Genomic DNA, 57,671 nt, shown 5'->3' with positions numbered 1-57,671 from the left:
ATCGCTTTCGCTTCCATGCTGGTAGCAATACTCATAAAGCCCCGGCTGGCACTTATATTGAATTCGGTTTTAGCGTCCCTGGTCACATTGATGCTGGGATATAATTTTGATGTGTTTATAGTTTCACTTATAGGAGGAAGCGCAGGGGCAATTGTAGTATCCAGAATGCATCAGAGGAATGACCTTATAACTGCAGGAATACTTGTAAGCTTTGTCAATACACTTTCCATACTGGGAATAGGTCTAATAAGCAGTGCAGATATAATAACGGTATTCAAGCAAAGCAGCCTGGGTATTTTAAGCGGAAGTTTGGCATCCATATTTACTTTGGGGCTTTTACCATTTTGTGAATCCATATTTGATATAGTAACGCCAATTAAACTGTTGGAACTATCCAACCCCAATCATCCGCTGCTTAAAAAATTGCTTTTTGAAGCCCCCGGAACATACCATCACAGCGTACTGGTCGGGAACTTAGCAGAAGCTGCAACGGATGCCATAGACGGGAATTCCCTTTTAGCAAGGGCAGGCTCTTATTATCATGATATAGGAAAACTTAAAAGGCCATATTTTTTCAAGGAAAACCAGATTACCAATGAAAATCCCCATGATAAGATTACGCCTTCCTTAAGTACCTTGATTATTACAAACCATGTGAAGGACGGAGTGGAGCTGGCTAAAAAATATAAGCTTCCTACAGTAATCAGGGATATGGTGGAACAGCATCACGGCACCACTCTGGTCAAATATTTCTTTGTTAAAGCCATAAATGACAATGAGTCCCAGAGCGATATAGCAGAAAACCAGTTCAGGTATCCTGGACCAAAGCCAAGGAGCAAGGAAGCAGCCGTTGTAATGCTGGCTGATTCTGTGGAGGCGGCGGTACGTGCCATACCTTCACCAACAAAGGCAAAGATAGAGGATGTCGTGCGAAAAATAGTCAAAGATAAGCTTGATGACGGACAGCTTGATGAATCGGATTTAACATTAAAAGACATAAATAATATTACAGAGGCATTTTTAAAGGTACTGAATGGTATTTACCATGACAGGATAGAATATCCGGATGAGGTACAGGGCGATAAAGGAGGATATAATATTGAATCTCATGGCAGATAACCGTCAGAGCCAATTTGAAGCTGAGCCAATCGAAAAACTTATAAAAAAGGTGGCGAAAAAGGCAATAGAGTATGAAGGAGTAAATTCAAACCCCCAGATAAGCGTCATACTTGTAGATAATAAAGAGATAAAGGAAATAAACAGAGTATACAGAAAAATAGACAGTGCTACAGATGTGCTGTCTTTTCCACAGATTGATTACCCTGCTGATTTAGAGAATAAAGAAAATATCGACCCGGATACAGGGGAACTTGTATTGGGGGATATTGCAATATCCCTTGAGAGGGCATATGAGCAATCGAAAGAATACAACCATACCTTTGAAAGGGAGGTAGCTTTTTTAACAGTTCATGGGGTGCTGCATTTGTTGGGTTATGACCATGAGACTGAAGAAGAGAGAAATATAATGAGGGTAAAGGAAGAAGAAATACTGGGTATGCTTGGAATAACAAGATAGTTCAAGGGTGATATAATGAAGTTAAGAAGACTTATCGACAGCTTTAATTATGCTGTTCAAGGCATAATTCATACACTTTCTACCCAGAAAAATATGAGGATTCACTTTTTCATAGCCATATTCATACTGGTTTTAAGCCTGTTCTTCGACTTATCAAGGATTGAACTTCTCATATTATTTTTATCCATAACCTTTGTATTTGTGCTAGAAATGATAAATACTGCCATAGAAACGGCTATTGACCTCTATGCAAATTATTATCATCCTTTGGCTAAAATAGCAAAGAATGTTGCCGCAGGCGCTGTATTAATTGCAGCATTGAATGCGGTTTTAGTAGGCTATCTTTTATTCTTTGATAAATTAAAACCAATAACTGATGTAGTAGTAATAAGGGTTATCAAGTCTCCTCCTCATATAACATTTATAATTTTAATGCTGACCGTCTTAGGCGTTATCGGTTTAAAGGCATTAAAAAGAGAAGGCACGCCATTTAAAGGCGGCATGCCAAGCGGCCATAGCGCTATTGCATTCTCGGCTGCTACAATAATATCCCTTATAACAAAAGATACTTTAGTGATAACATTAAGCTTTTTTATGGCTTTGTTGGTTGCTCAAACAAGGATAGAGGCAAAAATTCATTCCGGTGCTGAGACATTCATGGGAGGGTTATTGGGTACATTAATCACCCTGTTGTTCTTTCAGCTTTTTTAAAGGCTTATTTTCATATGAAAAATTTCAATAATAATTGATAAAAGAGGAAAAACCTCTTTTATTTTTCTTTACATAACATGGCATAATGGTATAATTTATTTACGAGGAATATATTGGGAGGAGCAGGTTTATGATGATTGATGCAAGAGAACTTATTAATTATGCAATTATTGCAAAAGGGAAAGCATATGCGCCTTATTCTAAGTTCAGGGTGGGTGCCGCAGTCCTTGCAAAAGGCGGAACAATATATTCCGGATGCAATGTTGAGAATGCATCGTTTGGTGCTACCAATTGTGCGGAGCGTACAGCCATTTTCAAAGCGGTATCCGAGGGAGCCAAAGATTTCATAGCAATCGCAGTAAACAGCGATTCGGAAAATTTCACTTATCCCTGCGGTATATGCAGGCAGGTCATTGCTGAATTTTCCGCTGGTATGAAAGTGTATGTATCAAACAGAAAAGGAGAATATAAAGAATATACAATAAATGAATTGCTCCCCGGAGCATTTACCGGTGAGGATATGAAATAACGGAGGCATTTTTGCATAATGGGAAATACATTTAAATCAGGATTTGTAACAATAATCGGAAGGCCTAATGTAGGAAAATCCACAATAATGAACAACATAATAGGGGAGAAGCTTTCAATCATATCAAACAAACCCCAGACTACGAGAAATACCATTCAATCGGTTCTGACGAGGGATGATTGTCAGATGGTTTTTATAGATACCCCAGGTATTCATAAACCCAAACATAAATTAGGCGAATATATGGTAAAGATCGCTGAAGATACGTTAAATGAAGTAGATACCATACTATTTATGACTACGCCCGATAAGGAAGTGGGTCCGGGGGATAAATTCATAATGGAACAATTTAAAAAAACAAAAACACCGGTGCTGCTGGTTATAAATAAAATAGATCAGGCGGACAAGGATAAGCTTATCATGACTATTGATAATTACAGCAGGGAATTCAAGTTTCATGAGATCATCCCTGTGTCTGCACTGACAGGAGAAAATATCGCCACATTGATTGATGTAATAAAGAAAATCCTACCTGAAGGACCTAAATATTTCCCGGATGACACAGTTACCGATCAGGCCGAAAGGTTTATAGTTGCAGAGATAATAAGGGAGAAGGCATTGAATAATCTTGAACAGGAAGTACCTCACGGTATCGCAACAGAGATAATAGGCATGAAGGAGCAGGAAAATAACATAATGAACATAAATGCCGTAATATATTGCGAAAAGGATTCCCACAAAGGGATTATAATAGGCAAGAACGGTCAGATGCTAAAGAAGATCGGAGCCGAAGCCAGGCTGGATATCGAAAGACTTCTTGGAATTAAAGTCTTCCTTGAAATCTGGGTAAAGGTTAAAAAGGATTGGAGAAATGATTCTTTTACACTCAAAGGTTTTGGCTATAAATAATTATTATGCTAAATATTCTCACGTATATTTAAAACCCGCCGGGAAAGCATAAAGTAAGGAAGCTAAATAAGGGGGAGTTTTATGCTGGATATAATATCGTGGAAATTGTTTGAGAAGACAGGTTGTATAGATGCCTATCTTTTATATATCGATATGAAAAAAATCAATGATATAAAGGGTTATGACGAGGACAAGGATTCCCTTTTAGATATAATAAGCGCAAATTAGCGGTCATGACCTATATTGGGGTGATAATTATGCCGAATTTAATCAAAACCCGGGGAATAGTTTTAAAGCACACTTATTTAGGAGAAGCAGATAAAATTATCACCCTGTTTACAGATTCCCTAGGAAAGGTGCAGGCAGTGGCTCATGGTGCCAGAAAGGCAAAATCCAAGCTCATGTCATCTACCCAGGCTTTTGCATATTGTGAATTTGTATTATACAAGGGTAAGAGTTTATATACCGTCAGTCAGACGGAAATTAAAGCGTCTTTCCAGGTGCTCTTAAATGATCTGCATACCCTGACATACAGTTCATACCTGATGGAATTGGTTGATGTACTCATTTTAGAGGGTGAAGAGAATATTGAATTATTTTCTTTACTCTTAAAGACACTTTACCTGATGACAGAAGGGAATTTAGATAAGGAGCTTATAGTGCGTGCTTTTGAATTGAAAGCCATTTCCCAATCAGGGTACATGCCTCAGTTTGACAACTGTATCCTATGTGGAAGTTCTTTGAACCTTATAAAATTCAGCAGCAGATTAGGAGGGGTTTTGTGCAGCAAGTGTTCCGAAAATGACAGGTTTGCTGTAAAAATAGATTTGCCTTCTGTAAACACAATGAAGTTTTTCATAAAAAATCATATAGAAAAAGTCAGGGTATTAAAGATTAATCTTTCTATCAAAAATTATATGAAAAAAATAATGAAAAACTACATAAAATATCATCTGGATAAAGATTTTAAGAGTTTGGATTTTCTGGATGAAATAACAAATATGGATGAATTGGAAGGAGTTGAATAAAGGTGGAAATAACTTTAGAAAAAATTGATATTGTAAGAGAAAGAGCCAGGGTGAGTTATGCAGAAGCTAAGGAAGCGTTGGAAAAATGTGATGGTAACGTTGTGGATGCCATAATCTATTTTGAAAAAAATCAAAAAAATGTTTTTGACAATATAAGCAATACCGGCAGCGAATTCGTGGAGTCCATAAAAGATATCATCAAAAAGGGTAATGTAACCAGAATTAAGATAATGAAAGATAGTAAGCTTCTTCTTGATATACCCGTTAATGCAGGAGTAGTAGGAGGTGCTATTGGCATAGTTTATCTTCCGGCATTGATGGCAATAGGAGCAATAGCTGCTGTGGTGACAAAAATCCAGGTAGTAATAGAGCGTCCGGACGGCAAAGAAGAGGTATATGATGATATAATAAAAGATACCTCTGCCGATAAAAACGGCAATGAAGAAAATTAAAAGCTATATGTTTTAAAATATAAATTCCCCATACGGGGGCTTTATATTTTTTTTGCAGTGAAAATATAGAATATATAAAAAATACTTAAAATTCAGTATAAAGGACTATTATATAATGTGAGTCAGGCATATATGATATAAAATATAAATAATATTTGTAATTATGTATGTATTATTAAAAAATAGTTTACTAAAAGTATGTACAATTGTATAATATAAAGTGTTTAATAGCTATAATTAGCATCATATTTTAGTAGTCTGACTCATTAAATAAGGAAGGTGAGGACTATTAAGCTTACAAAACGGCAAGAAGAATTAATAGAGCTTGTAAAAGCAAATCAACCCATTACCAGCGAGCAATTAGCAGACAAACTCAATATTACAAGGGCAGCACTTCGCCCGGATCTGGCTATTCTAACCATGTCAGGAATACTTGATGCAAGGCCGAAAGTCGGATATTTTTATTCCCAAAAACCAACTACCAGCCTAATACATGATTACATAAGAAACATCAAGGTTTTGGATATCAAATCCAAACCGGTAACGGTGTCAGAAAATTACAGTGTATATGATTCAATAGTAACGCTGTTTTTAAATGATGTAGGTACTATTTTTGTTGAGTCCAGTGGGTACTTGGTGGGTGCTGTGTCACGAAAGGATTTTTTAAAAACTGCCATAGGAAGTTCAGATGTCCATAAAGTTCCCGTTGGCGTAATTATGACACGTATGCCTAATATTGTTACGGTAAAGGATACCGACACCGCTTATGAAGCAGCAAGAAAGATAATTGAGCACGAGGTTGACAGCCTCCCTGTTATTGAAGTGGTAAAGGATGAATTGCAAAAGGAACATTACAAAATTACTGGAAAAGTATCAAAAACAACTTTAACTCAGCTTCTTGTCAAGCTTGGCGAGAGTCAGGGATAATTTAAGCGTATACTTTAAATAATTTTTGTCCGCTCTTTATACCATGTCAATCTCAAAGACTAAATGAAATCGGGGGGTAGATCATAATGGCAAGTACAAAATACGTTTACCTTTTTAGCGAAGGTAATGCAAAGATGAAGAATCTTTTGGGCGGCAAGGGTGCAAACCTTGCGGAAATGACAATCATTGGTCTTCCAGTGCCACAAGGATTTACTGTAACAACAGAAGCTTGCACCAGATATTACGAGGACGGTAAAGTAATCGGACAGGACATACTTACTCAAATAGATGAGCATTTAGCGAGGCTGGAGAAAATTACCAACAAGAAATTTGGGGATGTTAAAAACCCGCTCCTTGTCTCGGTTCGTTCCGGTGCAAGAGCATCCATGCCCGGTATGATGGATACCATATTAAATTTAGGTCTCAATGACAACACAGTTGAAGGGCTTTCTAGCCTCACGCAAAACGAAAGGTTTGCATACGACAGCTACAGGCGTTTTATACAGATGTTCAGCGATGTTGTCATGGAAGTTGACAAACAGAAATTCGAGCACATTTTAGAAGCGGTTAAAGAAGAAAACGGCGCAAAGTATGACACCGATCTTTCAGCACAAAACCTTAAAGAAGTAGTAAAGAGATACAAGGAATTATATAAAAAAGAGATGGGAAGTGATTTCCCCCAGGAGCCAAAAGAACAGCTAATAGAAGCTGTAAAGGCGGTGTTCCGCTCATGGGATAATCCAAGGGCAATAGTATACAGGAGGCTTAATGACATACCCGGTGATTGGGGTACGGCAGTAAATGTACAGCAGATGGTATTTGGAAACATGGGTGATACCTCGGGTACCGGTGTTGCCTTTACAAGAAACCCTGCAACGGGAGATAAGATGATATTCGGTGAATATTTAGTCAACGCCCAGGGAGAGGACGTTGTCGCCGGCATAAGGACTCCCCAGCCTATAGACAAGATGAAGGAAGACTTGCCCCAAGCTTACAATGAATTCATGAGAATTGCAAATATTCTTGAAAACCATTATAAAGACATGCAGGACATGGAGTTCACAGTTGAACAGGGAAAATTGTATTTCCTTCAGACAAGAAACGGTAAAAGGACAGCGCCCGCTGCATTGAAAATCGCCGTTAACCTTGTTGAAGAGGGCTTGATAGACAAAAAGGAAGCTATATTGAAAGTTGATCCAAAACAGTTAGACCAGCTTTTGCACCCTGCATTCGATGCTTCAGAGATTAAAGCTTCAAAGCCAATTGCTAAAGGACTGCCCGCGTCCCCGGGAGCAGCGGCAGGTAGAATTTACTTTACAGCCGATGAAGCAAAGGCGCATCATGAGGCAGGCGAAAAGGTCATTTTGGTGAGAATGGAAACATCACCTGAGGATATAGAAGGTATGGTAGCAGCAGAAGGTATATTGACGGCAAGGGGCGGTATGACTTCCCATGCGGCAGTTGTTGCAAGGGGCATGGGAAAATGCTGCGTAGCCGGCTGCGGTGACGTTACCATAAATGAAGAAGAAAAAACCATGACAGCTGACGGTAAAACATTCAAGGAAGGGGAATATATATCCCTTGACGGCTCAACAGGCAATGTTTATGGATACGCCATAAAAACTGTAAAACCGGAAATAACAGGATATTTTGCAACCTTTATGGCTTGGGCTGATGAAATAAGAGCTCTAAAGGTAAGAACAAATGCAGATACTCCTCATGATGCAGCTGTTGCCGTGGAATTCGGAGCAGAAGGTATAGGCCTTTGCAGAACTGAGCATATGTTTTTTGCAGAAGACAGAATACCTGCGGTGAGGGAAATGATAGTTTCAAAAACAGAAGAGCAGAGAAGAAAAGCTTTGGATAAACTGCTTCCAATGCAGAGGGAAGACTTCATAGGAATATATGAAGCCATGGGAGAAAGGCCGGTAACCATAAGATTTCTAGATCCGCCTCTCCATGAATTCCTTCCCCAGGAAGAAAACGATATAAGGGAACTATCAAAGGAAATGGGCATAACCTTTGAAGAACTGAAAGCCACCATTGACGGTCTCCATGAATTCAATCCGATGATGGGTCACAGAGGTTGCCGCCTTACGGTATCTTATCCAGAAATCGCAGAAATGCAGACCAGAGCAATTATTGAGGCTGCAATTCATGTAAAGAAAAACAGCGGAATTGATCTGGTTCCTGAAATAATGATACCTTTGGTAGGCGAAATCAAAGAATTAAAATATGTAAAGGATATCGTTGTTAAAACTGCCGATGAAATAATCAAAGCATCAGGTATTGACCTTAAATACATGGTAGGCACAATGATAGAAGTTCCAAGAGCTGCATTGACGGCTGATGAAATCGCAAAAGAGGCTGAGTTCTTCTCCTTCGGAACAAACGACCTAACCCAGATGACCTTCGGCTTCTCAAGAGATGATGCCGGAAAATTCTTAGATCACTACTATGAAAAGAAGATATTTGAATCAGACCCATTTGCAAAGCTTGATCAAACCGGTGTAGGTAAGCTGGTTAAAATGTCCGTTGATCTTGGAAAATCCACAAGGCCGGATATAAAATTAGGTATTTGCGGTGAACACGGTGGAGATCCATCATCCGTTGCATTCTGTCACGATGTAGGATTAAACTACGTATCCTGCTCACCTTTTAGAGTACCTATAGCAAGATTGGCTGCAGCACAGGCTCAGGTTAATAATCCGAGGACAACTAAATAATAAATAGTTTAAGCATAGCTTTCTAAAGCTTATATCAAGGCTTAGGAAGTATAATTGCAAAATAAAGTATGGGTATTATCTTTTGGTAATTTAAAGGATAGTACCCTATTTTACTTTCAGCATTTAATCCCTAGAATTCAAATACTCACTTTTTTCTTTTATCAATTCTTGAATATAAAGCGACACGGCACGGTTTTCCTTTACTGGGATGGACATGATACGGGACAAGCACTCATGCGGATTTATGATAATAGAGGTGAATATAATGTCAAATGACACTTTCGAAAACTTGAGGAAATATTACAAGCCTGATAAGGTTGAGATTCTGTTCATCGGAGAATCATGACCACACGGAGGTACCTTCTTTTATCAAGAGGATTCGTCACTTTACAGGGAGACGAAAAAAGCTTTTGATGAATATTTCACTCGAGATATATTTTCCCTAGGTAACTTTAAAAAATGGAACTGCTGGTTATATGACATATGTGAGAATCCTGTAAACGGGTTAGGTAATGCAGAAAGAATAGCTTGTATCCATAAAAACATGTATCGGTTAGTAGATGTCTTAAACAAAGAAAAACCCAAACTTATAATTGTTTGTAAAAAGACATTCATAGAACCAGAAATAAGAAGCTCTAATATTATGAGTATATTCCGTGATGAAGAAAGTATTTTCTTTCCTTCGCATCCGGGATATGGTAATCAAAGAAAATATCGTGGGGGTCTTATCAAAGCATTAAAAGCAATAAATTTCAAGCCGTTTATCGCAGATGAATAAGCTTCATGAGAGTGTAACTAAATCAGAAAAATCAGAGATAGGCGGAAAATGTCAACACTCATACAGGCCGGACCGATATATATATAGCTGCTGTATCACCATTTATGGAACTTAATTTTAAGTTACAATACTCTTTTATAAGTTTTATTAAATTTTAGCTCTGATTATAAGAAATAATGTCAGGATCTGCCGTGATTATTGAAGGTTATAATTGAGAAGCAGTATATCTTATATATATGAGGAAGTAAAAACTTTAAAAAAGTCTCAATCTTAAGTTCCTTCCTAAGTTTTACTACAAAGCTTCTTACTGATCTTTCAGAAGCATTAAATTCATCTTTGTAAATCTCGCACAGCCTGTCATATACCCGTTTGGCAGTATGACGCTGCTTATGGGTGCCTTCTCATCGTCGGTGAGCCATTTGATTACTAAGTCTCTATATGGAGAGAGCTTTCCTGATCTAACCTGTTTAGATCGGACTTATATATTAAAATTATCTTTCTCAACATACTTCTTTACTGTTTCAAAATCATGTCCTATGATATCAGCAATCTTTCTTAAACTTTTCCCTTCAAATTTCTTCATATATCTGATATGGTATACTTGCTCCATTGTTAGCATCTCATTATTGTCCTTTTCAGTTTGGTCACTAAAAAGGTTATATTATTTGAGGGGTGCTTGCAATGGAGTTCTTCCATTTTATGCAGGGATTTTTAACTTCCGCACTGCTCGGTTTCTATTCTACCAAAACAGATGTAGCAGCAGAATGGATTAGTCAGCATCGAGATAGAGTCAATAAAATGGTGGGAAATAACAGGTATAGGAGATTAGCCAGACACTCCGTGATGAAAGGTATTTTATAAAACTTATAGGAATTTCATTAATATTTTTGTTGCATATAACAAAGACTATTGAGTGTGAGTGATATATTGAAGGAGGATATAAGTGTGAAAAATAAAACGGAGATAGACCTTATCGTTTCAGAAGTATCAGGTCTTTGGAATACTTACATAAGCGATACAATGGCTTTATGCATGTTAAAGCATTTCATGAGTAGGCTTAAGGATGAAGAAATACTTTCTGTTCTAAAGCATGCAGTTGATATTTCTAACGGTCATATACAGGTAATTACCGACCAATTTAATAAAGAAGGATTTCCTATACCTGATGGTTTTGGCGATAATGATGTCGATATAAATGCTCCAAGACTTTATACAGATCCTTTTTACATCTTCTATTTAGTCAACATGGGACAGATTGGAATGAATGCTTACACTCTGATACTTAATCATATTGCACGACCGGATATGCGTGATTTCTTTTCAAATTGTATAGGAGAGTCAGCCGAACTTTTCAATGAAGCGGTAGATTTGCTGCAGCAGCAAGGCCTTTATATAAAAGCTCCAAGGCTTGAATTTTCTAAAAGTATAGATTACATTGGTAAGCAGAATATACATTCTGATGGATTTCTTGGACAGAAAAGGACCTTATTAGGGGGAGAGATTACTTCTGTTTTTGCGAGTTTAAGATACAACATAATAGGAAAAGGACTTATAACGGGCTTTGCTCAAGTAGCACGATCTAAAAAGGTCAGCGACTACTTTTACAGAGGCAGAGACCTTGCAAATAAAAAGATTAAAATACTTACCAATATACTTATAGAAGATGATATACCAATCCCATCTACATCAGATTCATTTGTTACAGATTCAACAATAGCTCCTTTTTCAGATAAACTTATGCTTAACCATATTTCTATGCTGTATGCAGCCAAAATAAGTCAGGATGGCATGTCCTTGCCTACAGTAATGCGTCATGATCTGCAGTCTTATTATATAGGCTCCATAGCAGAAGTTTCCAAGTATGCTGAGGATGGTCTGGATATATTGATTGAAAACAAATGGATGGAACAGCCGCCGCAAATAATAAAGAGTGAAAATTTAGTTAAATCGTGACTCCATATACCGTTATTATTCAGAGATGAATTTTACGGTATTTTTAATTCACATTTCAAGGATTAAGCAAAGTTTTTCTAGATTGTCACACATTCTTCTCATTTTGTGTAGTAAACATACATACGATAAATTAATAATATAAAATGATAAATATTTATTGTAAAACGATAAATATAATATTATAATATTTCTATTATCAAGATAATGGGGTGATTTTATGAAAAGTGAAACACTTTTTTTAAAGATGGCAGTTATACTTTTAGCTATACCAGTTCTTGCTTTGTGTATATTTGGACTGCCTTACATAGCTAAAGAAGCAGTAAACCATTATTCGCTTTATTTGCTGTATCCGGTAATCATAGGCATGTATGTGTCAGCGGTACCCTTTTATCTTGTTTTGCATCAAGCTTTTAAGCTCTTATGCTATATCGATAAAAACAAGGCTTTCTCGGAAGCATCAGTAAATTCTTTAAAACACATAAAATATTATGCTTCCATCATAGGTATAATTTATGGAGCAGGTATGCCTCTCTTTTATCTCATGGCAGAGACCGATGATGCTCCGGGCATCATAATAATAGGATTGGCACTTACCTTTGCTCCTGTTGTTATCGCAGTATTTGCTGCTGTCCTTCAAAAATTATTAAAAAATGCCATAGATATAAAATCAGAAAATGATCTGACAATCTGAGGTGGATAATATGGCGATTATAATAAATATCGATGTGATGCTGGCTAAAAGAAAAATGAGTGTGACAGAGCTTTCAGAGAGAGTGGGAATAACAATGGCAAATCTTTCTATACTGAAGAACGGAAAGGCAAAAGCCATCAGATTATCGACATTGGAAGCTATATGCAAAGTATTGGACTGTCAACCGGGTGATATTCTGGAATACAGAAATGAAATTATTAATAAAGAATGAGGTTATAAGTACTTATTGTGTTTATGATTATTTTATGAGGTTATGTTTATGTATGATATCGTTATAGTAGGGTCAGGACCGGCAGGGTCTAATCTTGCACGTCTTATTGGCAGAAAATATAAGGTTTTATTGATAGATAAGAGGGAATTAGATAATGACAATTCCAAGAACCATATAGATAAATGCTGTGGAGGATTATTGGCGCCTGATGCACAGAAGATGATTGCAAAATTAGGATTAGGCATACCAAAAGAAATCCTGGTTGATCCCCAGCTTTTTGCCGTAAGAACCATTGATTTAACTAACAATCTTGAAAGGCTCTATCAGAGATTCTATTTTAACATGGATAGGAATAAATTTGACAGATGGCTTGTATCATTAATTCCAGAGGAAGTGGATAAGAAATTTAATTCCATTTTTAAAAGCTTCTCTGAAATACCCGGCGGATACGAAGTCGGATATATTAATAGAGGACAAGAGATATCAGCAAAAACCAAGATGATTATAGGTGCTGACGGAGCATTTTCAAGGGTAAGGAATTTCATAAGCAAAGAAACAAATGCTCCACAAGAGTATATCGCAATTCAGGAATGGTTTGAATGTCCATACAATATCCCTTATTATACGGCAATTTTTGATGAAGAAATAAGTGATTTTTACTCATGGATAATACCAAAGGAAAATTATATATTGCTAGGTTCAGCTCTTAAGCCCAAAGATAAGGCAAAAGAAAAATATGATGCATTGAAAACCAAGCTGACGCAAATAGGCTTTAATTTTGATAAGAAAATAAAAACCCAAGGTGCATTTATTTATAGACCAACGAGAGTATCTCAATTTTATGCCGGGAAGGATTCAATTGCTCTTATCGGAGAAGCAGCAGGTGCTATAAGCCCCAGCTCAGCAGAAGGCATAAGCTATGCGCTAAAGAGCTCTTTATATTTGACTCAAAGCCTTGAAGATGGAATTGATGGATTTTTGGACAGGTATAAGCAGAAAATAAAGGATATAAAATTAAATTTACTCATTAAAAATTTAAAATCCCCGGCCATGTATAATCCATTTCTAAGAAAGCTGGCTATGAAATCCGGTCTTCAAAGTATTGGTTAGGGTATTGCCTATAAAAATAATGCATACAATATTGAAAATCAATGTTATAATAAAATGATTACAGAAATAGGAAATATATGCTTCTCGTTTTAAATAGTAATTTTATTTACAGCCAAAATGTAATAGGATTAATATTTGAATGCGGTGAAGAGTGGATTTTTTTGTGTATTCGCTCTTTAATTTTTTATTATTGTAATCATAAATATCAATGGAGGTGTTTTATATTAGAAAAAATGAGCTGCCAATAAACGAAGATATTAGGGATAGGGAAATCAGGCTTATCGATTCAGACGGAACTATGTTAGGAATTATGTCATCAAAGGATGCACAGGAGATGGCAATTTCGAAAAATCTGGACCTTATAAAAATCGTACCCGGTGCGGCACCGCCGGTATGCAAAATTATGGATTATGGGAAGTATTTGTTTGAACAGGGCAAAAAAGAGAAGGAAGCTAAAAAAAATCAGAAGATTGTTTCACTTAAAGAAGTAAGAATCTCTGTAAAAATTGAAGAACATGATTTTAACTACAAGGTTAAAAATGCATATAAGTTCTTGCAGGACGGGGATAAGGTCAAAGTCAGCATAAGATTCCGGGGCAGAGAGATGCAGTATACCACTATCGGAACGGAAGTCCTTGATAAATTTGCCGATGCAATAAAGGACGTGGGAACAGTTGAGAAGCAGCCGAGGCTGGAAGGAAAAAACATGATGATGATATTGAATCCCAGAAAACAATAATTGTTTCTATCAGTAAGAGGCTGCATTTTAAAAATAATATATATGGTGCAATATTAAAAAGTGTGATACACTCATTAAGTTAGCTACTATATATTAAAAATGGATTGATTTTTTGAATACAACTCTCTTTAATTTATTGGAGTGAGAAGTTAGAACTAAATTATCCAAATAAATTAAGGAGGTATATAGATATGGCAGATAAAGTTATAATTTGTAAAGATTGTAATGCGGAATTCGTTTTTACTGAAAACGAACAGGCTTTTTACAAGGAAAAAGGATTTGATAATGAACCATTAAGGTGCCCTGATTGCAGAAAAGCCAGAAAACAGCAAAGAAATAACAATAGAAGCGGAAGCTTCGGCAACAGATGGTAAAAAAAAGTGGAGCATAAGCTTCACTTTTTCATTTTGTATGTTTTTATATTACAGATATTTTGACATAATGGCAATATATTCATCTGATACTTGAGGAAATACCGTTAATAAGGTATCTATAATATAATCAATATTGCTGTCATCTATTACTTTTGCGTGGGTACCGTCATTGAAAACTATAGATTCACTGTTTAAAGAAGAGTATATAACATCAACAATAGGCGCTTGCATGACATCATTACTTATGGTGCAGCTTTCAGAAAAATATAATTTATCATCTGTAAAAACTAATTGACCATAAACATATTCTTTTTGATTCATATCCAGATTGCCTTCTGAATTAGTATTGCAATTATAATACGTGTGTTCTACGTGCTTAAGGTCAACACGGTTTTCATCTTCGTCTCTTGTAAGGACGCAGCGCAGTTCAAGTTCCATCATCCGTTGCTTTAAGTGTTCAGAAAAATCAATTCCCAATTCAGCAATAAATCTTTTCATTGAAATTACCTTTTTTATTTTGTGTTTCTTTTTGTTGAATATATTATTCACTTATTGTACCTCTCTCAAATTAAATTTTCGTATAAATTTAAAGTACAGGCTAAACCTCTTAATAAGATAGGTACTAAAGTTACAATACCATTGACATATAATCTTATTCATTATCTTTTTAGAGATAATATTATTATACCACTATAATCAGGAATTAACAGGTAATTTTCCCGGAAATGATCATTAACGAGGGTAAATATTATTTCACACGACAGAATTGAGTCTTTCGTGGAGGAGAAGGTAATGAAATTAAGATTGAAAAAGTTAACGACCTATGATATTATAAAAAAAATTCATATTCAAAGTTTTATAGGGTTCCGCAGTTTTTTAAAAAACCGGTCCGGACCGAGATAAAACGCACAGTGTAACTGTGTACACGAAGGATAAAAGCCTGGGAGGTATTAAAACGTATTTTCCGGACTTTTTATTTTTAACATTGTTTGCATATCATCAATATTAATCATTATCCGATGAAAGTGAGGAAATAACCAATGTTTAGAGAAATGAGAAGGGGCAGGCAGTTATTATCAATGCAAGACACAGCAGCTGTAATGAACAGATGCACAAATGGTGTCCTGGCCTGCTTAGGTGATGGAGATTATCCTTATGCGGTTCCAATAAGCTATGTCTATTTCAATGATAAAATCTATTTTCATTCAGCAAAAGCCGGGCATAAAATCGATGCTATTTTAAAGAACTCCAAGGTATCATTTTCAGTGATAGATGAAGATACGGTAGTAAGCGAAAAATATACTACTTATTTCCGCAGCGTTATTGCTTTCGGCGAAGCAAGAATTGCAGAAGGTAATGAACGGCTGGAAGCTTTTGAGGCTTTAGTTGAAAAGTATTCAGGAGATCAGCCCGAAGAGGCCAAACATAAGGAAATAACCGGATGTACGCAAGCTTATATTATTGCAATTGACGTCGAACATATAACCGGAAAAGAAGCCATTGAATACGTCAGCGTTAAAAAATAATTACTATTTCCCATACCAGTGAGACGAGGGTATCGCTTAAAAGTGCAATACCCTTTTTAATATTAAGAGAAAATAAGATTTTCAAAACTTAAGATTTATATCATATCTATTTTCGAGATAATTCTGAAACTTAAAGCAGAACTCATAATTGTCCGTTATCTGGGATATGGTCTTGGTTAAAATAGGCAGTTGTATTTTAGAATTCAAATTGCTTTTACTGCTTACATAATCCCGGGATACCTTCCAGAATTTCTGCGGGAATTCTAAAAAGGCATATAGGGCTAAGAGCTCTGTTTTTGTAAGCTGGTTTTGGGTTTCGTAATTTTCCAAGGTTAGTTTTAAAATATCAAAGTCCCAGCTGGTGCCCTTTCTTTTTAATATTCTCTTTAAGAATGTGCCGATATCATGTATTGGTATATCTATTTTTGATTTGTCAAAGTCAATGACATATAGTGAACCTTCAGGCGTTATTATAAGATTTTTATTGACATAATCCAAATGGCATATAGTATTGTATTTTTCCGACGGGCTGGCTAATTCATCCATATCCAACATGCTTAAAATTTTTACTGCATGCTTTGCCCTTTCAAAATAATAATCGAAGTTTTCTATAAATAATCTGGAGAATTCTTTTTTTGATTTTGTCAGCTTATTGTAATACTCTATAAGCTGGAGCATTTTTTTGTTGAAGGATTTATACCAGTTTATCTCTTCCTTTCTTATAAAGCTCCCAGGGATAGGCTTGAAGCAATAGGACAAACGGTGCATCCTTCCTAAATTTTCGGCGGCAATTGCCACATCCTCCTCATTGTCATAATTACACTTTCTGCCCTCAACCCAGTCGGTGACTATAAAAAGGTTATCATTATATTTTACATACCTGCCACCGGATTTTGTGGGCAGAAGCTTCGGCACACCTATGCCGTTTATGGAAAACCACTGAATTACCGAATAGACAAAAAGTAAATTGCTTTCATCAAAATACACTTTTTTTAAACATTTAAAACCATCGGAGCAGGAAACTTTATATACAGCCCGTTGTTTATCTGTATCCTTAAATTTTATGGGCAAAACATCATATACTTCAAAGGGATATTGAGAAAGTATTTGTAATTTTAACTCATCAACGGGCATAAACTCTTTTAAAGGCATTTCAATACCTCATAAACAAAAAATATCTCATTATAATATATGACTGTTACATATAAAAAGAAGGGAATAATATATTTTTATCGTATATAATATAAGATAAAGTTTATACTTTACCGGAGGAAGATTATGAATATAAGAGAAAATTATGAAAAACTGGAAAAAGAAATACTTTCTCCCTATGCAACATTGAGTTTTGAATCAAAGGGGAGGGTAATTCCTGAGGATAAATGCGATATAAGGACTGATTTTCAGAGGGATAGGGACAGGATTATCCATTCAAAATCCTTCAGAAGATTAAAACATAAAACCCAGGTGTTTATAGCACCTGAAGGGGACCATTACCGCACCAGGCTTACTCATACTCTGGAAGTATCCCAGATAGCCAGAACTATTGCAAGGGCACTGCGGCTTAATGAAGATTTGACGGAAGCCATTGCCCTTGGTCATGATCTCGGGCATACACCTTTTGGGCACACCGGTGAGAACGTTTTAAATGAGATTTGCTCAAAAGGGTTTGAGCATAACGAGCAAAGTTTAAGAGTAGTGGATGTACTTGAGAATAACAAGGGAATGAATCTGACCTATGAGGTGAGAGACGGAATTTTAAACCACTGCGGGGAAAATACCTGCTGCACTTTAGAAGGCGGTATTGTGAAATACGCTGACAGGATAGCATATATAAATCATGACATAGACGATGCCATAAGGGGAAATATTATATCTAATTCTGATATACCCTCAGAGTTTTTGAATATATTAGGGCACACACATTCAAAGAGAATCAACACCATGATTACAGATATAATCAACTTCAGCATAGGGAAGGATTTTATTTTAATGAGCCCGGAAATACAATCAGCTACTGATAAAATCAGACAGTTTATGTTTGACAAGGTATACATTGGCTCCAGAGCAAAGAGTGACGAGAATAAAGCAAGATATGTTGTAACCATGCTCTTTGAGCATTTTAATAAAAATACCGGAGAACTTCCGGAAGAATTCAAGCAAAGGCTTCAACTAGATGATAAAGAGTGCGTGGTATGCGATTATATAGCAGGCATGACAGATATTTATGCCGTAAACCTTTTCAATAAATTGTTTATACCATCGCCATGGAGATAGCGGCACTATTTGACATATAATAATTTTTATTTGTCAGAAGGATTTTGAATTTAAATGTCGAATAAGTAGTGTGCAATATTCAAAGCATTAATTAGGGAAAAATGACAACTAAAATTGATGACAGGATAATACTTTTGGGAAAAATATATATTATGAAGTGATAAAATTTTAAAATGTCATTTTATTTTTTATCATTTTAGTCTGCTTTAGGGACTTCAAAGAAGTAATTTAGAGAAGACGTCAGGTATACAAATAATCTCGAAAGAATTATCAAAAGTATATATGGCAGTCCTCAACTCGAAAAATGAAAAAAGAGATGGGGATTTTTAATTTTAGATATCAAACAAGAAGGAAAAAAAGAAAAAGTAGCGAATTTTAATATGTAAATTGGGATGATTAGTATGTTAATTCCTGAAAATATAATTGAAAACATAAGAGAAAGCAATGATATAGTCGATGTTATTTCCGAATATGTGCCATTGAGAAAAAGAGGTAAAAATTATGTAGGTTTGTGCCCCTTTCATAGCGAAAAAACACCTTCATTTACAGTACAGCAGGGAAAGCAGATATATAAATGCTTCGGATGCGGAGAAGGCGGTAATGTGGTTTCTTTCATAATGAAGCACAGGAACATGGATTTTATTGATGCCATAAAGCATTTAGCAGAGAGAGCCAATATTCCATTGCCGGATGAAAACGGACGGGTTGACAATGAAGCAATAAGTCTCAAAGAAAAGCTGTATGAAATAAACAAGGCGGCAGCAAGATTTTTTTATGTGAATCTTTCAAAGAGTAAGGATGGTCTTGAATATTTCAAAAATAGAGGAATAACTGCTGATATTATAAAAAGATTCGGTTTGGGGTACTCGATAAATTCCTTCAACGGTCTAATGAATCATCTTAATTCATTGGGGTTTAACAATGAGCTTTTAGAGAGAGCAGGACTTATTTTAAAAAGTGAAAAGTCAAGTTACTATGACAGATTCAGAAACAGGGTGATGTTTCCGGTTTTAGATGTCAAAGGCAAAGTTATTGGTTTCGGAGGAAGGGTATTGGACGATTCAAAGCCTAAATACTTAAATTCACCTGAAACTTTAATATTCAATAAAGGTTTTAATTTATACGGATTGAATATAGCTTCTAAAAACATAAAGGACCGAAAGATTTTAATCGTAGAAGGGTATATGGATGTAATTGCACTTCATCAATACGGTATCTTAAATGCGGTAGCATCTTTAGGAACCGCCCTTACACAAAACCAGGCAAAATTATTAAAGCGACATGCTGACGATATTTATATATGTTACGACTCAGATACAGCCGGGCAGGCGGCTACTTTAAGGGGGCTTGATATATTGACGGATGCAGGATGCAATGTTTTTATATTAAGCATACCAATGGGCAAAGATCCGGATGAGTACATTAGAGCACAAGGGAAAGAAGCCTTTGAAAAGGTAATTGAAGATGCTCTTCCTCTTACTGAGTACAAGATAATGAAAAACAGTGACAAATTCGATTTATCTTTAACGGAAGGAAAGATAGCCTTTGCCAAGGCCTGTGCCCAAGAACTGATACTTATAAATGACCCCGTAATTGTAGATGCATATATAGGTAAGATTTCTTCTAAAACAGGCATTGCGGTATCAGCTTTGTATAATGAAGTCTCCAATCTTAAGAGCTCAAAAACCAGAGAAGATGAGGACTTACATGGGCATATAAATGGCAAAACTAGGTATAATAATAACATCGATGGACAAAAATTATACTTAGAAACCGCTGACCAGAAAGCAGAAAAATTTATATTATATATATTATGTGAAAAGAAAGAATATTTTGAGCTCATACGGAACAGACTATCCTGTGATAATTTCAATGATTCCACGTATAGAGAAGCAGCAAGCATAATATATGATAAGCTTAATAAAAATGAAGATATAATACCTGCACATATTATTGATTCATTTCAGACAGTAGAAGAAATGAAAAAAGTGTCGGATATTTTTCAAAGCAAAATAATAATTGATGCAGAGAATATAAAAACCGTCATAGATGATTATATCAGCTTAATAATTAAACATAAATTATTGTATAAAAAAGAGAGATTATTAGCAGAAATGAAGAAATCCGAAGAAAAGGGAGATGTGCAGCTATCAACGCAATTATTAAAAGAAATAGTAGGGATAGAGAAACAACTAAGGATGCAATAGGTTCTTTGGAAGGAGGTAAATCAATTGAAAAATGGAAGCACAAAGCTCAGCTTTGTTAAACAATTAGTTGAGAAAGGCAAAAAAAGCGGTACATTAACATACAAAGAAATCATGGATTCACTTGAAGATATAGATTTAAGCCCCGAACAGGTGGAAAAGGTCTATGAGATATTAGAATCCATGGGGATAGAAATAATAGGCGACATAGATGACCTTCCAAAAGATATGATTATAGAAGAAGAAAATATTGACTTGTCTATTCCTGAAGGTATAGCAATTGATGATCCTGTAAGGATGTACTTAAAGGAAATAGGTAAAGTCCCACTTTTATCTGCTGAAGAAGAGATAGAACTGGCTAAAAGGATGGAAAAAGGCGATGAGGAAGCCAAGAAAAGGCTGGCAGAGGCTAATTTAAGGCTGGTAGTAAGCATCGCCAAAAGATATGTGGGAAGAGGTATGCTTTTTCTGGATCTAATTCAGGAGGGAAATTTAGGCCTCATAAAAGCAGTGGAGAAATTCGATTACGTAAAAGGCTTCAAGTTCAGTACCTATGCTACATGGTGGATAAGACAGGCAATAACAAGAGCAATAGCAGATCAGGCCAGGACTATAAGAATACCCGTCCATATGGTTGAAACTATAAATAAACTCATAAGGGTATCGAGACAGCTTTTACAGGAGTTGGGAAGGGAACCCTCAGCCGAGGAGATAGCCAAGGAATTGGGGATGCCTTCCGATAAAGTCAGAGAAATTATGAAAATTGCACAGGAGCCTGTATCATTGGAAACACCCATAGGGGAAGAAGAAGACAGCCACTTGGGAGATTTTATTCCTGATGATGATGCTCCGGCACCGGCTGAAGCCGCTGCCTTTACATTATTAAAAGAGCAGCTTATGGATGTTTTGGATACTTTGACACCCAGAGAGGAAAAGGTTTTAAGGTTGAGGTTCGGCCTTGATGACGGCCGTGCCCGCACATTAGAAGAGGTAGGAAAGGAATTTAAAGTCACCAGAGAAAGAATAAGACAGATAGAAGCAAAAGCTTTAAGGAAATTAAGGCATCCCAGCAGGAGCAAAAAATTAAAGGACTATCTGGATTAATTAAGTTTTTGAAATTCCCGTTTCTTTCGGGAATTTTTAAGGGCCTTTAGCTCAGTTGGTTAGAGCAACCGGCTCATAACCGGTTGGTCCGGGGTTCGAGTCCCTGAAGGCCCACCATGAACTGATTGGAAGCCTTTGAATCTCCAGGGCTTCCAGTATAAATGAAAAAGCCACAACTGCTTTTTATCGCCTAAATGATGAAAAGCAGTTGTGGCTTTTACTATTTGGAAAAAGAATGGAGTTAACTTGCAACACCCTGGTAAAATTTACAGGAAATATTTATAAAATAAAAAGCCACTTTCAAGAAAAGGTCCTTAAAAATGGCTTTCTGGAATAAGTGATATACACTGTTATTTTAAATTATTATGACAGGAAAGGAAGCACCATATTTGTAAATTTATCATATGCATGGCGCATAAGGGGTTCAACCCTGTCATCAACAGGAGGATAAGCTTTCTTGAATTCATCAAATGGAACAACATATTTGGATTCAAACTTAGGATAAAGATGTGAGTACTTAACAATGGAGTCTTCCTTCTTGTCAATTGTAACAAGCTCTCCAGCATTATCATACTTAGAATTCTCAAGTATATATTCCATGAGGGCAATATAATTCTCGGGATTAACATCATTCAATATTAATGCCTGCTTGTCAAACTTCCACATGAAATTTCCGCCTGGAGCAAGTATGTCAATAAGTTCCTTAGCTTTATCTATACACTGTTGCCTGGTTCCGTTCTTCAATAAAGTTATTGGATAGAATCCGCTGAGAACCATCTTCTTTCCAAGTTTGTCCTTAAACAGCTGGGGATCGCCGTATTCCATTTGGAGTCTGGTTCCCTGTGGCAGTTCCTGCATATGATCAATAAAGCGGGTCCAGTCATGCTCGGCGAAAATGGCCATAGCCTGGCCCCTTTCAGCACAAATATGGCAAATCTTCAGGAAAGTCGGCCAATAGAACTTTTCAAAATCCTTTGTATTAAGGAATGTTGCCATATGGGTCATGATCATATTATTTCCCAGTATAGACTGTACAGGATTAAGTCCCCTCCAGACACAGTAGGGCACCAATGCTTCCAATGCCTCAAGGACCTTTTCCGGCTGCCTCTTGATATCACCATGAACCTTGGTAAAGCCGCGAAGATGGTCGGCTAAAAAGTCAAAGGGTACTGCCTGCATCCCGTTCACCCCTGGAGGTGATACAAAGTAGCCATATTTTTGAACAAACTTATCGCTGACCTCAGCGAATATTCTATTCAGATCCATTGTAGCCAGCATATATTTGGCAAAGGCAAGACTCCTTGAAATGGGGTCTGTATCAAAGCCTTGGTTGGTGTGAGTTGAAACCTTCTCAACTATGAAATCGTAGGGATTTTTTATAAGGTCATCATAATCTTCGGGCTCCATGTAAGAATTTTCAGGATGCTGAAAAAATCCGTTTGATCCCATTTTTGTAAATCTTGATTGCTGGAACATCAATGCAATTGGATTTCTGGCAAAGGGCATTGGGAATGTATCGCCGCGCATAAGTTCCATTGCTTTGTTATAAATTTCTTCCAATAATTCAGTTGTGTATGAATACTGGGTTGTCATTAAATCCTTACCGGCATATTGCATCATAAACTCTATGCCTAATGCATCATGGACAGGAAACCTTTCCGGAATAATACCGGAATATGTGTCGGTATATAGCTTGGTACGATATTCTCTTAATTCTTGTGCATTCATGTGTTAACCTCCTAATACTAATTTATTTTATAAATGATATTATGTCGGTGTAAACTGAATTTTAATATGTCGAATTAAACGGGGTAACAATTTTTGTGAATTTATCATATGTATTGCATAAGGGGTTCAACCTTAGCCTCAACTAACAGATATGAATTTTTAATTCATCAAAGGAACCCGGATATTTTGTTTTGAATTTTATGATAAGTATGGAAGTACTTAACTATGGAATCTTCATTCTCAGTAGTAGTTTACTAATTCTCCGAATTATCGTACTTGGAATTGTCAAGGATATATTCAATGGTAGTAACATAGTTTTCAGGATTGATACGTAAAGAAAGGCATAAGGATAATATTTTATGCTACATAGGTGAAGTAATAAGCGGCAGATGCAGTTATTATAAAGGTAGTCATATATCTGCCATAATCTGCAATCATAAGGAATATAAGCGATGGGTTTGGAATAAATTTCTCAGAATGTCGCCAAGAGAAGCTTTTTTCTTTTTTTAGTTGCAGTCTTTATCTGTTGGGTCTCAGCACCCTTCACAGGCAGTTCTTCATATCCATCAATCATTCTAAAGTGTAAATAGTAGCCGACCACATGCAGCATTCCATGAGAACTCGGAGAATTGTAAAGCCCATTACTGAATTGTCAGCTACAGCATCAAGGAGCAGAGCCAGCGGGGTGCTTGTATAGGAGAAGAATACTCTATAAAGGTTTTCAACTACTTAGAGGTGTTGGGTGAATTGCTGCTGAACATTGAACTTCCATAGCTTTATAGAATAGCCATTATCCCGGATATTCATCCTTCAAGGGTATAGATTTTACTTTACCCATCCCTGACAAATTTTTACGCCTTCTGCAGCGTTGGTTGTAAATGCATCTGCACCAATCTGTTCACAGGCTTCCTTGGTAACAGGGTTTCCTCCTATTATTACCTTAACACTTTCACGAAGGCCGGCTTCATTTAAGCTGTCTACAGTTTCTTTCATGGACTCTAGAGCTAGTGTCAATACGCCGCTCATACCTACGACATTTGGCTTAACTTCTTTAACTTTTTCCACGAATGCACTTGCGCTCTGGTCTATTCCAAGATCGTAAACTACAAAGCCCGCAGCTTCGCACATGCTCTTGAATATGTTTTTGCCTATGTCATGTAAGTCTCCGGCAACAGTTCCAAGTACAATTGAACCTACACTAACGCTGCTTGAACTGCCTAAAACCGGCTTTAATGTATTAATTGCACTTGTCAAAAGCTCTCCCGCAAATATAAGGTCACCTACAAAGTACTCTCCTTTTTCATAAAGATCACCTACAACTGACATGCCGCTCTGACAGGCGCCTACTACCTTCTGGGCATCTTCTTCTGAAGGGTTTTCAGCAACAAAGACATTAAGTATTTCCAGTACCTTTTCTTCATCAAGTTCCCCCACTAATGCTGTCAATTCATTTAAATCCACCATAACATTTTCCTCCTTAATAATATATTTTGATTGAGCATAAGATTACTAGCTACCGTAATCAGACTTCCCGATCTTAATTAATAAAAATAAATGTACAATATATACAATTATAGTAATTTTATGCTATATTAATAGTTTAAATGCATTGTAGCTTAATTACAAATTTTGTATTATTTTAATTTGTTTAATATGCTCATATTATATATCAATAATTCCTATTATCTTTGATAATCTCAATGTATGTAAACATTGCAATATATTAAAATAATCTGAGCTATAATTTTATTTTGCCCTGAGGACAAGCAAAATGTTGCTACTCAACATGAAATGCGCTTAAAGCATGAGACGTGCTATGGCACATATGGCAAATTTTATTTGATATTTTGTGTAACGAAATATTTCATATCGGAAAGCGATGCTTCATTTATACCCATAAAATATATATTATCTATATATTTATGCTATAATAAAAGTAGATACTACGAACAAGCAGAGGATAAAGATGAGATTATCACCAAGGCTTTTAAGGATTGCTCAGATGGTTGAGAAAAATTCATATATTGCCGATATAGGTACTGATCATGCATATCTGCCCATTTGTCTTATAAAGAATGGGATATGCGAGAAGGCTATTGGGACGGATGTAAGGACAGGCCCCATTGAGAGGGCAGAAAGAAACGTAAGAAAATACATGCTAGACGATAAAATCATTCTTCGCAAAGGTGATGGACTAAAACCCATAGGTATAGGTGAAGTGGATTGCGCAGTTATATCGGGTATGGGAGGATACTTGATATGCGATATATTTACGGAAGGTGAGGAAATTGCACGTTCCATAAAAAGTTTTATTATACAGCCTATTCAGGCTCCGGAAGCTCTGAGAGAATATTTCTATAAAAACGGATATAAAATATTGGATGAAGCATTAGTAAAGGAAAACGATAAAATATATCAGGTAATGAAGGCGGTACATGGTGAAGATTCCGTTGATGATACTATATATTACGAAATAGGCAAAAAGCTTATAGATAAAAAAGATCCCCTATTGAAGGAATTCATAAATATGAAAATAGATGAAATCCATAAAGTGAAAGAAAAAGTAGGAGAGCCGGATACTTTAAATGCCCAAAAAAAGATTGGGGAATGCGATATAAAATTGGCTAAATTAAGGGAGGTGCTGAAATGTCTGTAAAGTGCAAAGATATAGTGAGGATAATTGAAAATTTAGCGCCCATATATCTTGCGGCTGAATGGGACAATTCAGGACTTTTAATCGGCGATGAAGAGCAGCAGATAAAAAGTGTGATGGTAGCCCTTGATATCAATAAGGATGTATTGGATGAAGCATACAAATTGGGTTGTGACATGATAATAACCCATCATCCTGTTATTTTCTCGACCTTAAAATCACTTAATTCAAATAATTTCAAAGAAAAAATCATACGCGATATTGTATCGAAAAATATATCAGTATATTCAGCTCACACCAGCCTTGATGCGGCAGATGGCGGAACGAATGACTTGCTGGCAGATATTTTAAAAATGAAAAATGTTGAGGTTTTAGATAAAACTGAAGAAGAAAAATTATATAAAGTAAGCGTTTTTGTACCTAAGGGATACCAGGAGAAAGTCAGGGAAGCCATAATTTCTTCAGGTGCAGGTCACATAGGAAATTACAGCGGCTGTACTTTTAATACAAATGGTATTGGTACATTTTTACCTCTTGAGGGCTCAAAGCCATTTATAGGAGAGATGGGTATTCTGGAAAAGGTTGATGAGATTAAAATTGAAACAATAGCAACAGCCGCAAATCTTGAAAATGTGATAAACAGCATTTTAAAAGCCCACCCATATGAAGAACCAGCTTATGATATTTACCCTCTATATAATAAAGGAAGGAAATACGGTTTTGGAAGAGTCGGCATCTTGGATAATCCCGTGACTTTAAAAGAATTATGCCAAAAATTAAAAGAAGTACTTAAAACAGATAATCTAAGAGCTGTGGGAAATTTAGATGCAATTGTAAAAAAGGCGGCGTTATGCAGCGGAAGCGGTGCTGATTTATTGGAGAAATCCTATAACCTTGGCTGTGACGTGTATATAACAGGAGATGTAAAATATCATGATGCCTGCGATGCAAGAGACATGGGAATGGCTTTAATTGATGCGGGGCATTTTGCAACTGAAAACATATATATGCCCCAGCTCATGAATTATTTAAACGATGAATTCACTGCTCGTACAATGAATGTAAAGCTTTATATTTCAAATGCTAATAAAGACCCATTTTCAAAGGTATAGAATCAGATTTCTATACTTTTATTTTATTTAAAGGAGAGTGTTTAAATGTTTAAACTTGAATTATTATGGGCATTGCAAAACATAGACGGTGAGATTGTAAAATATAAAAGAATTCAAAAGAACAAGGAGACATTGATTAAGTTAAATGACTTAAAATCCCAATACGGTAAATTGAAAGAATCCCTTCAAAATGATATGGTGTATAAGAAGGATATTGTCAGTCAATCCGAAGCCTTTAACCTGAAACTGAAAACCCTTGATAAAAGGGTCAAAGGAGACAGTGAAAAGCTATACAACGAAGCTTCCAGTATCAAAGTGATAGAAAACCTTCAAAATGAAATAGAGATAAATAAAAAAGAGATTGATAAAATAGAAAATCAGCTTTTGGGTATCATTGAAAAGGATGAAAAGGTAACTTCTGAGATAAAGGATAAAAAGGAAAACCTCATTAAACTTAAAAAGGAATTTGAAGAGCTTAAAGAAGAATATAATAAAATCATTGAAAGCGGCAAAGAAATCCTGGAAAGATTAGAAGGCAAGCGGGCTGAGTTATTAAATGAAATCGATAAGGGGCTGCTTGCACGATATGATGAAATAACTGCCAAGAAAGGCAGTGCAATATCAAAGGTGGAGAAAGAGACCTGCAGTCAATGTGGAGTAAAGCTTAATGCCATACTTTATGATAAACTAAAAAAGAATGATGATATAAATTTGTGTGACCACTGCGGAAGGATACTCTATATATAATTGTATACCATTACTCATAAGCGATATGGCAATGACGTATGTCAGAATTGGTAAAAGGCTATGTATTATATGACAATAATCTATCTTTATCATGAATTTCACTAGGAATTCTGATTGTTTAGTGATAAAATATTAGTTATACGAATTTTTAATAGATAGCTAATATCTTATTATGTTATCTTATTTAATTTATTAAAATATACCATAAACATTAAATAATGCAGAAAAGGAGAGATTAAAGTGAGTCAAGCAGAATTAAAGACCAATGAAGGCTGCTGCTGCGGACAGGATAAGGAAATGTCCCCGGAAGTAAAAAAAGTGTATGATATTGTTCAAACACACAAAGGTCAAAAAGGCGCCTTAATGCCTATTTTAAATGAGATTCAGGACGCTTTGGGATACCTGCCCAGATTTGCAATGGAGGAAGTGTCAAAAACGCTGGATATGCCGCTGGCAGAAATATACGGAGTTGCAACCTTCTACTCAAGATTTACTCTTAAACCAAGAGGGGAGCATACAATAAGCGTATGCTTAGGTACCGCTTGCTATGTAAAAGGCTCAAAGGATGTTTTTGATAAATTAGTGGAAGAACTAAAAGTTAAGGGCAGCGGGGATACAACAGAAGACGGTAAATTTACTCTCGACGCTACAAGATGTCTTGGATGTTGTGGGCTTGCACCTGTAATAACAATAGATGAGGATGTATATGGTAAAGTAGTCCCTAACGAAATATCAAATATATTAAAGAAATACCAATAATGAAAGAACTGTCACTTCACATACTGGATATAGCACAAAATTCAATCACAGCCGGCGCATCAGCCATAGTAATTACGATTATTGAAGATATTCCGCAAGATAAATTGATAATAATTATTGAAGATAATGGATATGGGATAGAAAAAGAGAATATAGAAAAGGTTAAAGAATCTTTTTATACTACAAAAAAAGGTAAGAGCGCCGGACTTGGTATACCTCTTTTTATGGAAGCTGCAAAGAGATGCAGCGGAGACCTATATATAGAATCTGCCAAAGGAGAAGGAACCAAAGTAACGGCTCATTTCAGCCATAGCCATATCAACAGAGCGCCTCTTGGCAGTGTGTGGGATACAATTGCATCCTTAGTGGTGTGTAATGAAAATATAGACTTTATATACACCCACATTTATAACGGCAGTGTCTTTGAATTTAATACCATTGATATAAGAAAATTGCTTGGGGAAGTATCTATAACTTCACCTAAAGCAGGGGTATGGGTTAAGGAATACCTGAAGGAAAATATAAAAGTACTATATGGAGGTGTAGAAAATTGAAGACAATACAGGAATTGGAGGAAATAAGAAAGCGGACTTTTGAAACCATAAAGGTCAGAAGAGAGCACTCCGGAACAAGAATAGTAGTAGCAATGGGGACATGCGGAATTAAAGCAGGTGCCAGAGATGTTATGGTAAGCATAATGGAAACAGTTGCGGAAGATAATCTGACTGATGTCGTAATAGCACAGACAGGATGTACAGGAAACTGCGATATGGAACCTATTGTTGAGGTTTATAGACCTGGCCAAGATAAAGTAACCTATGTGAAAATGACTCCTGAAAAAGTTGCAAAGATTGTTAAAGAGCACCTTGCCAAGGGGAAGGTTGTCAGCGAATATACAATGAATTCCTAAAGATAAGGAAATAATATATACGGTTTTTAATTTAAATTACGCGTTAGGAGGTAAATATAATGAAGATGTATCGTTCTCATATTATGGTTTGTAAGGGAACAGGCTGTAACTCTTCAAGCTCGGAACTGATCGCACAGAATTTTGAAAAAGAGCTGAAAGAAAACGGCCTGGAAAATGAAGTTATAGTTGAGAGGACAGGATGCTTCGGCCTTTGTGCATTAGGCCCTGTTGTTATAGTATATCCTGAAGCTGCATTTTACAGTCAGATAAAGCCGGAGGATGTTCACGAAATCGTTACTGAGCATTTGCTGAAGGGCAGAGTTGTAAAAAGGCTTTTATATCATGAATCTATAGATGGGGACAGGCTAAAACCTTTAGATGAGGTTCCTTTCTATCAGAAACAGGTTAGAATTGCATTGAGAAACTGCGGTGTAATAAACCCCGAAAATATAGATGAATATATAGCATTTGACGGATATAAGGCTTTGACTAAAGCCCTCACAGAAATGAATTCAGAACAGGTAATAGATACTATTAAGCGTTCCGGATTAAGAGGAAGAGGCGGAGCCGGTTTCCCTACAGGTAACAAGTGGGAGTTTGCAGCTAAAGTAAAAGATGATCAGAAATATGTCTGTTGTAATGCCGACGAGGGAGACCCCGGTGCATTCATGGATAGATCAGTGCTTGAAGGAGATCCTCATGCGGTACTTGAAGCCATGGCAATTGCAGGTTTTGCAATAGGTGCAAGCCAGGGTTATATCTATGTACGTGCCGAATATCCAATAGCAGTTAAGAGGCTTACAATTGCCATAGGCCAGGCAAGGCAGTACGGCCTTTTAGGCAAGAATATATTAGGAACAGGTTTCGACTTTGATATAGAATTAAGGCTTGGTGCCGGAGCATTTGTATGCGGTGAGGAAACTGCTCTTATGCGTTCAATAGAAGGTAAGAGGGGTATGCCTACTCCAAGGCCTCCATTCCCGGCAGTTAAAGGATTGTTTGCTAAACCGACAATTCTTAATAACGTTGAAACACTTGCCAACGTATGCCAGATAATATTAAAAGGGGCGGAATGGTTCTCCAGTATGGGAACTGAAAAATCAAAGGGCACAAAAGTATTTGCCTTAGGCGGCAAGATAAATAACACCGGTCTTGTTGAAGTTCCGATGGGTACTACAATGAGAGAAATAATATATGATATAGGCGGCGGTATACCAAACGGAAGGCCTTATAAAGCAGCTCAGACAGGCGGACCTTCTGGTGGGTGTATACCCGCATCAGAAATAGATGTACCCATCGATTACGATAACCTTATAGCATTGGGCTCAATGATGGGTTCCGGGGGACTTATCGTAATGGACGATACAACTTGTATGGTTGATATTTCAAGGTTTTTCCTTGACTTTACTGTGGACGAGTCTTGCGGGAAATGTACACCTTGCCGTGAAGGTACAAAGAGAATGCTTGAAATATTAGAACGTATATGCGAAGGAAAGGGAGAAGAAGGAGATATAGAGAAGCTTGAAAGTCTCGCAAGGAGCATTAAAGATACAGCTTTATGCGGACTTGGACAGACTGCTCCAAATCCCATTCTTTCTACTTTGAAATATTTCAGGGATGAATATGAAGCCCATATCAGGGATAAAAAATGCCCGGCAGGGGTTTGTCAAGCACTTTTGGAATACAAAATCAGCGATGAGAAATGCAAAGGCTGCGGCATATGTGCTAAGAACTGCCCTGCAAGTGCAATATCCGGCAAGCCAAAGGAAACTTATTTAATAGATCAGGCAAAGTGTATAAAATGCGGAGTGTGTATGTCTAAGTGCCCATTCAAAGCTATTGCAAAGGAATAGGAGGGATAAAATGGCTGTTAAATTGGTTATCGATGGAATCAATGTAGAAGTACAGGACGGAACCACTATTTTGGAAGCAGCAAAAAGCGTAGGGATTAATATCCCCACCTTTTGCTATGATCCCTCTATGGAGATTTATGGCGGCTGCAGGATATGCGTTGTAGAAGTAGAGAGGGCAAGGACACTGGTTGCATCATGCACCATGCCGGTATCCGAAGGTATGGTTGTATATACAGAAAGTCCTAGGGTAGTTGAAGCAAGAAAGTCTATATTGACATTAATGCTTGCAAATCATCCTAATGATTGCCTTACCTGTGAAAAGGCCGGAGTTTGTAAGCTTCAGGAATATGCATACAGATATGAAGTGCGCTTTGGTGAGATAACAGGAGATAAACATTCCTATGAGATTGAGGATAATAATCCTTATATCGAAAGAGATATGAATAAATGCATTTTATGCGGAAAATGTGTTAGAACATGCAGCCAGGTGGAAGGAAGAAAGGTATTGGGCTTTATAAACAGGGGCTTCAATACAAAGGTATCTCCTGCCTTTGATGTAACTTATGCAGAATCTAACTGTGTTCACTGCTTTAGATGCGTATCCGTTTGCCCTGTAGGAGCACTTAAGGATAAAAGAGCTGCAGGTCAGGGAAGAAAGTGGGAGCTTGAGAAAAAAGAGGTTGACTGTACTTTCTGTGATTACGGCTGCAAATTTGAAGTAGGAAGCAAAAAAGGAAAAGTTGTATATGTGACTCCCAAAAATCCCGGAAACGGAAGGCCGCTGTGCTTGAAGGGAAAGATAGGAAACGAGCTTAAGCATGTTGATAATCCAAAGGCTCCATATATAAAGGAGGGCAATGAGTTTGTTGAAACGACTTGGCCGAAAGCCCTTGGATTAGAAGAGCTTATTGAAAAAATAGTTAATTCACAAGCGAGGTGATAACCTTGATTAAATTAGTAATAGACGGACAATCAGTGGAAGTGAGAGAAGGTGCTACAATACTAGAGGCCGCAAGGCTTTTAGGTATAGATGTTCCGACTCTTTGCAACGATGAACGTTTGGTTGCCCATGGTGCTTGCAGGATATGCGTCGTTGAAGTAGAAGGTGCAAGAACACTTATGACTTCCTGTACTGTGCCGGCAGCAAACGGCATGGTTGTGCGTACTGAGAGCCCAAGGGTTGCAGAGGCAAGAAAAGGCATACTTGAACTTATGATTGCCAATCATCCCCTTGATTGCTTGACCTGCGAGAAGTCTGGCGACTGCAAATTGCAGAATTACTGCTACAGGTACAATATAAAGGGCAGCAGTTTTACTAGAAATAAGAAGCAATATGATATAGACTACAGCAATCAATTCTATGTAAGCGACCAGAATAAATGCATTCTTTGCGGAAAATGCGTCAGGGTGTGCAATGAATTGCAGTGTACAGGTGCCATAGGTTTTGCAGGCAGAGGCGTAAACACACATGTGGCCTCACCCTTTGATGACAATCTGGATGCATCGGTCTGTGTATCCTGCGGTAACTGTGTGGCGGCTTGCCCTGTAGGAGCATTAGGTCCTAAAAAGAAAGAAAAATACAGACCGTGGGAAGTTAGAAAGGTTAAATCAACCTGTTCTTACTGCGGCGTAGGCTGTCAGGTGCAGCTTCTTGTTAAGGATGATAAGGTTGTAGGTGTGGAACCATATGACGGCGCACCTAACCACGGATTATTATGCGTAAAGGGAAGGTTTGCATACAATTTTATAAATCATCCTGCAAGACTTAAGACCCCTCTTATAAAAAGGGAGGATAAATTCGAGGAAGCTACCTGGGATGAAGCCTTAGGCTTAATTGCAGAGAAGCTTACATCAATTAAAGAAAAACACGATTCTGACAGCATCGCAGGACTGTCTTCTGCAAGATGTTCAAATGAGGATAACTATATCATGCAGAAGTTTATGAGAGGAGTTGTGGGCACTAATAATATCGACCATTGTGCCCGTCTCTGACATGCCACTACTGTTGCCGGTCTGGCAACAACATTTGGCAGCGGAGCCATGACTAACAGCATTGAAGAAATCGGAGATTCCGATTGTATATTCATAATAGGCTCCAATACTACGGAGAATCATCCCGTAATCGGTACCTATGTAAAGAGGGCAAAGCAAAAAGGCGCTAAGCTTATAGTTGCTGATCCAAGGGTAATTGAACTTGCAAACAAGGCGGAAGTATATATGCAGATGCTTCCCGGAACAAATGTGGCATTGCTCAATGGTATGATGCATGTAATCATTGATGAAAATCTCCAGGATAATGACTTTATCAGAGACAGGTGTGAAAACTACCATCAGCTGGTTGATATAGTAAAGGATTATACTCCTGAAAGAGTGGAAGAGATTACAGGTGTAAGTGCTGATTCCATAAGGAAAGCTGCAAGGCTTTATGCTACATCTGAAAAGGCAAGCATACTTTATGCTATGGGTATAACCCAGCATTCCACCGGAACTGATAACGTTTATTCCATTGCCAACCTTGCCATGCTATGCGGCAAGCTTGGAAAAGATGGCTGCGGCGTAAACCCTCTAAGAGGTCAGAACAACGTCCAGGGTGCCTGCGACTTAGGCGCTCTGCCAAACGTATTTACAGGATATCAGCCTGTAACATCAGCCCCTGTAGTAGAAAAGTTTGAAAAGGCATGGGGAGTAAAGCTTTCTGATAAGCCGGGATTGACTGTTTCAGAAATGATGAAGTCAGCTCATGAAGGCGGTATCAAAGCCTTGTATATAATGGGAGAAAATCCTATGGTTTCAGACCCGGATACAAAGCATGTAAAAGAATCATTGGAACACTTGGAACTGCTTGTAGTCCAGGATATTTTCCTTACTGAAACCGCTGAATTGGCAGATGTGGTGCTTCCTGCATCCAGCTTTGCTGAAAAAGACGGTACCTTCTCCAATACAGAAAGAAGGGTCCAGAGAATAAGAAAAGCAATACCCAATGTAGGAAATTCAAAAGCTGACTGGGAAATCATTGTTGATTTGATGAACAAAATGGGATATGAGAGCCATTATAACTCTGTATCTGAGATATTTGAGGAAATTGCTTCTCTTACTCCTTCATATGCAGGTATAACCTATGAAAGGATTGAAGAAACAGGCATTCAGTGGCCCTGCCCAACGCAGGACCATCCTGGTACAAAGGTTCTTCATAAGGAAAGCTTCTCAAGAGGAAAAGGTTTGTTCAAACCTGTAGCATTCCAGCCTGCAGTGGAATTGCCGGATGATGAATATCCTATCATTCTGACTACAGGAAGAAATCTTTATCATTATCATACGATGACTATGACGGGTAAAACAGAAGGATTAATGAATATTGCAGGCGAGAATTATATTGAAATTAATCCTATCAATGCCAGAAAGCTAGATATTGAAAGCGGAGATTTTGTTAAGGTTATTTCAAGAAGAGGGGCTGTTGAAGTAAAAGCCCTTGTAACAGAAATAGTAGATGAAAACGTTGTATTTATGCCATTCCACTATGCTATCGGCTCTGTAAATATGCTGACTAACAGCAATGCCCTTGATAATATTACTAAAGAGCCGGAACTTAAGGTAAGCACAGTAAGGCTTGAAAAAAGTGAAATAAAGAAGCCGAAAAGAGTGGAAAATGCATCATAGTTTAAACAAGTTTAAAGAGCTTAAGGTATAGAAACAATAAAAATGCCCATCATCAATAGATGATGGGCATTTTTAAAGGAGGTGTGAAGTGGATAAATTTGGAACTGCAATTATACTATGCGGCGGTAAAAGCAGCAGGATGGGTTTTGATAAAAGCACCATAAGGGTTGGAGGAAAGTTTTTAATTGAAAAAATAGCCCATGGACTTGAAAAAGTATTTAATGAGATAATAATGGTTGCAGAAAATAAGAATAAGTTCGGCAGCATACCTTATAGAGTAACGGAGGATTATATAAAGGGCTTTGGTCCGGCAGCAGGTATATATACAGGCTTGAATGAAGCTTCATCCTATTATACCTTTGTTATCGCATGTGACATGCCCTTTGTAAATATTGATTACATAAAGTATATGATGAATATAATTGAAAATCACAATCCGGATTGCGTCATTACAAGAAAGGGAAAATGGATTGAACCGCTTCATTCCTTTTATTCTAAGAAATTAATTGACAGCTTTAAAGAAAACATAGACAATAATCAGCTTCAATTATATAAAATATTAGAAAAACATGATGTTTATTATGTAGAAGAAGAAACAGCAAGAAAATTCAGCAAAGACCTTGATGTATTTATGAACCTTAATTATGCAAGTGACTTGGGCTGTATTAAAAATGCCTTTGATGAGGAGGTTTAAGATACGTGAAAGGCTATAAGGAATTGGATATAGAAAAATACGATATATCGGGAGAAAGGAATAATGTAAGTGATTTCATTGTTGAAGAATCTCCCCTTAATATATTTGTAAACAATATGTATTACATTACCTTGATGTGTACTCCCGTTGAAGTTGAGGAATTATGCATTGGATATCTTTTTTCGGAGGCAATAATAGAATCACAGGATGATATTGAAAACATTGAAATAAGCACTGAGGATATTGTGTTTATTAAACTAAAAAAAGATATTGTTCTAAGGGAAGATGCCACCAGAGTATTAGTGTCAGGCTGTGGGAAGGGCATGGCAGGAGCCAATATCATTACACAGAAGGATTTGCTTGAAGTAGATAGCACTGAAAAATTTGAAGCTGAATTTTTTTTAAAACATATGAAGGAATTCAGCAGTATGTCAGGCCTTTTTAAGCTTACGGGATGTGCTCATTCAAGCTGTGTTTGCGGAGAGAACGGCAATGAGCTTTTATCCGATGATATAGGAAGGCATAATGCTATTGATAAAACCATAGGAAAATGCATATTGAATAATGTGGATGTTAAAAAAAGAATGCTCTTTACCAGCGGAAGAGTATCCTCGGACTCGGTTATAAAGGCTATTAAAGCAGGTTTTCCCATACTAGCCTCCCATTCGGCGCCTACGTCACTGGCTGTTGAAATAGCCGCAAGGCTCAACCTTACATTGATTGGCTTTGTAAGAGGAAAAAGGATGAACATATACAGCCATCCTGAAAGAATAATATAAACATGCAAAAATTGAATTTTTATTATTGACTCTTGAAATAAAAGGTGCTAAAATATAAAAAATATTCATTAAGACTATGAAGGATGAAAGTAGTTATATAATAAAGACTGAAGAGAGCCGGTGGGTGGTGTAAACCGGTGTCTTATGTATAATGAAGTACCCTCCGGAGTTGCAAACCGAAGTAACAGTAGGCTTTGACGGATTCTTTCACCGTTAAAAGAAAGGAGATATCAGGTAATTCCTCGTATCTTAATAAGCAGGGCTTTTATTAGCCAATTTGGGTGGTACCGCGAGATAACCTCTCGTCCCTTTAAGGGATGTGAGGTTTTTTTATTTGTCTGAATTTATTTTAATTTATATTTATTTAGGAGGGAAAATAATGATAATTGTTATGGAAGCCAATGCAAGGGAGAAGGACATTGAAGAGGTAAAAAGAGTAATTATTAATGCCGGCCTGGATATTCATATATCAACCGGTACTGACAGAACCATATTGGGAGTGGTGGGGGATAAGAAAAAATTAGGCGGCAAGCCTCTTGAAATGATGCCCGGAGTGGAAAAAATAGTTCCCATAATGAACAGTTACAAACTTGCCAGCAGAACCTTTAAAAACGGGAATACCATAGTGAAGGTTGGAAATGTTGAAGTGGGGGGAGATGAAATCGTAATAATGGCAGGCCCCTGTGCAGTTGAGAGCAGAGAACAGCTTTTTGAAGTGGCAGAGGTTGTAAAAATAAGCGGTGCTCAGTTTTTAAGAGGCGGGGTATATAAGCCAAGGACGTCTCCATACTCCTTTAAAGGATTAAAAGAGCAGGGATTACTTCTGTTAGACGAGGTAAAAAGAGCAACAGGTCTAAAGATAGTTACCGAGGTCATGAGTACGGAAAATTTGGAAGCAGTGGCACAATATTCAGACGTATTGCAGATAGGGGCAAGAAACATGCAGAATTTCAACCTCCTTGAGGAAGTAGGCAAGATTAAAAAGCCGGTGCTTTTAAAGAGAGGTCTATCCTCAACAATAGAAGAATGGCTGAACGCAGCGGAATACATCATGTGTGAAGGCAATTATGATGTAATATTATGTGAAAGAGGTATAAGAACCTTTGAGACAGCCACCAGAAATACATTGGATTTAAGTGCAATTCCTGTTATAAAAGAGAACAGCCATCTTCCCATTATTATAGACCCAAGCCACGGCACCGGTGTATGGAAATATGTGTGCGCCATGTCAAAGGCTGCAGTTGCTGCAGGTGCCGACGGACTTATGATAGAGGTTCACCCTAATCCTCTTGAAGCATTATCAGACGGTGCCCAATCATTAAGACCTGACAAATATAATGCCTTAGCACGGGAAATTAAAGTATTGGCAGAAGTTTGTGGGAGAAAATTCAATGGGGATTAAAAAGATTACCGTCATTGGAGCCGGGCTTATCGGAGGTTCCCTTATAAAAGCTTTTTTAAGCACAGGGGAATTTGATGTGACATGTGTCGATAATGATGAAGATAACCTTAAGCTTGCGCTGAATGACGGAGCAAAAGTTATAAGTATTGAGAATATTAAAGAGGCGGTATTTGATTGCGATTTAATATTTGTCTGTACACCTGTAATGGATATGCTAAACATTATAAAGGATGTCATTTCCGGGGTTAAAAAAGGCTGTATTATTTCGGATGCCGGAAGCACAAAGGGCTGGATTATGAAAAATTTAGCCCCGTATATAAAAGAGGATGTATATTTCATAGGGGGGCACCCTATGGCAGGAAGCGAAAAATCCGGTTATATAAATGCAAGCGCCAATATGTTTAAAGGAGCTAGCTATATATTGATACCCAGGATGGGAGTTCCTGAAGGAAAGGTAAAGGCCCTTGAAGAGGTAATATCAAAGACAGGAGCTTTAACAGTTATCCAGGATGAATTTACTCATGATAAATGGACGGCTTCTTTAAGCCATCTGCCCTATATTGTATCCATATGCCTCTCTTCTTCCATTGACAGAGGAGGATATGAAGATGATATATTAAAGATGTCCGCAGGCTCACTCAGGGACATGACTAGAGTATCCGATTCTTCCTTGAATATGTGGAGAGATATATGCGCCACTAATAAAGAGCAAATAATGGCCAATCTTTCGAAATTCAGAGAAGAGCTGGATTGCTTCACCCAAATTTTAGAGCAGGGTGAGCTTAAGGATATAGAAAATTATATAGTAAAAGCCAAGGATTTCAGGCAGAGGTTGGCACGAATTAAAGGGTATTAATGAATGGGGCCGGCTTATAAAAAGGACGGTTTATAAAGTAGCATATGCATAGGATATATGGAAAGAATAGAACATTTTAAAGCATTTATACGTCTATATATGTAAATTTCACTATTACACTTATTATCGTTTTTATTTTGCAAAACCTATGTGATAAGTGTATAATTGTTAAGTGTTGAACATTTACTATATATAGAAAGGAAATAAGCAATGTCTGAAGATAACAGAAGTCAAAGAAGCAGAAAAGCTAAGAAGAAAAGAAAAGTAACCAAATTAGGCATATTGGTTTTGGGTATTATCCTTATACCTGCAATTATATATGTATCTAATTTGCTGTATATATTGTATTTTGCCCCTACGCCTACCTTTGTTGATGATCCTATAGATGTTGTCGATGGAGAAAAAGTGGACATCCCTGAGGTGGAATCATCAGGGATTGACAATATAGTATTGTTCGGTGTGGATTCCAGGGAAGCCGGGGATCATGGCAGGACGGATTCTATCATAATAGCTTCCATCAATAAGGATTCCAAAGTGATTAAACTTACATCCATCATGAGAGATTTATATGTGGAAATACCATCAAAGAATAAGCATATGGACAGGATAAATTCTGCATATTCAATAGGAGGACCTGAATTAGCCTTAAAAACCATAAATGACAATTTCGGTTTGGATATAAAATATTATGCAATCATAGATTTTAAAGCCTTTCAGGAACTGGTCGACCAGGTTGGTGGAATAGAAGTTGAAGTAAAGGATTATGAAGTAAATGAAATAAATCATTTCATAACTGAGATAAACGGAAAAGATTCAACCTTGCTTAAAAAAGCAGGATTTCAGCATATAAACGGCCAGCAAGCCTTATCCTATGCAAGGATAAGAAAGGTAGGTAACGGGGATTACGAGAGGACTGAGAGGCAGAGAATAGTTTTAAAAGCTTTAGCAGAAAAAGCTAAGCAGACCAACATTTTAAAAATGCCTCAGCTTCTGACCACCTTGGCATCATATATACAAACCAATATACCTATGTCGAAAATAGTGAGCTTAGGAGTTACGGCATACGGCTTTGACGGAGGCATGCAGACTATGCGTGTTCCCATAGACGGGTATTTTAACGATCAGAATGTAAATGGTGCTGCAGTTCTTGTGCCAGATATAAAATCAACGGCACAATTATTAAAGGAGTTTATATATGATGTAACACTTACCGGCAATAAGGATGTGCCAAGCTACATGCAGAATAATTTCCACATGGATGACACAGTTGTAGTAGCATCAAAACCCAAAGCTAATATTCCGGATTACAGAACACCGGAAATATCCATGAAAAGCGAAGATGAACTGGAAGCTACGCTCCCCACGCCGATCAGTCCTGATGTTTCACAGCCGGATTCACCTGGAGAAGATGAGGAAGACAATACCAATAACCCTACGGTAACGCCGACAAAAAAACCAGGACAGACTCCCACTCCGCCGAAAACATCACCGGGGGCGACTCCTACACCGTCAACGTCACCAACCCCGACACCAACGGGAATAAAGGAACCCACCCCAACAGGCAGTTATCTGCCCACGCCACCGCCGGCTGATGCAACAAAATCGGCTACACCATAAGATGAATAATATCAATGCTGTTGATGATAAAAAATTCAACAGCATTTTTTTACTTGATTAGTAATGTAAATGAGTTATAATAATAAAATATGAAAGAAGGGAATTTGAATTTTTCATTTTTTAATAAAAGAAATTGATTATTTTACATAGAAATTGTTAATGAAATAACATGTGAAATTCAGTTAATTTCTGAAAATCCCGTCATTTTCAAGGTTTTCATTTCTAATAATAAATCTGATATGTCTAAATTTTCAGTCAATTTATATTTTCTAAATTGTATGACTTTTTGATTTTATTGAATTTTAAAAAAATACTGCTTGCATAATACGTCGAGCTATGCTAAATTATTATTATTAATTAGTAGCCTAGCTTAATTTATAATGACAAATTAATTATGTTGATAAGAGGCTAACTAGGGTTCCGATGGTTTCATGCTGGTCCAAGCGTTAGCAAACATACTGAGGAAGGTATGTTACACCGTTAGTACAAAAGGCTCGGCGGGAGGTCTTATCCTTAGATGGACAAGGCCCCCCTACGAGTTTTTTTATTAAACTTGTTGACATAATGTGTCATTATATGTAAAGGTAAACACTGTGGGGGTGATTTGATAAGCTAATATGCAACGATTAAGAGAAAAGAATGTGAATAATTCAATTGATGGAGGAGTTAAAATGAGAAAGAAGAGTTCAATTTTATTGTCATTTATGCTAGTTTTAGCTTTAGTTTTAACTGCTTGCTCAGGACAGGGCGGCAGTAACAACAATAATCCTACTACAGCACCAACAGGCGGTGCTAGTGCAGGGTTAGGCGCAGAAGTAAAAATAGGTGCAGTTCTTCCTATGACAGGTGACGTTGCTACATTCGGTAAGTCATCAAAGCAAGGTTTAGACCTTCTTATAGAACAGTATAATGCAAATGGCGGAATAAACGGCAGCAAAATAGTTTTAGTAGTTGAGGACGACGAAAATAAACCGGAATCAGGCGTTGCAGCGCTGCAGAAGCTTATCAACAATGATAAAGTTGTTGGTGTAGTAGGTTCAGTAGCAAGTAAAGTAACTCTCGCTATGGCTCCAGTTGCAACACAGAGCAAAGTTCCTATGGTTTCAAGCTCGTCAACAAATCCCGGAGTTACTGCATTAGCAGGAAATGAATATGCATTCAGAGCATGCTTTATAGACCCGTTTCAGGGAACAGTTATAGCTAAGTTTGCATCTGAAACTCTTAAAGCCAAGACTGCTGCTGTACTTTATGACGTAGCAAACGACTACACGGTTGGTCTTGCTGAATTCTTCACAGCTGCTTTTGAAGCTGCCGGCGGTAAAGTCGTCTCATCACAAAGCTATAACACCGGTGACACTGACTTCAATGCACAGCTTACAACAATCAAACCTTTAAATCCCGATGTATTGATTTTAACTGACTACTATCAGACAGTAGGACTTATTGCTAAACAGGCAAGAAATCTTGGTATAACCGGTACATTCTTAGGCGGGGACGGCTGGGATTCACCAGACCTCGTAACTATAGCCGGTGATTCAATTGAAGGCGGATATTTCAGCAATCACTATTCATCAGAGGATACTTCACCTGAAGTAACTCAGTTCCTTAATGATTACAAAGCTAAATATAACGAAACTCCTGATGCTCTTGCAGCTCTTGCATATGATGCAGGAAAAATGCTTTTAGAAGCAATTAAGAAAGCTAACTCAACAGACGGTGCTGCAATAGTTGAAGCATTAAAAGCAACTGATATGACTTCCGTAACAGGAACAATCAAGCTTGATGAAAACAGAAACCCTGTTAAACCTGCTGTTATGATTCAGATTAAAGACGGCAAACAGGCTTTCGCATCCAAGGTTAATCCGTAGCCCCCAATTAATTAATTGTTACCACTTCCCGGAGGAGATTCTTCCTCCTTCTCCGGGGGCTGTGGTATAACCCGTACTTGAAGAATAGGAGATGAGGATGATGGTATTTCTACAGCAAACTATAAACGGTATTGCTCTTGGAAGCGTATATGCGCTAATCGCTCTGGGATACACAATGGTTTATGGTATAGTGCAGTTAATAAATTTTGCCCATGGCGATATTTACATGGTAGGAGCATATGCTGCTTTTTTTGCTGCTGGGGCATTGAAATTGCCTTTTTTACCCGTACTTTTAATAGCAATGGCTACCAGTGCTATTTTAGGTCTAACAATTGAAAAACTTGCATACAGGCCCATAAGGACAGCACCTAAAGTAACAAACCTTATTACAGCTATAGGTGTTTCTTTGCTTATTGAGAATCTTGTAAGAATTTTCATAGGTCCAAATCCAAGGAGCTTCCCTGAGTTGATTAAAGTTCAGATTATTAATATAGGAAGCTTACAGATAAATAACTTACAGATAGTAGTTTTTTCTGTTTCTGTAATACTGATGCTGATACTGCAGTTTATAGTCCACAAAACAAAAGTTGGAAAGGCTATGAGAGCAGTCTCCCAGGATAAGGACGCAGCAAAGCTGATGGGGATAAACATCGACAGGACAATATCCTACACCTTTGCCATAGGTTCTTCATTAGCTGCCGTGGCAGGTGTACTGGTTGGTATAGTATATCAGAGAATTGACCCTCTTATGGGAGTAATGTCAGGGTTAAAAGCATTTATAGCCGCTGTCTTAGGAGGTATAGGTATAATACCTGGTGCCATGGCCGGCGGATTTTTAATGGGTATAGCCGAAACATTGACTAAGGGTTATATATCTACACAACTTTCTGATGCCATAGCTTTCGCAATATTAATTATAATACTTCTTGTAAAACCGTCAGGATTGATGGGCAAGAAGACCAGCGAGAAAGTGTAGGTGACAAAATTGAAAGAGAGAACAAAATATTTAATCGTTATAGGGATTGCGGTATTAGTATATTTAGTGCTGGCAAATCTTATGCGTTATCAGGTATTAAATAATTATCATATACAGATTATCACCTTTGCCGGTATAAACATCATATTGGCAGTAAGCTTAAACCTTATAAACGGTATAACAGGGCAGCTGTCATTAGGACATGCTGGTTTTATGTCCGTAGGAGGCTATGTGGCTTCAGTTGCATCAATCAAGATGGGTATTCCTTTTTTGCCTGCCTTAATTTTAGGCGGAATTGCAGCTGCAATTGTAGGCTGCCTTATAGGCTTCCCGACATTGAGACTGAAAGGTGATTATCTTGCTATAACAACCTTAGGTTTTGGTGAAATAATAAGGGTTTTATTTGTTAATATTGAATATGTTGGCGGTGCAAGGGGTCTTATGGGCATTCCCAAAAAGACTACATTTGATATTGTATATTTACTGGCGGTTGTTACCGTATTGGTTGTAATAAATATTATAAATTCAACTCATGGAAGAGCTCTAAAGTCCATAAGAGAGGATGAAATAGCCGCAGAAGCCATGGGAATAAATACTACAAAATATAAAGTTATGGCATTTACCGTAGCTGCTGCTTTTGCCGGAATAGCAGGAGGATTATATGCTCATTACATTATGTATATCAACCCGAAATCCTTTGATTTTTTAAAGTCCATTGATATTGTAATAATGGTAGTTATGGGCGGTATGGGCAGTATCATTGGTTCTATATTCTCTTCAATAGTACTGACAATTTTACCTGAAGCCCTCAGACAGTTCAGTGATTACAGAATGGTTATTTATTCTCTGGCACTAATTCTAGTTATGATTTACAGACCTTCTGGCCTTTTGGGAACAAAAGAACTTTCTATCTCAGGTGCTGCAAAAAGATTGAAAAAATTATTCGGCAAGGAAAGGGGGGTTAAAGATGGAACTTCTAAGAGTTGATAATCTATCCATATTATTCGGAGGCTTAAAAGCTGTTTCTGAATTTAATCTTACCCTTGAAAAAAATGAGATACATGGGCTTATAGGACCTAACGGCTCAGGTAAAACTACATGCTTTAATATGTTAACCGGCGTGTATCAGCCTACTACAGGTGAAATTAAACTTGACGGTAAAAGTCTTGTAGGGCATAAACCCTATGAAATAACAAAGATGGGTGTTGCAAGGACTTTCCAGAACATCAGGCTTTTTAAAGATTTAACAGTACTTGATAACGTAAGGCTGTCTTATCATTTCAGAGCTAAAAACGGACTTATTTCAAGCATTTTGAGGCTTCCATTATACTACAAGGAAGAAAAGCAGATTGAAAAGAATGCCATGGAGCTCCTTGAAATATTCGGCTTACATGAAAATGCAGCTGATTTGGCTAAGAACTTACCTTACGGAAAGCAGAGGAGGTTGGAAATTGCAAGGGCATTGGCTACCAGCCCAAGACTGCTGCTTCTTGACGAACCGGCTGCAGGTATGAATCCGCAGGAAACTATGGATTTGATGGAAACAATTAAATTCGTCAAGGAAAAATTCGATTTATCTGTTTTATTGATAGAACACGATATGAAATTTGTTATGAATATATGCGAAAAAATAATAGTTCTTGACCATGGTCAGACTATAGCCAGGGGAGTACCTGATGAAATAAAGAGGAATCCTAAGGTTATAGAAGCATATATCGGCGAGGAGGTCTCTGTAAGTGCTTGATGTAAAAGACATTAACGTTTATTATGGCAATATCCATGCCATTAAAGGCATAAGCTTTTCAGTAAAAGAAAAAGAAGTTGTAACACTTATAGGTGCAAACGGAGCAGGTAAAACAACTACAATCAGAGCTGTTTCCTCATTGGAAAAGGTAGCCAGTGGAGAAATTACTTATAAAGGAAAAGATATAACCAATGCAGAAGCCAGTTCCATAGTTGCGATGGGCCTATGTCAGGTTCCAGAAGGGAGAAGAATTTTTCCGAGGATGAGTGTAAGAGAAAACCTTGAACTGGGAGCTTACCTTAGAAAAGATGTTGAAAAGATAAGAAGAGATTACGAATTGGTATATGAAAAATTTCCAAGATTGAAGGAAAGAATAAATCAGATTGCCGGAACATTATCCGGAGGAGAACAGCAAATGCTAGCTATTGGAAGAGCATTGATGTCAAATCCTGAGCTTCTTTTATTGGATGAACCGTCAATGGGCTTATCACCTCTTCTCGTAAAGGAAATATTCAAAATCATAAAAGAGATAAATGAGGAAGGAAGAACAGTTCTTCTTGTAGAACAGAATGCCCATATGGCACTTTCGATTGCTAACAGAGCCTATGTTTTAGAAACCGGCTCAATAGTTCTTGAAGGCGATGCCAAAGAAGTTATGGAAAATGAAGATGTAAAAAAAGCATATCTTGGGGACTAAAAAAGATACCGTGCACATTCAATATGTGCTCGGTATCTTTTTACCCTTTTTTGCTATAAATAAAAATAGCATGACAGGACAAGGATACATATGGTAACATAAATTAGTGTGCTCTTACATCTATATATTTAAAGGAGGAAAATACATGGCAAATCCAGTTGCTACAATAATTATGGAGAACGGTGATGCTATTAAAATAGAACTTTATCCTGATATAGCACCTAATACCGTCAATAATTTCATTTCCCTTATTAAGAAAAATTTTTATAACGGAGTTATATTCCACAGGGTTATCCCGGGATTTATGATTCAGGGGGGAGATCCTGAAGGCATTGGAATAGGAGGTCCCGGATATACTATTCCGGGAGAATTTAATGCTAACGGCTTTACTAATACATTAAAACATGAGCGCGGAGTTATATCCATGGCACGTTCAGGACATCCTGATTCTGCAGGCTCCCAATTCTTCATAATGGTGGATGATGCTCCTCATCTAGACGGCCAATATGCATCCTTCGGAAAGGTAATCCAAGGGATGGACGCCGTTGATAAAATAGTATCGGTCCAGACAGACAGAAGGGATACACCCGTGGATGAGCAAAAAATGAAAGAAGTAACTATAGAGCTTTTTGGGATTGAATATAAAGAACCTGAGATATCATAGTAAAAAACCCGCTGAGATAAAATTAAGTCAGCGGGTTCTGCTATACAGGGTATTTATTTAATATATCAAGAGGGTTTATATCGCTTAAAAGCAATTCTATCATAACAGTTTTGCATATTTTATAATGTTTATATAAGCTGATTGAGGGCTCAAGGCTTCCGTATATTACCCACCCTAAATTGCAAAGCTTTGGAAGGGGAATATAACCGGTAAAACCCATTACATCTTTAAGAGGTATGCCTAAAAATATACCCATTTCGTGAGGGAGGCCAATCTTGAATTTTTCTTTAAGTATTAACAGCTTTTCATCTAATGAAAGGTTTAAATCATAACCTAATGAACCCAGAAAAAATTGTGATTGGCCGTCATTAAGCTTAAGGTTTAATTTATCCTCATCATATAACAGCATAACAGTAAAACTCTCACCGGCATAAAGCTCATAGAAAGTGAGCTTCGAATTATTAATTACGATTTCCTTATGCCTGTTCCACAGTTCTAAAGTATTGCTCTTATGCATGCTGCTGAAGGTAATTGTACAGGCAGGTTTGGTTCCTAAAAGAACTGCACAGCTGTTTAATACGATAATCTGGGCTAAGTGATTGATACTGTCATCCAATTCAGTTGTAAGGAATAAAAGCTTGTGGAATATATCATAATTATCGAGTGACATATAAACCTCTCAAAACTTTTAATTTGGTTTTCAGGATATAAAATTTTACTGACTATACAATAAGAATATTGTTATTTTACCAAATTTAAAATAAACTATTACATTAGATAGATAATTTGACAATAATAAAAATATAGCAGTTATTTAAGCGCAAGGAGAATTAAAATGAAGATATATGCAATTAGTGATCTTCATCTTTCAAAGTCTGATCCAAAGCCCATGAATATATTCGGAAACGCATGGACTGATCATTGGCATAAGATAAGGTATGATTGGAGAAATAAAGTAAATACTGATGATGTAGTCCTCATACCTGGTGATATATCATGGGCTATCACACTCGAAGGCGCATTGCCGGATTTACTGGAGATTGGAGAGCTTCCGGGAAAAAAGATATTGATCAAAGGAAACCATGATTATTGGTGGGAATCACCCACCAAGATAAGAAATATCCTCTCTCATAATATGTTTATAATACAAAATGATTTTATTGATATTGGTGAATATAATGTTTGCGGTACAAGGGGGTGGCTCCTCCCTGAAGATGACAGGTTTAAAAAAGATGATGAGAAGATTTATAAAAGAGAGCTTTTGAGGCTCGAAATGTCTCTTAATAAGGCAGTTAAGGCTTCAGATAAACCTATTATAGTTATGATACATTACCCGCCGGTAAATGAGAAAAACAGTATATCGGAATTCGTTCATATAATGAAGAGGTTCGATGTATTGGCATGTGTATACGGGCATCTTCATGGAGAAAGTCTTAAAAACACAATGGAAGGAAGTATCGAAGGCATTGATTTCTATAACGTGTCCTGCGATTATCTGGACTTTTCCCTAAAAGGCATAACTCCCGTAAAGAGAAATAGGATAATATAAATTTATATATAAGAGAGGGATAAAATGCCAGATATATTTACCCATGTTGCTAACGGAAAAGAGAGTATAAAAAGGCTTAATATAATGGAAGACGGATATTGCATACAGCCTCAGAATATATTTTTCTTGGGGTGTATGGGACCTGATATTTTTTTATACCACAATTTTTATCCCTGGAAGGCTAATAGAACAGTAAATGAATTGGGAGATGAAATGCACACAAAAAACTGCGGAGATTTCATAGTAAGCGCATTTGAATATATTAAAAATGAGGATTTAGATGAAAAAGAAATACTTGATGATATGAGAGTGTTATATTTTCTTGGCTATATCTGCCATTATGCAGCGGACAGAATAGCCCACCCATTTGTTTTCAGCAGGTCGGGAGTGTACGATGAAAACAATCCCGACACATATAAGCTAAAACATGCACACAAAATTATGGAATTATCTATAGACTATCATTTAGCAAGAAGGTTATACGGACTGGACGTAAACAAGGTTAAAATGCATGAGCTTTTAGATGTGGGAGAAACTATGCCGAAAGGCATTGTATATATATACAGAAAGATATTAAATGGATATTTTGGGAATATAGTTTCAAAGTTATCCGGCGATTACATCAATGAATCCTATAGGGCAATAAAAAGTGCATGGAAAATTTTCTATGACCCTATTTTTATAAAAAGGTATACCATGAAAGTATTAGGCTATGGGGATTATTTTTATCCTACAAATCCTAATTTAAGAGATTATATGAATGAAAAGGGAAGAGATTGGCCTCACCCCTGTGATTTTAGAAATACAAGCCGTGAGGATTTTTATACAATATTTGAAAGGACAGTTGAGCTTGCAGCCGATATGTTGAAGTCAGCCATTGATTATTTATACAAAAAAAGAGATATTAATAAATTCAAAGAGAGTATAGGAAATTTTTCCTTTCTCACAAATACTGATATAAGCCAAAATGAGCAAAGGATGATTTGCTTTAATAATATATTTGATTAAAAAGATGAATAAATATAAATAAATTTATTTAGAAATCAAAGGAGATTAGAGGAGATTAGAGAACTTTAAAGGAAGGCGGGACTTATTTTGTTAGCTTTCGGAATAAGGCTTATACAGGCTGTTTATGAAGGATTGGCAAACTTGTTTATAGATATTGACTAATGATATAATAAACATACAAAAGGGAGTAGTATAAGGTAAAAGAAAGTTAGGAGGGGAGTAGCTATGTTACGCTACAAACTGATTTACTTTGAGGATTTAAGAATAATACACAAAGATGACGAAACATATGTATAGGTTGATATCCTTTAACGCTAAATAAATTTTATTTGAGGTGATTTTATGGATATCAATACTATTAGGGTGTTAAAAAACAATGTAAATACTAAAGAGGCTGAAACTATGAAGCCTGCAGAAAAAAAACAGGATAAAAAAGACATCATTAGAAATGGATGTTTGAAGCTTACGGATTATATGGTTTACTAAATAAATAAAGAGGCAGCATTGCGCTGCTTTTTTTATTTGGCTCTTTGCAGTCAGTTGAGTAATAATGTGTGTAATTTTAAAGGTAAATTGCATTATATTGACATTGCGAAATTCATATATTTAAAGCTATAATTAATATTATGTTAACTATAATATAAGGAGTGATATGAGTGCGTGGAAGAAGAAAGAATAAGTTTATTGCAATTACATTAATTATTATAGTTATAATATCACTTCTTGGAGCAGGATACTTAATTTCAAGACCTGAAAAGAATATAATGACTTATAATAATTTTCTAAGCTCTATTGAAAGCAATAAAGTTGAGACAGTTTACCTTTCTAACAAGCCTGAATTAAAAGTGAAAATGAAGGACGGAAGCATATATTATACCGATAACCCAAGGAGTGACAGCTTAAAGGAAGAGCTTTTAAAGAAGGATGTCAAGGTTAACGAAGCTGAATCAAACTCAATTGGTGAAAAAGCCATGGGATTTGCTGCTACCCTGATACTCTTCGGAATCATAGGTTATTTCCTGGTTACTACGACAGCAAAGCAGAGAAGCGGCGGAATTATGGATGTCACGGCAATGTCTAAAGAAGCTGAAAACAATGTGCCCATAGGCTTTACAAATGTTGCAGGCAACGAAGAAGCGAAGGAAAGCGTAAAGGACATTGTAGACTTTCTTCAGGATCCCGATAAATACTTAAAATACGGTGCAAGAATGCCTAAAGGCGTAATGTTCTACGGACCGCCGGGCACAGGTAAGACATTGCTTGCAAAGGCTGTGGCAGGAGAAGCAGGTGTCCCTTTTTATGCACTGTCAGGTTCGGATTTTGTACAGGTATATGTTGGCGTAGGAGCCGGCAGAATAAGAGACTTGTTTAAGAAAGCAAGGGAAAAGGGTAAATGCGTAATCTTCATAGATGAAATAGATGCTCTCGGGAAAAAGAGAGACGGCGGAGGAATAGACGGCGGAAACGATGAAAGAGAGCAGACTCTAAATGCTCTTCTGGCTGAAATGTCAGGATTTAATGAAAGCCAGGGTATAGTGGTTATCGCGGCTACAAACAGGTTGGATACAATAGATGAAGCATTACTGCGTCCCGGAAGGTTTGACAGGCTGGTAGAGGTAGGACTTCCTGATATTAACGGAAGGCACGAAATACTAAAAATCCATGTAAAGGGAAAGCCCTTATCTTCTGACATAGATTTAAAAAGATTAGCAGAGCAGGCGGTATATTTCAGCGGCGCCATGCTGGAGAGCATGATAAATGAAGCTGCCATATTTGCGGCAAAAAGAAATGCCGCAGCAATTGAAAAAGCGGACATCGACCAGGCATTTTATACCGTTATTGCAGGCGCGGAGAAAAAGGACAGAAGTTCATTAAGGACAATTGACAGAAAAATTACCGCCTATCATGAAGCAGGACATGCTTTGATTGGAAAGCTTATTGCTCCCGATAACAAAATAACCAAGGTAACCATAATCCCAAGCACCAAGGGGGCAGGGGGATATACTGTGAATATACCTCCTGACAGAATGTATAGAACAAAAAAAGATATGGAAAAGGACATAATGATTAGCTTAGGTGGAAGATGCGCAGAAGAGATAATATTCGGTGAAGAAAACATAACGACAGGGGCTTCCGGAGACTTGGAGAGAGCTACAGAGATAGTTTTATCCATGGTTAAAAGGTTTGGCATGGATAAAGATGCAGGCCTTTTAAGCTATGATGTATTATACAGAAACAGCTTTACCAGCATAAATGATGATATTTTATACGGCTGTAAGGAAATGCTAAATAATCTTTACTCAGTGGTTAAAAAAATGCTGGAAGAAAATAAAGATAAGCTGGATCTGATGGCAAATGAGCTGCTTGTAAAAGAAACCTTAGAGGAGCAGGACATAGAGTCCATATTGGCTGCATAGCTGCGCTAATAAAAGAATCACGGGTGCTTAACCCGTGATTCTTTTATGCTTTTATGACCTCCACCTTGTTAAACTTAATCAGATAGCCCCGTTTGTCGCCATGGTTTCCCCAGAAGTTATCAAGTTTCTTTTTATCCTCATCTTCAGCAGCTTTAAAGCTGTTGGAATTCTCATAGTTGGGTATAAGGTTAGCCTTAACTTTTCTTAAACCGTCAGTAGTGCCGATAACCACCTGTACCTGCTTTATATGCCTCATCTCATAAATTTCAGTAAAAGGCCTGTAGCTTTTAATGGGGCGTAAATCGTTTATGCGTATTATCCCATCCACATTGGTATACAAATATTGGGCGCCGCAGTACTCAGCAACTGCCTTGCCGTCAAAAGATAATTTGGTTTCTGCAATTGGCTTGTCAGCAACAGCCTTGCTCTCTGCTGAATTCCCGTTTTCGGAATATACCTTGCTGCTAATTACTCTACCGTTGTTTTTAGCTCTGCCATTCCCATTTGCAGAGTGGTCGTTCTTTTCACCTGAACGATGGAATTTATTTTCATTATTCCTATTATCAGAAGCTGAAATTTTATTGAATTCCTTTATTCCGTTTGTTCTGCTTATTGAATCCTTTCCGGGTATTACAACATGGCCTTCCGAATCGGAACCGATAGACGAGAATTCATTATTGAAATAAAGGTATGAAGTATAAGCCTGGCACAAGACATTTATTTCCGCATCATAATCCTTCATGTTTTTATTAAAAAAGTCTTTGATTCTCATACCCTTGTTTTTTAAGATATCATATTTTCTCTTTATAATATCTTCGCTGGAAGGGTTATTTACTGCCAAACCCAATGCATAAAAAGATGAATCGGGATAAGATTCTATAATTGGTTTATCTCCCTCATTCTGATTATTGAATGAAAACCCTAATTTATTAAGCTTATTTATCAAATCCAAAGCTGAATTAAAGTACTCTTTATCAGGTGTGAACTTATCCTGATAAGTGTATAGGCTTTTTAGGCTTATAGTATTATCAAAGGCCCTCTTTTTTAATGTGATTTTATAACTGTCCTTATTTAATGATAACTTGTCGTTCTTTTGATAAATCAAACCGGGAAAATCCACCGATAATGCAGTTACGCTTTTACGCTTTAAAAGGTCCGCCAGTTTGTCGATTTCCAAATTATCCATGAATATAACATTAAGGTTATCATCAATTATACAAATACTGTATTTGTTTCCGTTTACAGTAATTCCTGAAAAGTATTTTGCCATATTGCTCTCCTTATGATATAGCTTTTTACATCCTTATATATTGATATAAATTTATAATATTTATTCTAGCTTTAGGTGATATTTCCTCTTTTTTTGTAAAAAAATATCCGTAACAAAGCTTTCTGGTAACCTTTAAAGGCTAAATCCTCTTTATATTATTATATGATGATATATATTTTAGGGAATCCTAAATATACATAGTATGCACATACATAATATATGTGTGTACACATATATTATGCTTCTTGCATTATATGCATTTTATTTATATAATTTAAGTCTGGAAGGTATCATAAAATAAGTCAATAACCCTGATGGGAGGGATTCTATATGGATGAAAAGGTTTATGTGATGGGTCATAAAAACCCCGATACCGATTCAATTTGTGCAGCCATTGGGTACGCCTATTATAAAAGAGAGACAGGGACTCAGAATGCCGTGGCTGCAAGGCTGGGGGAAATAAATAAAGAGACGGAATTTGTCCTTGAATATTTCAATGCGGATATTCCGGAGTTTATATCGACTGTAAAGATGCAAGTAAAGGATGTTGGAATAGACAGGGTTATACCTATTTATCCTGAGATATCTATAAGAAAAGCCTGGAACATAATGCAAAAGCAAAATGTAAAAACTCTGCCGGTTATCGATACTGCAGGCAAATTGACAGGTGTTTGTACATTATCTGACCTGACAAGTTATTATATGGACGTTTCCATAAATAATTTTTTTTCCAAAAGCAATACAAGTTTGAAGAACATAATAGAAACCATGTCGGGAAGGGTAATCAATAATTATACCTTTGATTTTTCCAATACAAATAACATTATCGTTGCTGCCATGGATATTGAAGAAGTGGTAAAGAGGATATTTAAAAATGATATAGTAATCGTAGGCGATAGGATAGACGTACATAAAAGAGCAGTTGAAAGAGGGGCGACATGCCTTATAATAACCGGCAACTTCAAGCCGGAAGACGAATTCCTTAAATATGCCGAAGATAACAATTGTATGGTTATATCCGTACCCCATGATTCCTTTACAACGGCAAGGCTTATAAATCAGAGCATACCTGTAAGTTATGTCATAAGCAACAAAAATATAATAAGCTTTGACAATGAGGATTTCATAAACGAAATAAAAGAGATTATGCTGGATACCAGGTACAGGGCTTATCCTGTAATAGACAATAACAAGGTTATAGGCACAATTTCGAGGTATCACCTTATTAAAGGAAACAGAAAAAAAGTAATATTATTGGATCATAATGAGCGAGCCCAGTCGGTACATGGCTTAGAGGAAGCAGAAATATTAGAGATAATTGACCATCATAGGGTGGGGGATATTCAGACATTAACACCGGTTTTTTTTGATAACCGCCCCTTAGGCAGCACTTCAACAATTATCGCCAGTTATTTTTTTGAAAGCGGTATAGCGATTCCTCGAAAAATCGCAGGATTATTGTGCAGCGCCATTATCTCGGATACACTGCTGTTCAAATCACCCACCTCGACAAATACAGATGAGGTTATAGCAAGGAAATTATCGGATATCGCAGGAATAGATATTTATGATTTCAGCAGCATGATGTTCAAAGCCGGCACTTCCCTGGCGGGAAAAAGCCCTGAAGCCATATTTTATCAGGATTTTAAAGAGCTCAATCTTGGGAGAAGCAAGGTTGGTATAGGACAAGTAACAACGATGGATTTGGAAGGGATAAATTCCATCAAGGATGAGCTTTTGCATTTGATGGAGGACATATGCATCAAAAGAGGCTACGACCTGGTGCTTTTAATGCTGACTGATATAATAAATAAAGGCTCGGAAATACTTTTTACGGGAAAATCCAGGGATATGATTACACAGGCCTTCAATGTCCATACCGCAAAGAATTCAGTCTACCTCCCCGGAGTGGTATCAAGAAAAAAACAGGTGATTCCCAATATAGCATCTGCAATGAACAAATAGCCTAAAAGGGCTATTTTTCACATGTTACTTATATAAATATTTAACATGATGAATGGTAAATAAATAATATTTTTTGTAAAACCATGTTCAATTAGACGAAATTTTCATTTTAAAGAGCATTTTTTATTTGGGTTCTTGTATTTTCTATTAACAATATAGTATATTAAAAACTGGGAATAAGCGCGTGTATTATTTTGCAGCTTTACATATAATTATTTACTTCACTGGGAAATATATTTATAAATGTTTTTTTAAATATTTTTTTAGTAATGTTGTAAATGATTACCCTTCATTATTTCTACAAATTTTGTTATACTGATGTAGACTAAATTTATTATCGTCTTCTTGTTGTTTGGGGGTAAAAAGTACAATGAAGAAATTTATTTATATAACCTTAATGATGGTTTTTATTTTTGTTTTATACGGCTGCGGCAGTGATGAAAGCGAGAAAATCTACGAAGATACGCAGATAAAAATGGACACGCCGATGACCATAAAGGCTTATGGAAAAAATGCCGAAGAAGCGGTTAAAAGGGCTTTTGAAAAAATTGACGAAATTGAGAGATTAACTAGCGTCAATATGGAAACCAGTGATGTTTCTAAAATCAATTCAAATGCCGGAGTGGACTATGTAAAGGTAGACCCTCAAGTCTTTTACATAATAAAAGAAGCCGTAAGGTTCAGTGAATTAAGCAGCGGCGTTTTTGATATAAGCATAGGGCCCGTTATAAAGCTGTGGGGAATAGGCACGGAAAATGCCAGGATACCTTCACAGCAGGAAATATATGATGCCTTATCCCTGGTAGGATACAAAGGGATTAAACTTAATGAAACCGAGCAGAGCGTATTCCTTGAAAAAAAAGGGATGCTTCTTGATTTAGGCGGTATTGCAAAGGGATATGCAGCAGATTGCGTTGTAGAAATTCTAAAGGAGAAGGGCGTAAATAAGGCGATAATAAATCTTGGCGGCAGCAATGTAACCGTTGTAGGCGAAAAAGAAAAAGATACTCCATGGGCAATTGGGCTTCAGCACCCAAGAAAAGCCGAGGCAGGCAATTATCTGGCAATAATAAGGGAAAGCGACAAAGCCATTTCCACTTCGGGAGATTATGAAAGATATTTTATCGATAACGGCAAAAGATATCATCATATATTCAACCCGGCAACTGGATATCCTACGATGAGCGGAATTATCTCCGATACGGTTGTTTTGGACAGTAAGTTGATAAAATACAGTGCAATGGCAGGAGACGCATTGTCCACGGTTGTCTTTGTGCTGGGGCCAGAAGAAGGGATCAAGTTCATAGAAGGCATTGAAGGTGTGGAATGTGTTGTTGCTACAGATGATTTTAAAATTTTCTCTACACCGGGAATAGAGGGCATAATATCTTCTATAAGCGAGGACTTTAAAAATGATTAAAAAAGGGGATAAATTACTCCTCATTCTTATAACAGCAGCAGTAATAATCGGCTATGGAGTAAATCTTTATATAGATAGGCTGAATGAAGGCAAAGAGGGTATAGCAATAATAGAAGTAGACGGAAAAGAGTACGGACGTTATGATTTGAAAAAGATGGATAATCAAACTTTTGAGCTTGAACTGCCCAACGGCGAACATTCCGTAGTTGAAATCAAAGACGGCATGATAAGGATAAAAGAAGCAAATTGTCCCGATAAAGTATGCGTCAACACATCATGGATTTCCAAACCCGGTCAGATAATTGTATGTCTTCCTTATCGTGTAATAATTAAAATGTCCGGTGAAGGAAATGAAGTAGATGTTTCCTATTGGCGAGGGGGAGGCAGGATTTGAAAAAATTAAGAAAGTTAACAACATTGGCGATGTTTATCTCCGTTGCTTTAGTGCTTCATGTGGTTGAAGGCATGTTGCCTGTACCCTTTACGGTACCGGGCATAAAACTTGGATTGGCAAATATTGTAACAGTTATAGCATTGATGTTTTTTAATTTCAGGGAAATACTTTTAATAGTAATAATCAGATGTTTACTGGGCTCGCTGTTTGGAGGCAGCATTTCTGCTTTTTTATTCAGCGTTACAGGAGGCCTTTTAAGCGCTGCTGTAATGGCAATTATATTTTATTTATTCAAAGATAGTTTCAGCGTAATTGGGATAAGTATAGTCGGTGCTATCTCACACAATATAGGACAACTATTTATAGCAAGTTTGATTATTTCCGATTTCAGGCTGTATGTATATTTGCCTGTTCTCATGATATCTTCATTGGTTACAGGAGTATTTATCGGAATTATAGTCAATTTTGCCAAGGGTTTGCTGATCAAAAATATCAGTAAATTAGGTCTTGACTTTAATGATAATTAATTTGAGGTGGTTAAAGTGAGTTATAAGGAACTGGATGTGATAAAAGATGAATTATGTGAACTGGAGAAATTCATTGTACGGAGTACCAGTACCCCTCAGCAATTGATATCGACAGCAGTTAATGAGTTGATAATCTCGGGAGGAAAAAGGATACGTCCAGCCCTTACCTTGCTTACCGGAAGGGCTCTTGGAAATAAAGTTGATAAATTAATACCCATAGCGGCATGTATGGAAATAATACATATGGCAACCCTTGTGCATGATGACATTGTGGATGATTCGGTATTAAGGCGCGGAAAATCTACAATACAATCTAAATATGGAAAGGATATTGCCGTTTTTGCAGGTGATTTTTTATTTTCTCAGGCTTTTATGGCCATAGCCCAATATGCCGACAAAAGCAATTTGAATAATTTCGCTAAGGCAATCAAAAGGATATGCGAAGGGGAAATAGAGCAATATGAGAGCAGATATTCCCTGAACATTTCATTGTTAAAATACATGAGAAGAATTAAGCGCAAAACGGGAGTCCTTTTAGCCTTAAGCTGTGTAGCCGGTATAG

General features: G+C 37.0%; 55 protein-coding genes, 1 tRNA gene, 1 riboswitch and 1 other annotated feature (2 of these 58 running past the window's edge). Of the genes, 50 read left to right on the top strand and 6 right to left on the bottom strand.

Annotated features, from left to right (window positions below; translation table 11 throughout):
* From OXPF_RS11275 to OXPF_RS11190, 16 genes are all read left to right on the top strand, one after another.
* Window positions 1–1,119, top strand: the 3' portion of a protein-coding gene (locus OXPF_RS11275) for an HD family phosphohydrolase (protein WP_054875309.1). The gene continues 1,017 nt to the left of window position 1, outside the view; 1,119 of the gene's 2,136 nt are visible here — the last part of the coding sequence; the start codon falls outside the window, past its left edge; the stop codon is at window positions 1,117–1,119.
* Window positions 1,109–1,576 carry an rRNA maturation RNase YbeY gene (gene ybeY / locus OXPF_RS11270; RefSeq protein WP_201779720.1) on the top strand — a complete coding sequence of 156 codons (468 nt, stop codon included), beginning with the start codon at window positions 1,109–1,111 and terminating at the stop codon, window positions 1,574–1,576. Before OXPF_RS11275 ends, ybeY begins: the two co-directional genes overlap by 11 nt.
* Window positions 1,577–1,591: 15 nt before the next feature.
* Window positions 1,592–2,287, top strand: coding sequence for a diacylglycerol kinase (locus OXPF_RS11265; protein WP_054875307.1), 696 nt, complete (start codon window positions 1,592–1,594; stop codon window positions 2,285–2,287).
* Window positions 2,288–2,417: 130 nt separating this feature from the next.
* Window positions 2,418–2,816: a cytidine deaminase gene (locus tag OXPF_RS11260; RefSeq protein WP_054875306.1), complete on the top strand. Its 399-nt coding sequence runs from the start codon at window positions 2,418–2,420 to the stop codon at window positions 2,814–2,816.
* An 18-nt stretch (window positions 2,817–2,834) separates the two neighbouring features.
* A complete protein-coding gene (gene era, locus OXPF_RS11255; RefSeq protein ID WP_054875305.1) occupies window positions 2,835–3,725 on the top strand; it encodes a GTPase Era in 891 nt (296 codons plus the stop codon).
* Between the two features lie 81 nt (window positions 3,726–3,806).
* Complete coding sequence (locus OXPF_RS21815) at window positions 3,807–3,953, top strand: YqzL family protein (RefSeq protein ID WP_083479862.1); 147 nt, start codon at window positions 3,807–3,809, stop codon at window positions 3,951–3,953.
* 29 nt (window positions 3,954–3,982) lie between these two features.
* A complete protein-coding gene (gene recO / locus OXPF_RS11250) occupies window positions 3,983–4,753 on the top strand; it encodes a DNA repair protein RecO (RefSeq protein WP_054875304.1) in 771 nt (256 codons plus the stop codon).
* Between the two features lie 2 nt (window positions 4,754–4,755).
* Window positions 4,756–5,205 carry a DUF4342 domain-containing protein gene (locus tag OXPF_RS11245; protein WP_054875303.1) on the top strand — a complete coding sequence of 150 codons (450 nt, stop codon included), beginning with the start codon at window positions 4,756–4,758 and terminating at the stop codon, window positions 5,203–5,205.
* A gap of 279 nt (window positions 5,206–5,484) precedes the next feature.
* Complete coding sequence (gene ccpN / locus OXPF_RS11240; protein ID WP_054875302.1) at window positions 5,485–6,132, top strand: transcriptional regulator CcpN; 648 nt, start codon at window positions 5,485–5,487, stop codon at window positions 6,130–6,132.
* Between the two features lie 86 nt (window positions 6,133–6,218).
* The gene (gene ppdK, locus OXPF_RS11235) at window positions 6,219–8,858 is read left to right on the top strand and encodes a pyruvate, phosphate dikinase (RefSeq protein WP_054875301.1); all 2,640 of its coding nucleotides are present in this window, start codon (window positions 6,219–6,221) and stop codon (window positions 8,856–8,858) included.
* A 1,723-nt stretch (window positions 8,859–10,581) separates the two neighbouring features.
* Window positions 10,582–11,589, top strand: coding sequence for a DUF3231 family protein (locus OXPF_RS11215; protein ID WP_054875297.1), 1,008 nt, complete (start codon window positions 10,582–10,584; stop codon window positions 11,587–11,589).
* Between the two features lie 217 nt (window positions 11,590–11,806).
* The gene (locus tag OXPF_RS11210; protein ID WP_054875296.1) at window positions 11,807–12,280 is read left to right on the top strand and encodes a DUF2975 domain-containing protein; all 474 of its coding nucleotides are present in this window, start codon (window positions 11,807–11,809) and stop codon (window positions 12,278–12,280) included.
* 10 nt (window positions 12,281–12,290) lie between these two features.
* The gene (locus OXPF_RS11205) at window positions 12,291–12,512 is read left to right on the top strand and encodes a helix-turn-helix domain-containing protein (RefSeq protein ID WP_054875295.1); all 222 of its coding nucleotides are present in this window, start codon (window positions 12,291–12,293) and stop codon (window positions 12,510–12,512) included.
* 48 nt (window positions 12,513–12,560) lie between these two features.
* Window positions 12,561–13,622: an FAD-binding protein gene (locus OXPF_RS11200; protein ID WP_054875294.1), complete on the top strand. Its 1,062-nt coding sequence runs from the start codon at window positions 12,561–12,563 to the stop codon at window positions 13,620–13,622.
* Window positions 13,623–13,830: 208 nt separating this feature from the next.
* Complete coding sequence (gene infC / locus OXPF_RS11195) at window positions 13,831–14,361, top strand: translation initiation factor IF-3 (protein WP_054875293.1); 531 nt, start codon at window positions 13,831–13,833, stop codon at window positions 14,359–14,361.
* A 191-nt stretch (window positions 14,362–14,552) separates the two neighbouring features.
* Window positions 14,553–14,735 (top strand): zinc-ribbon domain-containing protein, encoded by a 183-nt coding sequence (locus OXPF_RS11190; RefSeq protein ID WP_054875292.1) that lies wholly within the window; start codon window positions 14,553–14,555, stop codon window positions 14,733–14,735.
* 48 nt (window positions 14,736–14,783) lie between these two features.
* Here OXPF_RS11190 and OXPF_RS11185 read toward each other — a convergent pair whose 3' ends face one another.
* Window positions 14,784–15,233 (bottom strand): hypothetical protein, encoded by a 450-nt coding sequence (locus OXPF_RS11185; RefSeq protein ID WP_054875570.1) that lies wholly within the window; start codon window positions 15,231–15,233, stop codon window positions 14,784–14,786.
* Window positions 15,234–15,582: 349 nt separating this feature from the next.
* Window positions 15,583–15,684, top strand: a riboswitch (guanidine-I (ykkC/yxkD leader).
* Between the two features lie 91 nt (window positions 15,685–15,775).
* On the opposite strand from OXPF_RS11185, the gene OXPF_RS11180 reads away from it, so the two are divergent.
* Entirely contained in the window at window positions 15,776–16,261 is a 486-nt protein-coding gene (locus OXPF_RS11180) for a pyridoxamine 5'-phosphate oxidase family protein (RefSeq protein ID WP_054875291.1), read from the top strand.
* Between the two features lie 81 nt (window positions 16,262–16,342).
* On the opposite strand, the gene OXPF_RS11175 is transcribed toward OXPF_RS11180, so the two are convergent.
* Window positions 16,343–17,413, bottom strand: coding sequence for a CotS family spore coat protein (locus tag OXPF_RS11175; RefSeq protein ID WP_054875290.1), 1,071 nt, complete (start codon window positions 17,411–17,413; stop codon window positions 16,343–16,345).
* A gap of 126 nt (window positions 17,414–17,539) precedes the next feature.
* Between OXPF_RS11175 and OXPF_RS11170 the strand changes: the two genes are divergently transcribed.
* The 4 genes from OXPF_RS11170 to OXPF_RS11155 all read left to right on the top strand — a co-directional run bounded on the left by OXPF_RS11170 (window position 17,540) and on the right by OXPF_RS11155 (window position 21,960).
* Window positions 17,540–18,535, top strand: a complete 996-nt coding sequence (locus tag OXPF_RS11170; RefSeq protein ID WP_054875289.1) for a deoxyguanosinetriphosphate triphosphohydrolase — start codon at window positions 17,540–17,542, stop codon at window positions 18,533–18,535.
* 401 nt (window positions 18,536–18,936) lie between these two features.
* The gene (gene dnaG / locus OXPF_RS11165; RefSeq protein ID WP_054875288.1) at window positions 18,937–20,742 is read left to right on the top strand and encodes a DNA primase; all 1,806 of its coding nucleotides are present in this window, start codon (window positions 18,937–18,939) and stop codon (window positions 20,740–20,742) included.
* Between the two features lie 24 nt (window positions 20,743–20,766).
* Window positions 20,767–21,843, top strand: a complete 1,077-nt coding sequence (rpoD, locus tag OXPF_RS11160; protein WP_054875287.1) for an RNA polymerase sigma factor RpoD — start codon at window positions 20,767–20,769, stop codon at window positions 21,841–21,843.
* Window positions 21,844–21,883: 40 nt separating this feature from the next.
* A tRNA-Ile gene (locus OXPF_RS11155) sits at window positions 21,884–21,960 on the top strand.
* Window positions 21,961–22,206: 246 nt separating this feature from the next.
* On the opposite strand, the gene OXPF_RS11150 is transcribed toward OXPF_RS11155, so the two are convergent.
* Both OXPF_RS11150 and OXPF_RS11145 read right to left on the bottom strand, forming a co-directional pair.
* Window positions 22,207–23,571: a uroporphyrinogen decarboxylase family protein gene (locus OXPF_RS11150; RefSeq protein ID WP_054875286.1), complete on the bottom strand. Its 1,365-nt coding sequence runs from the start codon at window positions 23,569–23,571 to the stop codon at window positions 22,207–22,209.
* An 825-nt stretch (window positions 23,572–24,396) separates the two neighbouring features.
* Complete coding sequence (locus OXPF_RS11145; protein ID WP_054875285.1) at window positions 24,397–25,035, bottom strand: cobalamin B12-binding domain-containing protein; 639 nt, start codon at window positions 25,033–25,035, stop codon at window positions 24,397–24,399.
* Window positions 25,036–25,537: 502 nt separating this feature from the next.
* On the opposite strand from OXPF_RS11145, the gene OXPF_RS11140 reads away from it, so the two are divergent.
* The 20 genes from OXPF_RS11140 (at window position 25,538) to OXPF_RS11040 (ending at window position 46,559) form a co-directional block, all read left to right on the top strand.
* On the top strand, window positions 25,538–26,227 hold the full coding sequence (locus tag OXPF_RS11140) for a tRNA (adenine(22)-N(1))-methyltransferase (RefSeq protein WP_054875284.1): 690 nt from the start codon (window positions 25,538–25,540) through the stop codon (window positions 26,225–26,227).
* Window positions 26,218–27,336, top strand: coding sequence for a Nif3-like dinuclear metal center hexameric protein (locus OXPF_RS11135; RefSeq protein ID WP_054875283.1), 1,119 nt, complete (start codon window positions 26,218–26,220; stop codon window positions 27,334–27,336). Before OXPF_RS11140 ends, OXPF_RS11135 begins: the two co-directional genes overlap by 10 nt.
* A gap of 45 nt (window positions 27,337–27,381) precedes the next feature.
* Window positions 27,382–28,083: a zinc ribbon domain-containing protein gene (locus OXPF_RS11130; RefSeq protein WP_054875282.1), complete on the top strand. Its 702-nt coding sequence runs from the start codon at window positions 27,382–27,384 to the stop codon at window positions 28,081–28,083.
* Between the two features lie 240 nt (window positions 28,084–28,323).
* Window positions 28,324–28,842 (top strand): NADH-quinone oxidoreductase subunit NuoE, encoded by a 519-nt coding sequence (nuoE, locus tag OXPF_RS11125; protein WP_423230581.1) that lies wholly within the window; start codon window positions 28,324–28,326, stop codon window positions 28,840–28,842.
* Window positions 28,842–29,396: an ATP-binding protein gene (locus tag OXPF_RS11120; protein ID WP_054875281.1), complete on the top strand. Its 555-nt coding sequence runs from the start codon at window positions 28,842–28,844 to the stop codon at window positions 29,394–29,396. Before nuoE ends, OXPF_RS11120 begins: the two co-directional genes overlap by 1 nt.
* A complete protein-coding gene (locus OXPF_RS11115; RefSeq protein WP_054875280.1) occupies window positions 29,393–29,752 on the top strand; it encodes a (2Fe-2S) ferredoxin domain-containing protein in 360 nt (119 codons plus the stop codon). Before OXPF_RS11120 ends, OXPF_RS11115 begins: the two co-directional genes overlap by 4 nt.
* 59 nt (window positions 29,753–29,811) lie before the next feature.
* Complete coding sequence (gene nuoF / locus OXPF_RS11110) at window positions 29,812–31,605, top strand: NADH-quinone oxidoreductase subunit NuoF (protein ID WP_054875279.1); 1,794 nt, start codon at window positions 29,812–29,814, stop codon at window positions 31,603–31,605.
* Between the two features lie 10 nt (window positions 31,606–31,615).
* The gene (locus OXPF_RS11105) at window positions 31,616–32,545 is read left to right on the top strand and encodes an NADH-quinone oxidoreductase subunit G (protein ID WP_054875278.1); all 930 of its coding nucleotides are present in this window, start codon (window positions 31,616–31,618) and stop codon (window positions 32,543–32,545) included.
* On the top strand, window positions 32,545–35,262 hold the full coding sequence (gene fdhF / locus OXPF_RS21810) for a formate dehydrogenase subunit alpha (protein WP_201779719.1): 2,718 nt from the start codon (window positions 32,545–32,547) through the stop codon (window positions 35,260–35,262). Before OXPF_RS11105 ends, fdhF begins: the two co-directional genes overlap by 1 nt.
* An 88-nt stretch (window positions 35,263–35,350) precedes the next feature.
* The gene (gene mobA, locus OXPF_RS11090) at window positions 35,351–35,956 is read left to right on the top strand and encodes a molybdenum cofactor guanylyltransferase (RefSeq protein ID WP_054875275.1); all 606 of its coding nucleotides are present in this window, start codon (window positions 35,351–35,353) and stop codon (window positions 35,954–35,956) included.
* A gap of 5 nt (window positions 35,957–35,961) precedes the next feature.
* Window positions 35,962–36,735: a formate dehydrogenase accessory sulfurtransferase FdhD gene (gene fdhD / locus OXPF_RS11085; RefSeq protein ID WP_054875274.1), complete on the top strand. Its 774-nt coding sequence runs from the start codon at window positions 35,962–35,964 to the stop codon at window positions 36,733–36,735.
* Between the two features lie 67 nt (window positions 36,736–36,802).
* Window positions 36,803–37,048: a binding site (T-box leader), on the top strand.
* Between the two features lie 66 nt (window positions 37,049–37,114).
* Window positions 37,115–38,137, top strand: a complete 1,023-nt coding sequence (gene aroF / locus OXPF_RS11080; RefSeq protein ID WP_054875273.1) for a 3-deoxy-7-phosphoheptulonate synthase — start codon at window positions 37,115–37,117, stop codon at window positions 38,135–38,137.
* Window positions 38,127–38,993 (top strand): prephenate dehydrogenase, encoded by an 867-nt coding sequence (locus OXPF_RS11075; protein ID WP_054875272.1) that lies wholly within the window; start codon window positions 38,127–38,129, stop codon window positions 38,991–38,993. Before aroF ends, OXPF_RS11075 begins: the two co-directional genes overlap by 11 nt.
* Before the next feature lie 210 nt (window positions 38,994–39,203).
* On the top strand, window positions 39,204–40,610 hold the full coding sequence (locus OXPF_RS11070) for an LCP family protein (protein ID WP_054875271.1): 1,407 nt from the start codon (window positions 39,204–39,206) through the stop codon (window positions 40,608–40,610).
* A 671-nt stretch (window positions 40,611–41,281) separates the two neighbouring features.
* A complete protein-coding gene (locus tag OXPF_RS11065) occupies window positions 41,282–42,478 on the top strand; it encodes an ABC transporter substrate-binding protein (RefSeq protein WP_054875270.1) in 1,197 nt (398 codons plus the stop codon).
* 97 nt (window positions 42,479–42,575) lie between these two features.
* Window positions 42,576–43,454 carry a branched-chain amino acid ABC transporter permease gene (locus OXPF_RS11060; RefSeq protein WP_201779714.1) on the top strand — a complete coding sequence of 293 codons (879 nt, stop codon included), beginning with the start codon at window positions 42,576–42,578 and terminating at the stop codon, window positions 43,452–43,454.
* Window positions 43,455–44,441, top strand: a complete 987-nt coding sequence (locus tag OXPF_RS11055) for a branched-chain amino acid ABC transporter permease (protein ID WP_423230580.1) — start codon at window positions 43,455–43,457, stop codon at window positions 44,439–44,441.
* Complete coding sequence (locus tag OXPF_RS11050; protein WP_054875268.1) at window positions 44,422–45,198, top strand: ABC transporter ATP-binding protein; 777 nt, start codon at window positions 44,422–44,424, stop codon at window positions 45,196–45,198. The genes OXPF_RS11055 and OXPF_RS11050 overlap by 20 nt, the downstream gene beginning before the upstream one ends.
* Complete coding sequence (locus OXPF_RS11045) at window positions 45,191–45,895, top strand: ABC transporter ATP-binding protein (RefSeq protein ID WP_054875267.1); 705 nt, start codon at window positions 45,191–45,193, stop codon at window positions 45,893–45,895. Before OXPF_RS11050 ends, OXPF_RS11045 begins: the two co-directional genes overlap by 8 nt.
* 145 nt (window positions 45,896–46,040) lie before the next feature.
* The gene (locus OXPF_RS11040; RefSeq protein WP_054875266.1) at window positions 46,041–46,559 is read left to right on the top strand and encodes a peptidylprolyl isomerase; all 519 of its coding nucleotides are present in this window, start codon (window positions 46,041–46,043) and stop codon (window positions 46,557–46,559) included.
* Between the two features lie 40 nt (window positions 46,560–46,599).
* On the opposite strand, the gene OXPF_RS11035 is transcribed toward OXPF_RS11040, so the two are convergent.
* Window positions 46,600–47,229, bottom strand: a complete 630-nt coding sequence (locus OXPF_RS11035) for a DUF3793 family protein (RefSeq protein ID WP_054875265.1) — start codon at window positions 47,227–47,229, stop codon at window positions 46,600–46,602.
* A gap of 165 nt (window positions 47,230–47,394) precedes the next feature.
* On the opposite strand from OXPF_RS11035, the gene OXPF_RS11030 reads away from it, so the two are divergent.
* The 4 genes from OXPF_RS11030 (at window position 47,395) to ftsH (ending at window position 51,533) form a co-directional block, all read left to right on the top strand.
* Entirely contained in the window at window positions 47,395–48,108 is a 714-nt protein-coding gene (locus OXPF_RS11030; RefSeq protein WP_054875264.1) for a metallophosphoesterase, read from the top strand.
* A gap of 24 nt (window positions 48,109–48,132) precedes the next feature.
* Window positions 48,133–49,116 carry a zinc dependent phospholipase C family protein gene (locus OXPF_RS11025; RefSeq protein WP_054875263.1) on the top strand — a complete coding sequence of 328 codons (984 nt, stop codon included), beginning with the start codon at window positions 48,133–48,135 and terminating at the stop codon, window positions 49,114–49,116.
* Window positions 49,117–49,458: 342 nt separating this feature from the next.
* Window positions 49,459–49,602 carry a hypothetical protein gene (locus OXPF_RS22480; RefSeq protein ID WP_160317204.1) on the top strand — a complete coding sequence of 48 codons (144 nt, stop codon included), beginning with the start codon at window positions 49,459–49,461 and terminating at the stop codon, window positions 49,600–49,602.
* A 170-nt stretch (window positions 49,603–49,772) separates the two neighbouring features.
* The gene (gene ftsH, locus OXPF_RS11020; protein WP_054875262.1) at window positions 49,773–51,533 is read left to right on the top strand and encodes an ATP-dependent zinc metalloprotease FtsH; all 1,761 of its coding nucleotides are present in this window, start codon (window positions 49,773–49,775) and stop codon (window positions 51,531–51,533) included.
* A gap of 43 nt (window positions 51,534–51,576) precedes the next feature.
* On the opposite strand, the gene OXPF_RS11015 is transcribed toward ftsH, so the two are convergent.
* Window positions 51,577–52,803 carry a hypothetical protein gene (locus OXPF_RS11015; RefSeq protein ID WP_054875261.1) on the bottom strand — a complete coding sequence of 409 codons (1,227 nt, stop codon included), beginning with the start codon at window positions 52,801–52,803 and terminating at the stop codon, window positions 51,577–51,579.
* A gap of 330 nt (window positions 52,804–53,133) precedes the next feature.
* Here OXPF_RS11015 and OXPF_RS11010 point away from each other — a divergent pair, with 330 nt between their 5' ends.
* The 5 genes from OXPF_RS11010 to OXPF_RS10990 form a co-directional block, all read left to right on the top strand.
* Window positions 53,134–54,768, top strand: coding sequence for a putative manganese-dependent inorganic diphosphatase (locus tag OXPF_RS11010; RefSeq protein ID WP_054875260.1), 1,635 nt, complete (start codon window positions 53,134–53,136; stop codon window positions 54,766–54,768).
* A gap of 370 nt (window positions 54,769–55,138) precedes the next feature.
* Window positions 55,139–56,188: an FAD:protein FMN transferase gene (locus tag OXPF_RS11005; RefSeq protein WP_054875259.1), complete on the top strand. Its 1,050-nt coding sequence runs from the start codon at window positions 55,139–55,141 to the stop codon at window positions 56,186–56,188.
* Window positions 56,181–56,582 (top strand): NusG domain II-containing protein, encoded by a 402-nt coding sequence (locus tag OXPF_RS11000; protein ID WP_054875258.1) that lies wholly within the window; start codon window positions 56,181–56,183, stop codon window positions 56,580–56,582. The genes OXPF_RS11005 and OXPF_RS11000 overlap by 8 nt, the downstream gene beginning before the upstream one ends.
* Window positions 56,579–57,109, top strand: a complete 531-nt coding sequence (locus OXPF_RS10995; RefSeq protein WP_242854391.1) for a Gx transporter family protein — start codon at window positions 56,579–56,581, stop codon at window positions 57,107–57,109. The genes OXPF_RS11000 and OXPF_RS10995 overlap by 4 nt, the downstream gene beginning before the upstream one ends.
* A 15-nt stretch (window positions 57,110–57,124) precedes the next feature.
* A protein-coding gene (locus OXPF_RS10990) for a polyprenyl synthetase family protein (RefSeq protein WP_054875257.1) crosses the window boundary here: on the top strand, window positions 57,125–57,671 show its 5' portion. Its footprint extends 422 nt past the window's final position; 547 of the gene's 969 nt are visible here — the first part of the coding sequence; the start codon lies at window positions 57,125–57,127; the stop codon falls past the right edge of the window.

The sequence above is a fragment of the Oxobacter pfennigii genome (assembly GCF_001317355.1).
Classification (GTDB): Bacteria; Bacillota; Clostridia; order Clostridiales; family Oxobacteraceae; genus Oxobacter; species Oxobacter pfennigii.
Note: the sequence above shows the minus strand (reverse complement) of the source record. Positions and strands in the feature narration are given on the sequence as shown.

Bases quoted from the DNA above. Each gene is read 5' to 3' on its own strand.
- ybeY (WP_201779720.1), top strand. From the start codon at position 1,109: ATGGCAGATAACCGTCAGAGCCAATTTGAAGCTGAGCCAATCGAAAAA.
- OXPF_RS11265 (WP_054875307.1), top strand. From the start codon at position 1,592: ATGAAGTTAAGAAGACTTATCGACAGCTTTAATTATGCTGTTCAAGGC.
- OXPF_RS11260 (WP_054875306.1), top strand. From the start codon at position 2,418: ATGATGATTGATGCAAGAGAACTTATTAATTATGCAATTATTGCAAAA.
- era (WP_054875305.1), top strand. From the start codon at position 2,835: ATGGGAAATACATTTAAATCAGGATTTGTAACAATAATCGGAAGGCCT.
- OXPF_RS21815 (WP_083479862.1), top strand. From the start codon at position 3,807: ATGCTGGATATAATATCGTGGAAATTGTTTGAGAAGACAGGTTGTATA.
- recO (WP_054875304.1), top strand. From the start codon at position 3,983: ATGCCGAATTTAATCAAAACCCGGGGAATAGTTTTAAAGCACACTTAT.
- ppdK (WP_054875301.1), top strand. From the start codon at position 6,219: ATGGCAAGTACAAAATACGTTTACCTTTTTAGCGAAGGTAATGCAAAG.
- OXPF_RS11210 (WP_054875296.1), top strand. From the start codon at position 11,807: ATGAAAAGTGAAACACTTTTTTTAAAGATGGCAGTTATACTTTTAGCT.
- OXPF_RS11205 (WP_054875295.1), top strand. From the start codon at position 12,291: ATGGCGATTATAATAAATATCGATGTGATGCTGGCTAAAAGAAAAATG.
- OXPF_RS11200 (WP_054875294.1), top strand. From the start codon at position 12,561: ATGTATGATATCGTTATAGTAGGGTCAGGACCGGCAGGGTCTAATCTT.
- infC (WP_054875293.1), top strand. From the start codon at position 13,831: ATGGAGGTGTTTTATATTAGAAAAAATGAGCTGCCAATAAACGAAGAT.
- OXPF_RS11190 (WP_054875292.1), top strand. From the start codon at position 14,553: ATGGCAGATAAAGTTATAATTTGTAAAGATTGTAATGCGGAATTCGTT.
- OXPF_RS11185 (WP_054875570.1), bottom strand. From the start codon at position 15,233: ATGAAAAGATTTATTGCTGAATTGGGAATTGATTTTTCTGAACACTTA.
- OXPF_RS11180 (WP_054875291.1), top strand. From the start codon at position 15,776: ATGTTTAGAGAAATGAGAAGGGGCAGGCAGTTATTATCAATGCAAGAC.
- OXPF_RS11175 (WP_054875290.1), bottom strand. From the start codon at position 17,413: ATGCCTTTAAAAGAGTTTATGCCCGTTGATGAGTTAAAATTACAAATA.
- OXPF_RS11170 (WP_054875289.1), top strand. From the start codon at position 17,540: ATGAATATAAGAGAAAATTATGAAAAACTGGAAAAAGAAATACTTTCT.
- dnaG (WP_054875288.1), top strand. From the start codon at position 18,937: ATGTTAATTCCTGAAAATATAATTGAAAACATAAGAGAAAGCAATGAT.
- OXPF_RS11150 (WP_054875286.1), bottom strand. From the start codon at position 23,571: ATGAATGCACAAGAATTAAGAGAATATCGTACCAAGCTATATACCGAC.
- OXPF_RS11145 (WP_054875285.1), bottom strand. From the start codon at position 25,035: ATGGTGGATTTAAATGAATTGACAGCATTAGTGGGGGAACTTGATGAA.
- OXPF_RS11140 (WP_054875284.1), top strand. From the start codon at position 25,538: ATGAGATTATCACCAAGGCTTTTAAGGATTGCTCAGATGGTTGAGAAA.
- OXPF_RS11135 (WP_054875283.1), top strand. From the start codon at position 26,218: ATGTCTGTAAAGTGCAAAGATATAGTGAGGATAATTGAAAATTTAGCG.
- OXPF_RS11130 (WP_054875282.1), top strand. From the start codon at position 27,382: ATGTTTAAACTTGAATTATTATGGGCATTGCAAAACATAGACGGTGAG.
- OXPF_RS11120 (WP_054875281.1), top strand. From the start codon at position 28,842: ATGAAAGAACTGTCACTTCACATACTGGATATAGCACAAAATTCAATC.
- nuoF (WP_054875279.1), top strand. From the start codon at position 29,812: ATGAAGATGTATCGTTCTCATATTATGGTTTGTAAGGGAACAGGCTGT.
- OXPF_RS11105 (WP_054875278.1), top strand. From the start codon at position 31,616: ATGGCTGTTAAATTGGTTATCGATGGAATCAATGTAGAAGTACAGGAC.
- aroF (WP_054875273.1), top strand. From the start codon at position 37,115: ATGATAATTGTTATGGAAGCCAATGCAAGGGAGAAGGACATTGAAGAG.
- OXPF_RS11075 (WP_054875272.1), top strand. From the start codon at position 38,127: ATGGGGATTAAAAAGATTACCGTCATTGGAGCCGGGCTTATCGGAGGT.
- OXPF_RS11070 (WP_054875271.1), top strand. From the start codon at position 39,204: ATGTCTGAAGATAACAGAAGTCAAAGAAGCAGAAAAGCTAAGAAGAAA.
- OXPF_RS11065 (WP_054875270.1), top strand. From the start codon at position 41,282: ATGAGAAAGAAGAGTTCAATTTTATTGTCATTTATGCTAGTTTTAGCT.
- OXPF_RS11060 (WP_201779714.1), top strand. From the start codon at position 42,576: ATGATGGTATTTCTACAGCAAACTATAAACGGTATTGCTCTTGGAAGC.
- OXPF_RS11050 (WP_054875268.1), top strand. From the start codon at position 44,422: ATGGAACTTCTAAGAGTTGATAATCTATCCATATTATTCGGAGGCTTA.
- OXPF_RS11040 (WP_054875266.1), top strand. From the start codon at position 46,041: ATGGCAAATCCAGTTGCTACAATAATTATGGAGAACGGTGATGCTATT.
- OXPF_RS11035 (WP_054875265.1), bottom strand. From the start codon at position 47,229: ATGTCACTCGATAATTATGATATATTCCACAAGCTTTTATTCCTTACA.
- OXPF_RS11030 (WP_054875264.1), top strand. From the start codon at position 47,395: ATGAAGATATATGCAATTAGTGATCTTCATCTTTCAAAGTCTGATCCA.
- OXPF_RS11025 (WP_054875263.1), top strand. From the start codon at position 48,133: ATGCCAGATATATTTACCCATGTTGCTAACGGAAAAGAGAGTATAAAA.
- OXPF_RS22480 (WP_160317204.1), top strand. From the start codon at position 49,459: ATGGATATCAATACTATTAGGGTGTTAAAAAACAATGTAAATACTAAA.
- OXPF_RS11015 (WP_054875261.1), bottom strand. From the start codon at position 52,803: ATGGCAAAATACTTTTCAGGAATTACTGTAAACGGAAACAAATACAGT.
- OXPF_RS11010 (WP_054875260.1), top strand. From the start codon at position 53,134: ATGGATGAAAAGGTTTATGTGATGGGTCATAAAAACCCCGATACCGAT.
- OXPF_RS11005 (WP_054875259.1), top strand. From the start codon at position 55,139: ATGAAGAAATTTATTTATATAACCTTAATGATGGTTTTTATTTTTGTT.
- OXPF_RS11000 (WP_054875258.1), top strand. From the start codon at position 56,181: ATGATTAAAAAAGGGGATAAATTACTCCTCATTCTTATAACAGCAGCA.